This is a genomic window from Streptomyces broussonetiae (genome assembly GCF_009796285.1).
GTDB lineage: Bacteria > Actinomycetota > Actinomycetes > Streptomycetales > Streptomycetaceae > Streptomyces > Streptomyces broussonetiae.
This window is the reverse complement of record NZ_CP047020.1, coordinates 5570748-5626291: the sequence shown is the minus strand read 5'-3', so window position 1 is coordinate 5626291 and position 55544 is coordinate 5570748. Positions and strand designations below refer to the sequence as shown.

Annotated in this window: 53 protein-coding genes, 4 tRNA genes and 3 pseudogenes (2 of these 60 cut by a window edge); 14 read left to right on the top strand and 46 right to left on the bottom strand. The window is 68.0% G+C overall.

From position 1 onward, the window contains the following. The 11 genes from rplW to GQF42_RS26030 form a co-directional block, all read right to left on the bottom strand. Window positions 1-168: the beginning of a 50S ribosomal protein L23 gene (gene rplW / locus GQF42_RS26080; protein ID WP_158923768.1), read on the bottom strand. It extends 252 nt beyond the left edge of the window; 168 of the gene's 420 nt are visible here — the first part of the coding sequence; it begins with the start codon at window positions 166-168; its stop codon lies beyond the left edge, outside the window. Continuing rightward, a complete protein-coding gene (rplD, locus tag GQF42_RS26075) occupies window positions 168-824 on the bottom strand; it encodes a 50S ribosomal protein L4 (protein WP_158923766.1) in 657 nt (218 codons plus the stop codon). Before rplD ends, rplW begins: the two co-directional genes overlap by 1 nt. Before the next feature lie 7 nt (window positions 825-831). Next, a complete protein-coding gene (rplC, locus tag GQF42_RS26070; protein WP_005481233.1) occupies window positions 832-1476 on the bottom strand; it encodes a 50S ribosomal protein L3 in 645 nt (214 codons plus the stop codon). A 16-nt stretch (window positions 1477-1492) separates the two neighbouring features. Further along, on the bottom strand, window positions 1493-1801 hold the full coding sequence (rpsJ, locus tag GQF42_RS26065; RefSeq protein WP_003948644.1) for a 30S ribosomal protein S10: 309 nt from the start codon (window positions 1799-1801) through the stop codon (window positions 1493-1495). A gap of 447 nt (window positions 1802-2248) precedes the next feature. After that, window positions 2249-3253: a hypothetical protein gene (locus tag GQF42_RS26060; RefSeq protein WP_158923764.1), complete on the bottom strand. Its 1005-nt coding sequence runs from the start codon at window positions 3251-3253 to the stop codon at window positions 2249-2251. Window positions 3254-3285: 32 nt separating this feature from the next. Beyond that, window positions 3286-5580, bottom strand: a complete 2295-nt coding sequence (locus GQF42_RS26055) for a hypothetical protein (protein WP_158923762.1) — start codon at window positions 5578-5580, stop codon at window positions 3286-3288. Window positions 5581-5626: 46 nt separating this feature from the next. Beyond that, window positions 5627-6082, bottom strand: a complete 456-nt coding sequence (locus tag GQF42_RS45025) for a hypothetical protein (protein ID WP_199272801.1) — start codon at window positions 6080-6082, stop codon at window positions 5627-5629. 143 nt (window positions 6083-6225) lie between these two features. Next, window positions 6226-6549: a hypothetical protein gene (locus GQF42_RS26045; protein WP_158923760.1), complete on the bottom strand. Its 324-nt coding sequence runs from the start codon at window positions 6547-6549 to the stop codon at window positions 6226-6228. A 153-nt stretch (window positions 6550-6702) separates the two neighbouring features. Beyond that, window positions 6703-7203, bottom strand: coding sequence for a hypothetical protein (locus GQF42_RS26040; RefSeq protein ID WP_199272800.1), 501 nt, complete (start codon window positions 7201-7203; stop codon window positions 6703-6705). A gap of 77 nt (window positions 7204-7280) precedes the next feature. Beyond that, on the bottom strand, window positions 7281-7484 hold the full coding sequence (locus GQF42_RS26035; protein WP_158923758.1) for a DUF397 domain-containing protein: 204 nt from the start codon (window positions 7482-7484) through the stop codon (window positions 7281-7283). Continuing rightward, the gene (locus GQF42_RS26030) at window positions 7481-8326 is read right to left on the bottom strand and encodes a helix-turn-helix domain-containing protein (RefSeq protein WP_158923756.1); all 846 of its coding nucleotides are present in this window, start codon (window positions 8324-8326) and stop codon (window positions 7481-7483) included. Before GQF42_RS26030 ends, GQF42_RS26035 begins: the two co-directional genes overlap by 4 nt. A gap of 140 nt (window positions 8327-8466) precedes the next feature. Here GQF42_RS26030 and GQF42_RS26025 point away from each other — a divergent pair, with 140 nt between their 5' ends. Together GQF42_RS26025 and GQF42_RS46090 are read left to right on the top strand one after the other, a co-directional pair. Continuing rightward, window positions 8467-8997: an ATP-binding protein gene (locus GQF42_RS26025; protein ID WP_233273466.1), complete on the top strand. Its 531-nt coding sequence runs from the start codon at window positions 8467-8469 to the stop codon at window positions 8995-8997. Window positions 8998-9136: 139 nt separating this feature from the next. Next, window positions 9137-9612, top strand: a pseudogene (locus tag GQF42_RS46090) (helix-turn-helix domain-containing protein); the annotation flags it as partial. A 206-nt stretch (window positions 9613-9818) separates the two neighbouring features. On the opposite strand, the gene tuf reads toward GQF42_RS46090, so the two are convergent. The 16 genes from tuf to GQF42_RS25945 form a co-directional block, all read right to left on the bottom strand. Continuing rightward, complete coding sequence (tuf, locus tag GQF42_RS26020) at window positions 9819-11012, bottom strand: elongation factor Tu (protein ID WP_158923752.1); 1194 nt, start codon at window positions 11010-11012, stop codon at window positions 9819-9821. Between the two features lie 158 nt (window positions 11013-11170). Continuing rightward, window positions 11171-13297 carry an elongation factor G gene (fusA, locus tag GQF42_RS26015; protein WP_158923750.1) on the bottom strand — a complete coding sequence of 709 codons (2127 nt, stop codon included), beginning with the start codon at window positions 13295-13297 and terminating at the stop codon, window positions 11171-11173. Window positions 13298-13336: 39 nt separating this feature from the next. Beyond that, the gene (rpsG, locus tag GQF42_RS26010; RefSeq protein WP_003992340.1) at window positions 13337-13807 is read right to left on the bottom strand and encodes a 30S ribosomal protein S7; all 471 of its coding nucleotides are present in this window, start codon (window positions 13805-13807) and stop codon (window positions 13337-13339) included. A 2-nt stretch (window positions 13808-13809) separates the two neighbouring features. Continuing rightward, window positions 13810-14181 carry a 30S ribosomal protein S12 gene (rpsL, locus tag GQF42_RS26005; protein WP_003948652.1) on the bottom strand — a complete coding sequence of 124 codons (372 nt, stop codon included), beginning with the start codon at window positions 14179-14181 and terminating at the stop codon, window positions 13810-13812. A 282-nt stretch (window positions 14182-14463) separates the two neighbouring features. After that, window positions 14464-14874 carry a hypothetical protein gene (locus GQF42_RS26000; RefSeq protein ID WP_158923748.1) on the bottom strand — a complete coding sequence of 137 codons (411 nt, stop codon included), beginning with the start codon at window positions 14872-14874 and terminating at the stop codon, window positions 14464-14466. 15 nt (window positions 14875-14889) lie between these two features. Beyond that, a complete protein-coding gene (locus tag GQF42_RS25995) occupies window positions 14890-15648 on the bottom strand; it encodes a hypothetical protein (protein WP_158923746.1) in 759 nt (252 codons plus the stop codon). Window positions 15649-15768: 120 nt separating this feature from the next. Beyond that, window positions 15769-19668, bottom strand: coding sequence for a DNA-directed RNA polymerase subunit beta' (locus GQF42_RS25990; RefSeq protein ID WP_158923744.1), 3900 nt, complete (start codon window positions 19666-19668; stop codon window positions 15769-15771). A 102-nt stretch (window positions 19669-19770) separates the two neighbouring features. Beyond that, window positions 19771-23259, bottom strand: a complete 3489-nt coding sequence (rpoB, locus tag GQF42_RS25985) for a DNA-directed RNA polymerase subunit beta (protein WP_158923742.1) — start codon at window positions 23257-23259, stop codon at window positions 19771-19773. A gap of 612 nt (window positions 23260-23871) precedes the next feature. Next, on the bottom strand, window positions 23872-24258 hold the full coding sequence (gene rplL, locus GQF42_RS25980) for a 50S ribosomal protein L7/L12 (protein WP_375993991.1): 387 nt from the start codon (window positions 24256-24258) through the stop codon (window positions 23872-23874). Window positions 24259-24369: 111 nt separating this feature from the next. Continuing rightward, entirely contained in the window at window positions 24370-24900 is a 531-nt protein-coding gene (gene rplJ / locus GQF42_RS25975) for a 50S ribosomal protein L10 (protein WP_145829782.1), read from the bottom strand. A gap of 314 nt (window positions 24901-25214) precedes the next feature. After that, a complete protein-coding gene (locus GQF42_RS25970) occupies window positions 25215-26159 on the bottom strand; it encodes a hypothetical protein (RefSeq protein ID WP_158923739.1) in 945 nt (314 codons plus the stop codon). Window positions 26160-26326: 167 nt separating this feature from the next. Next, a complete protein-coding gene (rplA, locus tag GQF42_RS25965) occupies window positions 26327-27052 on the bottom strand; it encodes a 50S ribosomal protein L1 (protein ID WP_158923737.1) in 726 nt (241 codons plus the stop codon). 100 nt (window positions 27053-27152) lie between these two features. Continuing rightward, on the bottom strand, window positions 27153-27587 hold the full coding sequence (rplK, locus tag GQF42_RS25960; protein ID WP_018543896.1) for a 50S ribosomal protein L11: 435 nt from the start codon (window positions 27585-27587) through the stop codon (window positions 27153-27155). Between the two features lie 170 nt (window positions 27588-27757). Continuing rightward, window positions 27758-28618, bottom strand: a complete 861-nt coding sequence (gene nusG, locus GQF42_RS25955) for a transcription termination/antitermination protein NusG (RefSeq protein WP_158923735.1) — start codon at window positions 28616-28618, stop codon at window positions 27758-27760. 80 nt (window positions 28619-28698) lie between these two features. Beyond that, the gene (gene secE, locus GQF42_RS25950; protein WP_053661906.1) at window positions 28699-28986 is read right to left on the bottom strand and encodes a preprotein translocase subunit SecE; all 288 of its coding nucleotides are present in this window, start codon (window positions 28984-28986) and stop codon (window positions 28699-28701) included. A 107-nt stretch (window positions 28987-29093) separates the two neighbouring features. Continuing rightward, window positions 29094-29166: transfer RNA gene (locus tag GQF42_RS25945), tRNA-Trp, on the bottom strand. Between the two features lie 262 nt (window positions 29167-29428). On the opposite strand from GQF42_RS25945, the gene GQF42_RS25940 reads away from it, so the two are divergent. Further along, on the top strand, window positions 29429-30655 hold the full coding sequence (locus GQF42_RS25940; RefSeq protein ID WP_158923733.1) for a pyridoxal phosphate-dependent aminotransferase: 1227 nt from the start codon (window positions 29429-29431) through the stop codon (window positions 30653-30655). Between the two features lie 127 nt (window positions 30656-30782). After that, window positions 30783-31823, top strand: coding sequence for an adenosine deaminase (locus tag GQF42_RS25935; protein ID WP_158923731.1), 1041 nt, complete (start codon window positions 30783-30785; stop codon window positions 31821-31823). A 16-nt stretch (window positions 31824-31839) separates the two neighbouring features. Here the strand turns inward: GQF42_RS25935 and GQF42_RS25930 are convergent. Then, window positions 31840-32506: pseudogene (locus GQF42_RS25930) on the bottom strand (hypothetical protein). 44 nt (window positions 32507-32550) lie between these two features. Beyond that, complete coding sequence (locus GQF42_RS25925; RefSeq protein ID WP_158923729.1) at window positions 32551-33162, bottom strand: TetR/AcrR family transcriptional regulator; 612 nt, start codon at window positions 33160-33162, stop codon at window positions 32551-32553. 102 nt (window positions 33163-33264) lie between these two features. On the opposite strand from GQF42_RS25925, the gene GQF42_RS25920 reads away from it, so the two are divergent. Then, window positions 33265-33897 carry an NAD(P)-dependent oxidoreductase gene (locus GQF42_RS25920; protein ID WP_158923727.1) on the top strand — a complete coding sequence of 211 codons (633 nt, stop codon included), beginning with the start codon at window positions 33265-33267 and terminating at the stop codon, window positions 33895-33897. Window positions 33898-34026: 129 nt separating this feature from the next. On the opposite strand, the gene GQF42_RS25915 is transcribed toward GQF42_RS25920, so the two are convergent. The 8 genes from GQF42_RS25915 to GQF42_RS25880 all read right to left on the bottom strand — a co-directional run bounded on the left by GQF42_RS25915 (window position 34027) and on the right by GQF42_RS25880 (window position 39351). Beyond that, window positions 34027-35082: a UDP-N-acetylmuramate dehydrogenase gene (locus GQF42_RS25915; protein ID WP_158923725.1), complete on the bottom strand. Its 1056-nt coding sequence runs from the start codon at window positions 35080-35082 to the stop codon at window positions 34027-34029. A gap of 444 nt (window positions 35083-35526) precedes the next feature. Then, window positions 35527-37035, bottom strand: a complete 1509-nt coding sequence (locus GQF42_RS25910) for a DHA2 family efflux MFS transporter permease subunit (protein ID WP_267906149.1) — start codon at window positions 37033-37035, stop codon at window positions 35527-35529. An 81-nt stretch (window positions 37036-37116) separates the two neighbouring features. Next, complete coding sequence (locus tag GQF42_RS25905) at window positions 37117-37686, bottom strand: TetR/AcrR family transcriptional regulator (protein ID WP_199272799.1); 570 nt, start codon at window positions 37684-37686, stop codon at window positions 37117-37119. 166 nt (window positions 37687-37852) lie between these two features. After that, a complete protein-coding gene (locus GQF42_RS25900; RefSeq protein WP_158923721.1) occupies window positions 37853-38281 on the bottom strand; it encodes a MaoC family dehydratase in 429 nt (142 codons plus the stop codon). Window positions 38282-38288: 7 nt separating this feature from the next. Beyond that, window positions 38289-38741 carry a MaoC family dehydratase N-terminal domain-containing protein gene (locus GQF42_RS25895; protein WP_067045422.1) on the bottom strand — a complete coding sequence of 151 codons (453 nt, stop codon included), beginning with the start codon at window positions 38739-38741 and terminating at the stop codon, window positions 38289-38291. A gap of 163 nt (window positions 38742-38904) precedes the next feature. Beyond that, the gene (rpmG, locus tag GQF42_RS25890; protein ID WP_003948671.1) at window positions 38905-39069 is read right to left on the bottom strand and encodes a 50S ribosomal protein L33; all 165 of its coding nucleotides are present in this window, start codon (window positions 39067-39069) and stop codon (window positions 38905-38907) included. 90 nt (window positions 39070-39159) lie between these two features. Next, window positions 39160-39232: transfer RNA gene (locus GQF42_RS25885), tRNA-Met, on the bottom strand. Between the two features lie 46 nt (window positions 39233-39278). Then, window positions 39279-39351, bottom strand: a tRNA-Thr gene (locus tag GQF42_RS25880). 590 nt (window positions 39352-39941) lie between these two features. Here GQF42_RS25880 and GQF42_RS25875 point away from each other — a divergent pair. Further along, window positions 39942-41207 carry an amidohydrolase family protein gene (locus GQF42_RS25875; RefSeq protein ID WP_158923719.1) on the top strand — a complete coding sequence of 422 codons (1266 nt, stop codon included), beginning with the start codon at window positions 39942-39944 and terminating at the stop codon, window positions 41205-41207. 625 nt (window positions 41208-41832) lie between these two features. Next, window positions 41833-42489 (top strand): SDR family oxidoreductase, encoded by a 657-nt coding sequence (locus GQF42_RS25870; protein ID WP_158923718.1) that lies wholly within the window; start codon window positions 41833-41835, stop codon window positions 42487-42489. A gap of 89 nt (window positions 42490-42578) precedes the next feature. On the opposite strand, the gene GQF42_RS46085 is transcribed toward GQF42_RS25870, so the two are convergent. Next, window positions 42579-42791 carry a hypothetical protein gene (locus GQF42_RS46085; RefSeq protein WP_158923716.1) on the bottom strand — a complete coding sequence of 71 codons (213 nt, stop codon included), beginning with the start codon at window positions 42789-42791 and terminating at the stop codon, window positions 42579-42581. A gap of 118 nt (window positions 42792-42909) precedes the next feature. Beyond that, window positions 42910-43134 carry a hypothetical protein gene (locus tag GQF42_RS25860; RefSeq protein WP_199272798.1) on the bottom strand — a complete coding sequence of 75 codons (225 nt, stop codon included), beginning with the start codon at window positions 43132-43134 and terminating at the stop codon, window positions 42910-42912. A gap of 653 nt (window positions 43135-43787) precedes the next feature. On the opposite strand from GQF42_RS25860, the gene GQF42_RS25855 reads away from it, so the two are divergent. Both GQF42_RS25855 and GQF42_RS25850 read left to right on the top strand, forming a co-directional pair. Continuing rightward, on the top strand, window positions 43788-44357 hold the full coding sequence (locus GQF42_RS25855; protein ID WP_158923714.1) for a DUF4232 domain-containing protein: 570 nt from the start codon (window positions 43788-43790) through the stop codon (window positions 44355-44357). Window positions 44358-44579: 222 nt separating this feature from the next. Further along, complete coding sequence (locus GQF42_RS25850; RefSeq protein ID WP_199272797.1) at window positions 44580-44915, top strand: DUF6233 domain-containing protein; 336 nt, start codon at window positions 44580-44582, stop codon at window positions 44913-44915. A gap of 149 nt (window positions 44916-45064) precedes the next feature. Here GQF42_RS25850 and GQF42_RS25845 read toward each other — a convergent pair. Further along, window positions 45065-45244 (bottom strand): annotated as a pseudogene (locus tag GQF42_RS25845) (UTRA domain-containing protein); the annotation flags it as partial. Here GQF42_RS25845 and GQF42_RS46080 point away from each other — a divergent pair. Continuing rightward, on the top strand, window positions 45191-45703 hold the full coding sequence (locus tag GQF42_RS46080) for a DUF5906 domain-containing protein (RefSeq protein ID WP_325100351.1): 513 nt from the start codon (window positions 45191-45193) through the stop codon (window positions 45701-45703). The pseudogene GQF42_RS25845 and the gene GQF42_RS46080 sit on opposite strands and share 54 nt — an antisense overlap. A 480-nt stretch (window positions 45704-46183) precedes the next feature. On the opposite strand, the gene GQF42_RS25835 is transcribed toward GQF42_RS46080, so the two are convergent. After that, window positions 46184-46265, bottom strand: a tRNA-Tyr gene (locus GQF42_RS25835). A 237-nt stretch (window positions 46266-46502) separates the two neighbouring features. Here GQF42_RS25835 and GQF42_RS25830 point away from each other — a divergent pair. Continuing rightward, entirely contained in the window at window positions 46503-46991 is a 489-nt protein-coding gene (locus GQF42_RS25830; RefSeq protein ID WP_158923712.1) for a YajQ family cyclic di-GMP-binding protein, read from the top strand. Between the two features lie 75 nt (window positions 46992-47066). Here the strand turns inward: GQF42_RS25830 and GQF42_RS25825 are convergent, their stop codons facing one another. Both GQF42_RS25825 and GQF42_RS25820 read right to left on the bottom strand, forming a co-directional pair. Further along, window positions 47067-47333, bottom strand: a complete 267-nt coding sequence (locus GQF42_RS25825; RefSeq protein WP_158923710.1) for a GlsB/YeaQ/YmgE family stress response membrane protein — start codon at window positions 47331-47333, stop codon at window positions 47067-47069. Between the two features lie 127 nt (window positions 47334-47460). Then, window positions 47461-47688 carry a hypothetical protein gene (locus GQF42_RS25820; protein WP_158923708.1) on the bottom strand — a complete coding sequence of 76 codons (228 nt, stop codon included), beginning with the start codon at window positions 47686-47688 and terminating at the stop codon, window positions 47461-47463. A 1245-nt stretch (window positions 47689-48933) separates the two neighbouring features. On the opposite strand from GQF42_RS25820, the gene GQF42_RS25815 reads away from it, so the two are divergent. Next, on the top strand, window positions 48934-49188 hold the full coding sequence (locus tag GQF42_RS25815; protein WP_158923706.1) for a hypothetical protein: 255 nt from the start codon (window positions 48934-48936) through the stop codon (window positions 49186-49188). Between the two features lie 741 nt (window positions 49189-49929). On the opposite strand, the gene GQF42_RS25810 is transcribed toward GQF42_RS25815, so the two are convergent. Next, entirely contained in the window at window positions 49930-50190 is a 261-nt protein-coding gene (locus GQF42_RS25810) for a hypothetical protein (RefSeq protein ID WP_158923704.1), read from the bottom strand. Between the two features lie 711 nt (window positions 50191-50901). Between GQF42_RS25810 and GQF42_RS25805 the strand changes: the two genes are divergently transcribed. Then, window positions 50902-53511 carry an ATP-binding protein gene (locus GQF42_RS25805; protein WP_233273464.1) on the top strand — a complete coding sequence of 870 codons (2610 nt, stop codon included), beginning with the start codon at window positions 50902-50904 and terminating at the stop codon, window positions 53509-53511. A 36-nt stretch (window positions 53512-53547) separates the two neighbouring features. Here the strand turns inward: GQF42_RS25805 and GQF42_RS25800 are convergent, their stop codons facing one another. Next, on the bottom strand, window positions 53548-53997 hold the full coding sequence (locus GQF42_RS25800) for a hypothetical protein (protein ID WP_158923702.1): 450 nt from the start codon (window positions 53995-53997) through the stop codon (window positions 53548-53550). 538 nt (window positions 53998-54535) lie between these two features. On the opposite strand from GQF42_RS25800, the gene GQF42_RS25795 reads away from it, so the two are divergent. After that, window positions 54536-54937 (top strand): YccF domain-containing protein, encoded by a 402-nt coding sequence (locus GQF42_RS25795; protein ID WP_158923700.1) that lies wholly within the window; start codon window positions 54536-54538, stop codon window positions 54935-54937. Between the two features lie 295 nt (window positions 54938-55232). Here the strand turns inward: GQF42_RS25795 and htpX are convergent, their stop codons facing one another. Continuing rightward, window positions 55233-55544, bottom strand: partial view of a zinc metalloprotease HtpX gene (htpX, locus tag GQF42_RS25790; protein WP_158923698.1) — the final stretch only. Its footprint extends 555 nt past the window's final position; only the last 312 of its 867 coding nucleotides appear in the window; its start codon lies off the right edge, out of view; the stop codon is at window positions 55233-55235.

The following is a 55544-nucleotide window of genomic DNA, read 5'->3' as shown; positions in this document are numbered from 1 at the left end:
CGAGACGACCGGCTTGAGCAGGACGTCACGGGGGTCCGTGTACGACTTGCTCAGCGGGGTCTCGACCGTGTTCTTGCCCTCGGTGGCGTGACGCTTCGCCTTGGCGACGCGCGCGGCCTTGGCGGCCTTGGCGGCCTTCGAGGCGATGCTCGGGTGACGGGTAGCCATCAGACCTCGGTCCCTTCGGTGTCGTTGGCCTTCGGGCCGGCGACGAAGGACTCGAAAGCGGCCTGGGTGAAGACCACGTCGTCCGAGACGATCACGTCGTACGTGTTCAGCTGGCCCGGCTCCAGGATGTGGACCTGGGGCAGGTTGCGGGCGGACAGCCACGCGGCCTCGTCGGCGCGGTCGACGACCAGGAGCAGGTTCTTGCGCTCCGAGATCTTGCCGAACAGCGTGCGAGCGGCCTTGGTGCTGGGGGTCTCGCCCTCGATCACGCCGGTGACGACGTGAATGCGGTTGTGGCGGGCCCGGTCGGTGAGGGCGTGGCGCAGGGCCGCGGCCTTCATCTTCTTCGGGGTCCGCTGCGAGTAGTCACGCGGCTGCGGGCCGTGGACGACGCCACCGCCGGCGAACTGCGGCGCACGGGTCGAACCCTGACGGGCGCGGCCGGTGCCCTTCTGGCGGTACGGCTTCTTGCCGCCACCACGGACTTCACCGCGGGTCTTGGTCTTGTGCGTGCCCTGGCGGGCAGCGGCGTTCTGCGCGACGACGACCTGGTGAATCAGCGGGATGCTGATGTTCTCCACGCCGAAGATCTCCGCGGGGAGCTCGACGGTGCCGGTCTTCTCGCCTGCAGGCGAAAGGATGTCAACAGTGCTCATCGGTACCTCAGGCCCCCTTGGCCGCGGTGCGGACCAGGACGAGGCCGCCGTTCGGACCGGGAACCGCGCCCTTGATGAGCAGCAGGCCCTTCTCCGCGTCAACGGCGTGGACGGTCAGGTTCTGGGTGGTGACCCGCTCGTTGCCCATGCGACCCGCCATGCGGAGGCCCTTGAACACGCGGCCCGGGGTGGCGCAGCCACCGATGGAACCGGGCGAGCGGTGCTTGCGCTGGGTGCCGTGTCCGGCGCCGAGGCCCTTGAAGTTGTGACGCTTCATGACACCGGCGAAGCCCTTGCCCTTGCTCTTGCCGGTCACGTCCACCTTGACGCCGGCCTCGAAGACCTCGGCAGAGATCTCCTGGCCCAGCGTGTACTCGGAGGCGTCCGCGGTGCGGATCTCGACGAGGTGGCGGCGGGGGGTGACGTCGGCCTTGGCGAAGTGGCCCTTGAGGGGCTTGTTCACCTTGCGCGGGTCGATCTCGCCGAAGGCGATCTGGACCGACTCGTAGCCGTCGACATCGTTCGTACGAACCTGGGTGACGACGTTGGGGCCGGCCTTGACGACGGTGACCGGAACAACACGGTTGTTCTCGTCCCACACCTGCGTCATGCCGAGCTTCTCGCCCAGGATGCCCTTGATCTGCTTAGCCATTCTCAGATCACCGGCCTCAGAGCTTGATCTCGATGTCGACACCGGCCGGGAGGTCGAGTCGCATCAGAGAGTCAACGGTCTTGGGGGTCGGGTCGAGGATGTCGATCAGGCGCTTGTGCGTGCGCATCTCGAAGTGCTCGCGCGAGTCCTTGTACTTGTGCGGCGACTTGATGACGCAGTACACGTTCTTCTCAGTGGGCAGCGGCACCGGGCCCGCGACCGACGCACCAGTGCGGGTCACCGTCTCGACGATCTTCTTCGCCGAGGAGTCGATGACCTCGTGGTCGTAGGCCTTGAGCCGGATGCGGATCTTCTGTCCCGCCATGGCTACTCAGTAGTCCTGTCTCTGTTTACGCTCCGGAACCCGGCAGGTTCCCTGCTTCTTCTCTCCTCCGACCCACGCGGTCGGGCGTGTCGCGCTCCCGCTGACACGGATGTCCCTTGTTCGAACATCCCTGCGGGGAATGCACACGGCCCTTCCGGAACCGCAAGCCGGGGGCGAAGGCCCACCGGGTGCCTGGCCGGTGCCGCACCGCACTTCCCGGAAGATTCCCGTACGTCCGCCCCAGCGCTGCCGTGGTGGCAGTTAGGGCGACGAGTACTGTGGGACTCGCTTCCAGTCCTCCCGGCGGGAGGCGCGCAGCATCAACACTCGGCCGAGCAACTCGGACAGTCTGCCATATGGGGCAGGGGCCTGGCCAATCGAGCCGTAGAGATTACCCCGAAGGTGACGTGGGTCAAACCGGGGCGCCGGGCTCCTCGGCCGCCGCGGTCACCGGAGCTTGTCGAGAGCATCGCCACGGGCGGAGAGGGCACTGTCCCGGGAACCGTACGCCAGAGCGTCCTGGAGCCCGCTGTCGGCGGCGAGCGCCTTGCCCCAGACGCGGCTCATGTCCATGCTCTGGGCCTCCAGCCGCGCGAGCGCGTCCGCGGCGTCGACACCCTTCAGCTCCTGCTTCCACGAGTCGATCAGATGGCCGGCGGGGTCCTGGCCGTAGGCGGGCGGGACGGACGCGTGTGCCGACAGACGAGTGGCGACGTCCCCGCCCCACTTCCGCGCCCCGGTCCGTCCCATACGCCCCGTCACCTTTTCCGCCACCCCGTCCAGCGAGCCGAGGACCCGCCCGCAGAGCTTCGCCCGCAGAGTGAGGGTCTCCTTCCCGGCCGTGACGGGGGTGGCGGCGAGATCGGCGGCGGCGCGCCGGGTGGCGGCGTCACGGACCGTGGCGTAGGCCTCGGGGCTGTCGGACACCGTCCGTACGACATGGAGCACGGTGTCCACCGACACGGACATGTGGACGCCGGTCCGGTCCTGCCAGGGCGAGGTGGACGACGTGTCCGCACGGATGTAGTCCACGTTCACCGAGGTCAGGATCTGGTCCGTGTCGTCCGCGTAGTCGGCCAGCGCCTGGGCGAGGGAAACGGCGAGGGCGGGATCCACTGTCCGGCCGCCGGTGCCGACCGTGTCGTCCACGGCCGTCAGCAGGTTCTGCATGGCTCGCGCCTGCTGGAGGGTGTGCTTGCCGTGCGTCGCCCCCATGGTGGCGCGCTTGACGGCCTCGCCCAGTGCCGGGCAGCTGAGATCGCTCCGGTACTCCGCCCCCAGAGCCGACCGCACCCTCTTGTCCGCCAGGAGCTGCTTCTGGCATCCGCCGGAGTCCTTGGCGGAGCCGATCCACAGCCAGGCCCCGATCCCCCCGGCCACGGCCAGACAGATCGCGGTGACGGTGAGCTGAAGGCGGAACCGGCGGGTGCGTGGTGCCGAGAGCGGCGACATGTACGTCTGCTTCCTGTGGGGCCCGGTGCGAGTCAGTTCGTGGTGTCGACCAGATAGTTCCTGGCATTCGTGATACCGCGGGTCTGGCCGTCGAGCGCCGCCGTGGTCAGGTCCGCGATCCGCGTCTGGGTCGTGGGGTCGTTCATGTCGATGTCCGACCGCCCCTCCGCCCAGCCGTTGACCATCAGCGGCAGGTCCTTGTTCGCGGACAGGAAGGTGTCGGCGACCTTGGCGTTGGCCTCGTTGTCCGCTTGCGCCTTCCACTGGTTGTCCATGTCCCAGGTCACCGTGTCCACGCCACGCTGCAAGGCGTCGCCGTAGGCGATGCTGGGGCCCTCCGCGCCGGCCGTGAAGTACAGCGGGGTCAGCGCGCCGCCGATCACGTGGTAGGCGACCTTGGCCTTCCAGTCGGCGGCCGCGTACTTGCTCATGCGGTCGTCGTTGATGATGTCTTCCTGGATGACGCTGTAGGTTCCGCGCACCGCTCCGAAGTTCTCGAATTTCGCGTTGATGTCCTGGTGGAGGGCGCCCTTCGGCAGCTGGTCCATCTCGTAGTTGATGTGCCGGTCCTCGGCCTTCTGGAGCGTCGCGTAGGCGGAGGGGTCGTCGGAGAGCCCGCGCATGACCTGGGTGAGGGTCTTCGGGTCGACCGACAGGTGGACGCCGTGCCCGTCGGTGAAGTAGCCGTGCCCGTCGCTGACCGAGCCGTCGATGTTGCTGCTCGTGATGTAGTGGGAGTCCACCCCGGCCAGGATGTTGTGCGTGTCCGAGGCGTACTCACCAAGCGCGTCGGCGATCGGCTGCCGCAGATTCGCGGGAACGGGCGCGTTCGTACCGGTGCTCGGCTTGAGCTGGTCGAGGACGTCGGCCATGACCCGGGTCTGGGCCTCATCGTGGTGCGCCTCAGGCCATGGATCCTGACCCGAGGTGAGCGGCGGATGCCCCGTAGCCGCGGCTTCCAGGGCTGCGCCGAAGCCCGTGCGGCTGTCGCCGTCCTCCGCCATGACCGGCATGCCGACCGTGGTGCCGCCGGGCGGCGTCGCGAAGTGGTCGACGACGGTGTTCCAGTCCCGGTTGTGCATCAGGTAGTTCAGGTTGTCGCTGTGGGCCGGGTCCAGATACGCGGTGCTGGTCTTGGGGTCCTGGGACATGATCCCGAGCACGCCGTCGAGGGGATCGTTGGCGAACCAGCCCCGGTCCTTGCCGCTGAACTTGTCCCGCAGCGCCCAGATGGACTGCAGGTTGCCCTTGGCCGCGTACGACTCCTCCGCGTGCCGGATGTCGTCGGCGGTGTCCTCCAGGAACTGCCCGTTGTAGCCGTGGCCCTGCTGCATCAGCGTGACGAGGCTCTGGTAGCCGCGAACCTTCTCGTCCGGGATGGGGCTGAGGCCGTCGACCTTGAACTGCTCGGTGCCGGCCTTCTGCATGTCGGCGCGGAAGTTCTTGTAGAAGTCCGAGTTCGGGTCCTGCGTCGCGGTCGCCAGCGTCATGGCGAGGCTCTTCTGGATGTCCAGGTACTGCCCGCTGTGCTGCCTGTCGCTGTGGTAGGCGAGGCCGTCAAGGGTGTTGGAGAGGTCCAGGGTGCCCTTGGCGCCCAGGTCGTCCAGCACGGTCTGGCTGAGTACCTTGTCGCCGGCGCTGTCGCGGAAGACGCGCTGCAGTTCCTGGTAGTCGGCCGGCGAGGCCGTACCGGAGTTGACGCGCTGGGCGATGTCCTTGGTCTCGTCCGCCTCGTACTTCTCGATGCTCCCCTGCGCCTTGCCATTGAAGTCGGGGACCTGGCCGAAGCCCAGGTCAGGGCCCTTCACGACGGCGGTCAAGGCCACCTCTACGCCCTTGTCGGCATCGTTCACGTCCTGCACGCACTGGTCGATGCGGGCCTGTGAGGAGGCGACGGACTTGCGGACGCTGTCCTGGTAGTCGGGGTCGTGCGCGAGTTCCTGCCGGTCGCCCTGGCTGAGCTTCCCGGTGTCGTACGAGACCAGGCCCTGGTCCGACACCTTCATGCCGGCGGCGATCGCCTCGTCCCGCGCCGACTCCAGCTTCTTGCGCAGGGCCACGAACTGGGTGTTCGCCTCACGCAGCAGCGCGGCGATGGCCTTGGCCTCGGTCTGGGCGTTCTGGTACTCGGTAAGCCTGATGCTGAAGCGCGCGTTGGCCGCCTGCTGGCTCTCCCCCACGAACTGGGGGCTCAGAGTGATCCCGTGCACGTCCCGCTGGTACGCGGTCTCCTGCTTGTGGAGTTCCCCGGCCATGCCGTCCCAGCGGTCGGCGGCCGTGGTGAGTGCGGACAGGTCGGTCGTCAGGATCTCGTGGTACGTCGGCATGGGTCCCCGTTGATTCTGGTGGCGGGCGAAAGGGCTCGGCTGTCTGTCACTGCCCCGGCGGCAGTGAGTACCTGTCGAACACCGACACCTTGCGCGTCGTGTCACTCACTCCGAAGTCCGTGCCGGTCAGAAACGTGTTGTTGGCCCGGAGGGCAGACTCGTCTCCCGACAGCTGGCTCATGAGGTGCTGGACCTGCTCGCCCCAGGTCGCGTGCATCTTGCCGACGGCACCCGAGGTGAGCCAGCCGTGCCCGTCCTTCGCGTCGAACGCCTTCACCACGGCGCCCGTCTCGTCGTCCGCCCAGGCACCCGCCGTCCTGGTGGCGGGCTCGATGTCGTTGTGCAGGGTGTTCGCCGCGTTCGTTTTCTCGGCGGGCGAGGACGCGAGGCTCGGCCGGCCCCCGCCCAGTGGTCCGCCTCCGAACGGGTCGCCACCGCCCGGCCCGTCCGCCAAGTGATTGAGCCGCATTCCCACGGCGCCGTCACCGCTGCTTTCAGCCATGCTGCCAACCCCCGTCTGCTGCTCTGGCGTGCCCGCGTCACGCTAGCAACGGGCGGGATTTTACGGGCAGTTCAGGTTCTCGCCTTGGCGCTTCCTTTACTTCAGGGGAGTGGCGGGCAGCGCCGGGGCCGGGACCACTTCGATCAGGTACGGGTGACCGCCCCGCAGCCCCTCTGGTGCTCGTCCGTCAGGGACTTGCTGCGGTCGTACGGGTCGACGGCCGGCCCCGTGGCCGGGGTGCCCGTGGGGGTGCCGTCCGGGAAGTCCGGGTGGCAATGGCCGTCGTGGACGCCGCACGCGCTGTTGAAGAACTCGCTGTCGGCCGTCCGGATGTTGAGCTTGCCCTCGGTCGCGTTCCACTTGCCCGGGTGAGCAGGCCGCTCCTGTGCCCGCTTGCGCCGCCATCGTCGCCGGCCGCCGCCCTCGACCGCCTGGTCCGGCACCGCCTGCAGCCGACGGGTCGCCATCCGCGCCCGCGCGGACGGCTCCTGCCGCGCGCGTGTTATTTGCCGGTGCGGACCGTGCACAGAGGGTGCGCCGAACTGTGTGTAAGCCGTGATCGAACCGGCGGGGTCGGGCGAGCGCCCCACGTCCCGTCAGCTTCTGGGTGCCCTCGAAACTCAGAGCGCACTCGTCCTGCGCCGGTAGTACGCGACCGTCGTGGCAGCCAGAAGCGGCGCCCAGGCCAGCAACGGGACGTAGCAGACCACGAGAAGCGCCTGTTGGGCCGACGTCTGCGCGACCCGCCCGATCAGGCCTGCCGCCTGGGTACAGGCGAACCAGGTCCCGAGCGTGCCCAGCACCGCGGCCCCGAGCAGCGCCGGTACCACCGCCGCGAGCGTATGCACGCGCCGTCCGCCGATGAACGGGAGCCAGCGGGGTGCCATCTCGCCCCAGGGCCGCACCAGTCCGAGTGTGAGCAGGGCGAGACCTTCGGTCATCAAGGTCAGCGTGACGGCCACTACCACCTCGCGACCGTCCCGGCCCAACTGTGCGGCCACCGGCAGCCCGGTGACCTGGGCGATCCGCCACAGGCCGGACGGCAGGGTGACGAGGGGCACGCTGTGGGCGGCGAGGACGGCCCAACGCGGTACGTCGGGCGACGCGTTGATCTTCTGCATGGGTTCCATCATGCTCACGCGAGGACGCCCGCACATCGGCACACAGGACGACATGCTCGCCATACGGAGGCGCCCGGCTACTGCGCCAGGAGGACTGCCAGACGCGAACCCACGAACTCCGCCCAGGCCTGCGGCGCGAGGGCGAGTTGGGGTCCGGTGGGGTTCTTGGAGTCGCGGATGTGGATGGTGGTGGGGACTTCGACGGCTACCTCGACGCAGTCATTGCCGTTGCTGCTGTCGCTGTAGCTGCTCTTGAACCAGTGGAGTTCCGGGGTGCTCATAGTTCTCCCAGCGTTTGCTCGATGAAGACCAGAGACTCCTCTGGCGTGAGCGCCTGAGCCCGGATGATGCCATAGCGCAGGTCAAGGACTCGGAGCTGCCTGGGGTCCGATACCGGACGGCCCGCAAAGTCGCCGTCGGTACGCCCCATCCCCGTACCGTCCACGAACTTCAGCACCTGGATCCGGCCCCCTGTTCCAGGATGGTTCGCGCGGGTGGTCGGCATCACCTGAAGCTCCACGAACGGCAACCGGGCAACCTCCAGCATGTGTTCGAGCTGTCGGCGCAACACCATTGTGTCTCCGACCGGGCGGCGCAGCGTCACCTCTTCTTGGACGAAGCTGAACTCCGGTGCGGGCGAACGCTCGAAGACGGACTTCCGAGCCATGCGACCGGCCACCATGCGCTCCAACTCGTCCAGTGAGTAGGCCGGACGCCAGGTGCGAAGCAGCGCTCGCGCGTACTCCTCTGTCTGCAGCAGACCATGGATGTTGTGGTTGCTGTACAGCAACATCTCCACCGCCCGCCCTTCCAACTCCGCCAGCTCCCGCACCTTCTTGGGATACCGGGCCTTCCGCATGTCCTCCATGAAGGCCTTCAAGTGCCCCTGCGCCTTCAGGATCTGGTCCGCCTTGTCCAGGGCCTCCGGCCGGGGAATCCGTGCCCCGCGCTCGATCTTGCGGATCATGTCCTCGCCGTAGCCGAGGTCGGCCGCCAGCTCGGGCACGCTCACACCCGCCGCCTCGCGGCACACCCTGAGCAGCCGCCCCACCGCCTGCACCACCGGCTCGATCTCGTCCCCCGGCTCGACGTCCCAGCCCGCCTCGTCCACACCGTCGCCCATGACTCCTCCTCCTCCGACGCGCACCCGTACCCGTACAACGCCCGAGACAGCCGAGACAGCCGAGACAAAGCGGGGACAGTCACCGTACGCAGAGGCGTTGCCGCTCACTCATGGAAGCAATTGCGGCCACGCTGAGTGACGTGAACCAAGAATCCCCCATCCCCAACTTCACGGCGCTGCTGTCCCCCACACCCCGCGGCGCCCGGCTGGCCCGACTGCTCGCCGCCACACAACTCCGCGACTGGGGCATCCCGTTGGAGGACGCGGAGCACATCGTGGCCGAGCTGGCCGCCAACGCCGCGAGCCACGGCAGGGTACCCGGCAGGGACTTCCGGCTCACGCTGTACGTCGTCGGCGCCACGCTCCGCATCGAGGTGACCGACACACGCGGTGACTGTCTGCCGGGCGTCCACCCCGTCGCCCCCGACGCCGAATCCGGTCGCGGACTGCTCCTCGTGGACGCGCTCGCCGACCGCTGGGGAGTGGCGGAGGGACCCACCCCGCGCAAGACCGTCTGGGCCGAGATCACCGTCCCGGTGCGGGAGGCACCGGAACCCGGCCGCCCGCGCTCCGGTGCGACGGGCGGTCTTTTGCAAGGAAAGACCAGGGTGAAAGAACCCGACCAAGCCCCACCCCTCCCGCCCGCGGCGCAAACTCACCCACGAGGGTGAACATCACCAACTCAACTGGATTTCAGGCCTGTTGCCTGCCTTACGTTCGGCGCAGACAGCCGCAGACATGCGACGGCCCTCGCAGGGACGGGCATCCCGTTGCGAGGGCCTGACCACCGAGGAAGGTCACAACTTCCTGATGGACGCCCAGCACATTAGCGCGCCCCCGCACGCCCGGTCCCCCGCTGCACCAACAAGCACCCGAACCGGGGTCCCCGCAGCGGCGTCGGCGGACTCGTCCACGACAACACCCGTCACACCGCCCGCTTCACGGTCATCGGCAACCACCTGGCCCAGCATCCGGAGCTGTCGGGGCTCGCCATCGGGCTCGGCGTGCACATCCAGTCCCTGCCGCCCGGCGCCCGGGTCGACATCAAGACCCTCACCGCCCGCTTCCCCGAGGGCGCGACCCGCATCGCCGCCGCCCTGCGCGAGCTGGAGACCCACGGCTACCCGCGCCGTGAACGGACCCGCGTGTCCGGCGGCCGTATCGTCACCCGCACGGTCTCCTGCAACCAGCCCTGGGCCCGCAGGGACGACCACGAGCCCAGGGCCGCGCCCCGCAAGCGCAAGAAGCAGGAACGCCGCAGGGCGCTGCCGCCGGCCCCCCGCCCGCAAGGACTTCCTCTACGGCGAGGACGTCACGATCGCCGACTGGACGATCTCGACGGAGGGTCTGCCGCTCCACGGCTGCCCCTTGGACCACCTGCTGCCGACATACGGAAGAGGCCCGTACGACCGAAGTCGTACGGGCCTCTTCTCAGGTCTGGCCCTTGGGTCCGGGGACCGTCAGGTCAAGCGACCCTCAAGCAAGCCGGAACTTACTTGTTGATCTTGACGACCTGGCCGGCGCCCACGGTGCGACCACCCTCACGGATGGCGAACTTCAGGCCCTCCTCCATGGCGACCGGCTGGATCAGCGAGACGGTCATGGAGGTGTTGTCGCCCGGCATGACCATCTCGGTGCCCTCGGGGAGGGTCACCACGCCGGTCACGTCCGTGGTACGGAAGTAGAACTGCGGGCGGTAGTTGTTGAAGAACGGCGTGTGGCGGCCACCCTCGTCCTTGGACAGGATGTAGGCCTGGGCCTCGAACTCGGTGTGCGGGGTGACCGAGCCCGGCTTGATGATGACCTGGCCGCGCTCGACGTCCTCGCGCTTGATGCCGCGGAGCAGCAGACCGACGTTCTCACCGGCCTGGCCCTCGTCGAGCAGCTTGCGGAACATCTCGATGCCGGTGACCGTGGTGGTGGTCTTCTCGGTCTTGATGCCGATGATGTCGACGGTCTCGTTGACCTTCAGGACACCACGCTCGATACGACCGGTGACGACGGTGCCACGACCGGTGATCGTGAAGACGTCCTCGATCGGCATCAGGAACGGCTTGTCGACGTCACGCTCGGGCTGCGGGATCGCCTCGTCGACGGCGGCCATCAGGTCCAGGACCGACTGGCCCCACTCCTTGTCGCCCTCGAGCGCCTTGAGCGCGGAGACCTTGACGACCGGAACGTCGTCGCCCGGGAACTCGTACTCGGAGAGCAGCTCACGGACCTCGAGCTCGACGAGCTCCAGGATCTCCTCGTCGTCCACCATGTCGGCCTTGTTCAGGGCAACGACGATGTACGGAACGCCGACCTGGCGGGCCAGGAGCACGTGCTCCTTGGTCTGCGGCATCGGGCCGTCGGTGGCGGCGACCACGAGGATGGCGCCGTCCATCTGCGCCGCACCCGTGATCATGTTCTTGATGTAGTCCGCGTGACCGGGGCAGTCGACGTGGGCGTAGTGACGCGTCTCCGTCTGGTACTCGACGTGCGCGATGGAGATGGTGATACCGCGCTGGCGCTCTTCGGGAGCCTTGTCGATCTGGTCGAAGGCCGAGGCCTCGTTCAGGTCCGGGTACGCGTCGTGCAGCACCTTGGTAATGGCGGCCGTGAGGGTCGTCTTACCGTGGTCGATGTGACCGATGGTGCCGATGTTGACGTGCGGCTTAGTCCGCTCGAACTTCGCCTTCGCCACTGGGGTCCTCCTGTGGAGTGGTTCTGTACGCCTTACTTCATCGGCGCCAGGTGATCTTTGCTGAAAAGGCCCGGAACCCGGGGGCATTCCGTCCGCGATTGCGGCGGAATACCCCGGGAGGCTCCGGAGTCAAGCCTAAGGCGTGTGAACGCGGTGCGTTACTCGCCCTTGGCCTTCGCGATGATCTCCTCGGCGACGTTCCGCGGAACCTCGGCGTAGGAGTCGAACTGCATGGAGTAGCTCGCACGGCCGGACGTCTTGCTGCGCAGGTCGCCGACGTAACCGAACATCTCCGAGAGGGGCACGAGGCCCTTCACGACGCGGGCACCGGCCCGCTCCTCCATGGCCTGGATCTGGCCACGGCGGGAGTTGATGTCGCCGATGACCTCACCCATGTAGTCCTCGGGCGTGGTGACCTCAACGGCCATCATCGGCTCGAGCAGCACGGGGCTGGCCTTGCGCGCGGCCTCCTTGAAGGCCTGCGAACCGGCGATCTTGAAGGCCAGCTCGGAGGAGTCGACCTCGTGGTAGCCGCCGTCGATCAGGATGACGCGCACGCCGGTCATCTCGTAACCGGCGAGGATGCCGAACTGCATGGCCTCCTGCGCACCGGCGTCGACCGAAGGGATGTACTCCTTCGGGATGCGACCACCGGTCACCTTGTTCACGAACTCGTACGAGGCGTCGCCGCCCTCGATGGGCTCGATCGCGATCTGCACCTTGGCGAACTGACCGGTACCACCGGTCTGCTTCTTGTGGGTGTAGTCGACACGCTCGACGGCCTTGCGGATCGTCTCACGGTAGGCAACCTGCGGCTTACCGACGTTGGCCTCGACCTTGAACTCACGGCGCATACGGTCGACCAGCACCTCGAGGTGCAGCTCACCCATACCACCGATGATGGTCTGGCCGGTCTCCTCGTCCGAGTGGACCTGGAAGGACGGGTCCTCCTCGGCCAGGCGCTGGATCGCGACGCCCAGCTTCTCCTGGTCACCCTTCGACTTGGGCTCGATGGCGACCTGGATGACCGGCGCCGGGAAGTCCATGGACTCCAGGATGACCGGGTTCTTGTCGTCGGACAGCGTCTCACCGGTGGTGGTCTGCTTCAGGCCCATGACGGCGACGATGTCGCCGGCGCCCACCGACTCGATCTCCTCACGCTTGTTGGCGTGCATGCGGTAGATCTTGCCGATGCGCTCCTTCTTGCCCTTGACGGAGTTCAGCACCGAAGAGCCGGACTCCAGGCGGCCCGAGTAAACCCGGACGAAGGTGAGCTTGCCGAGGTGCGGGTCGCTCATGATCTTGAACGCCAGCGCCGACAGCGGCTCGTCGTCGGACGGCTTGCGCTTGACGACGACCTCGGGGTCCTTGACGTCGTGGCCCTCGATGGCCTCGATGTCGACCGGCGACGGCAGGTAGCGCACGACCGCGTCGAGCAGGGGCTGCACACCCTTGTTCTTGAACGCGGTACCGCAGAACACCGGGGTGACCGTGGTGCCGTCGGACTTGCCGGAGGCGATGGTGATACGACGGATCGCGGCGTACAGCTGCTCCACGGACGGCTCCTGGCCCTCCAGGTACAGCTCCATGATCTCTTCGTCGTTCTCGGCCACGGTCTCGATGAGCTTGCCGCGGTACTCCTCGGCAGCCTCGGTGTGCGTGTCCGGGATGTCGACGATGTCGTACATCTCGCCCTTGGTGGCCTCGGCGGACCAGACCAGGGCCTTCATCGTCACCAGGTCGACGACGCCCTTGAAGTCGGCCTCGGCACCGATCGGCAGCTGCATCACGATCGGCTGAGCGCCCAGGCGGTCAGAGATCATGTCGACGCAGCGGTGGAACTCGGCACCGGTGCGGTCGAGCTTGTTGACGAAGCAGATACGCGGAACGCCGTAGCGGTCCGCCTGACGCCACACCGTCTCGGACTGCGGCTCCACACCGGCGACGCCGTCGAACACCGTCACGGCACCGTCGAGCACGCGCAGGGAGCGCTCCACCTCGACGGTGAAGTCGACGTGACCCGGGGTGTCGATGATGTTGATGGTGTGGTCGACGTCTTCCAGCGGCCAGTGACAGGTGGTGGCAGCAGAGGTGATCGTGATGCCACGCTCCTGCTCCTGCTCCATCCAGTCCATGGTGGCAGCACCGTCGTGGACCTCACCGATCTTGTACGACACACCGGTGTAGAACAGGATCCGCTCGGTGGTGGTCGTCTTGCCCGCGTCGATGTGGGCCATGATCCCGATGTTGCGGACCTTGGCCAGGTCAAGTGAAGTGGTAGCCATAAGGCTTCAGTCTTCTCTCGGTCTCGATGTGGGTAGCGACTACCAGCGGTAGTGCGCGAAGGCCTTGTTGGACTCGGCCATCTTGTGCGTGTCCTCGCGCTTCTTCACAGCGGCACCGAGGCCGTTGGAGGCGTCGAGAAGCTCGTTGAGCAGACGCTCGGTCATGGTCTTCTCGCGACGGGCGCGGGAGTAACCGACGAGCCAGCGCAGCGCGAGCGTGTTGGCACGACCGGGCTTGACCTCGATCGGAACCTGGTACGTCGCACCACCGACACGGCGGGACTTGACCTCGAGGGTCGGCTTGATGTTCTCCAGCGCGCGCTTCAGCGTGATGATCGGGTCGTTGCCCGTCTTCTCACGCAGACCCTCCATGGCGCCGTAGACGATGCGCTCGGCGGTGGAGCGCTTGCCGTTCAGCAGCACCTTGTTGATCAGGGAGGTCACCAGAGGAGAACCGTAGACCGGGTCGATGATGACCGGGCGCTTCGGGGCGGGGCCCTTACGAGGCATTCTTACTTCTCCTTCTTGGCGCCGTAGCGGCTGCGGGCCTGCTTGCGGTTCTTGACACCCTGGGTGTCGAGCGAGCCGCGGATGATCTTGTAGCGAACACCCGGCAGGTCCTTCACACGGCCGCCGCGCACGAGCACGATGGAGTGCTCCTGCAGGTTGTGTCCCTCACCCGGAATGTAAGCGGTGACCTCGATCCCGCTGGTCAGACGCACACGCGCGACCTTACGCAGGGCCGAGTTCGGCTTCTTCGGGGTGGTCGTGAACACACGCGTGCAGACGCCACGACGCTGAGGGGAACCCTCGAGTGCGGGCGTCTTGTTCTTCTCGACCTTGTCCTGCCGGCCCTTACGGACCAGCTGCTGGATCGTAGGCACTACTTCTCCGGTTTCTGTGTGCCGATGAGTACAGCTAACCTGGAACGTCGCCGACCCACGCGGTCGGGTGTGTCGAATCCCGCAGACCTTGCCGCAAGGCGAAAAGGGCGCAGATTACGGTGGCCGATCGCGGCTCGCCATGCGGTTTCAAGGCACGCACGAGAGCCAGGGCACACCCCAGGCACAAGGTCTGAGCGTACCTACCTCATTCGCTGTGGTCAAAACAAATGGGGTGCGCACCGACACGCCGGGCGTGAACAGGGCCGGCATTCACTCCCGCGACTACGCCAGGTAGTCACGGATCAACTTGACATCTTGTTGATCCTTCTGCCTGCCCAGCCCTTCCTTCCAGGTCAGGACGTCACGAAGCGGCGAGAACGGAATCCCCTGCACCCATTCCGCCGCCTCGATCATCTCGTCGGGGCCGGGAGACCCCGGGAGCCAACGGTCGAAGACTTCTATGTCGCCATCGAACAGCGACACGAGGCATCCGCTCCCGGAAGGCGGCGTTTCCGGGGTCCCGAGCCGCAGGGCGGCCTTCCAGGCATCCCCTCGGGCGACGATGTCGAGATCGTGGACGACGCTGCGCAGGCCGTGCGCGAGGAGCGGGCCACTGCCTGCCACCACATAGTCGGCGGCAGGCAGCTCGAGCGAGCGCAGTTCGCGAATCAGAGGGTGCCCGTCCAGCTCCAAGGCATCTCCCCGCTCCTAGAGGACAGGCAGCCCGACCGCCGAGCGTGCAGCCATGCTCATCGTCAACGCTGCTATGACACTGGCCAGCGTACCGATCAGAAAGTACTCGGAGGCATGCTTGCCGTGCTCGGCACTCGGAACTCGCGCCAGCGACTTGGCCGCGAGAACCAGGGCGGCGGCCTCCGGCCGACCTGCCGCGAGGAACGCGAACAGGAGCCCACGTTCCAGTCTCCCGATGGTCGGCCCGCCATTCATGAATTCCATCGCGGCCGAGCGTTGAGGGCCCTCTTCCAACGCCTCTATCTCATGCCGTACCGGTTTCGTGGCACTCTTCGCCAGCATGCCTCCGCCGAAGACCGCGATGAGCCATGCAGAGACGATGACAGCTGCGCGGTCACTTTCCAGGAACTTCTGCAGCAGGGAGGTCGTCCGCTCGCCGGCGGTCCAGGCCGACAGGAGCAGTGCCGCCGCGAGCACGGCCAGACCCAGCCGCCTGGGCGCGACAAGCGGGCCGGACACCCAGGCCCGTATGTCGGGGAATCCGGAGCGCCACGGGTCCTCGGAGCGCTGCCAGAAGCTCACCCCCAGGGCGACCAGCGCAGTGGCACAGAGCGCGGCCCACGGCCGTACACGGTCCATGTAGGGAAAGACCGCGTACGTACTGCAGATGAGTACCACCAGAGCCGCCGGGCCGGGTCGTGAGCGTTGCCAGTCCAGGCCCAACGGCACAACAAGGGCGGCCGCCAAGCCGAAGAACACCCGAGCCGTCTCCATCGGATCCCCCCAATGCCCTTGACCTGTCGACCACTTGACCCATGCGGATCATAGTGACCGAACACGCCGAAGGGCGGCCACCCCCGTCAGGGTGACCGCCCTTCAACTCAAGCTGCTCGCTTACTGGTTGTACGGACCGTAGTCGTAGTCCTCCAGCGGAACGGCCTGGCCGGAGCCCGTGCCGAACGGCGAGTAGTCGATGTCGTCGTAGCCGACGGCCGAGTACATCGCGGCCTTGGCCTCCTCGGTCGGCTCGACCCGGATGTTGCGGTAGCGGGACAGGCCCGTACCGGCCGGGATGAGCTTACCGATGATGACGTTCTCCTTGAGGCCGATGAGGCTGTCGGACTTGGCGTTGATCGCCGCGTCCGTCAGCACTCGGGTCGTCTCCTGGAAGGAGGCGGCCGACAGCCAGGACTCCGTCGCCAGCGAGGCCTTGGTGATACCCATCAGCTGCGGACGACCGGAGGCCGGGTGACCGCCCTCCTGGACCACACGACGGTTCTCGGTCTCGAACTTCGAGCGCTCGACCAGCTCGCCGGGCAGCAGCTCGGCGTCGCCGGACTCGATGATCGTCACACGGCGCAGCATCTGCCGGATGATGATCTCGATGTGCTTGTCGTGGATCGACACACCCTGCGAGTTGTACACCTTCTGGACCTCGCCGACCAGGTGGACCTGGACGGCACGCTGACCCAGGATGCGCAGCACGTCGTGCGGGTTGGTGGCACCCACGGTGAGCTGCTGGCCCACCTCGACGTGGTCGCCCTCGCGGACCAGGACCTTGGCGCGCTTCGAGATCGGGAACGCCGTCTCGTCGCTGCCGTCGTCCGGCGTGACGACGATCTTCTTCGTCTTCTCGGTCTCCTCGATCCGGATACGGCCGGAGGCCTCGGAGATCGGGGCGACACCCTTGGGCGTACGGGCCTCGAAGAGCTCGACGACACGCGGCAGACCCTGGGTGATGTCGTCACCGGCCACACCACCGGTGTGGAAGGTACGCATCGTCAGCTGGGTACCGGGCTCACCGATGGACTGGGCGGCGATGATGCCGACCGCCTCGCCGATGTCCACCAGCTTGCCGGTGGCCAGCGAACGGCCGTAGCACATCGCGCAGGTGCCGACGGCGGACTCGCAGGTCAGGACCGAGCGGGTCTTGACCTCCTCGACGCCACGGGCGACCAGCTCGTCCATGAGGACGTCACCGAGGTCGGTGCCGGCCGGGGCCAGGACCTGGCCGTCGACCACGATGTCCTCGGCGAGGCAGCGCGCGTACACGGACGTCTCGACGTCGTCCGCCTTGCGCAGCACGCCGTCCGCGCCCCGCTCCGCGATCCGGAGCTTGAGGCCGCGCTCGGTGCCGCAGTCCTCCTCGCGAATGATGACGTCCTGGGAGACGTCGACCAGACGACGGGTGAGGTAACCCGAGTCGGCGGTACGCAGAGCGGTGTCCGCCAGACCCTTACGGGCACCGTGGGTGGAGATGAAGTACTCCAGCACGGACAGGCCCTCACGGAAGGACGCCTTGATCGGACGCGGGATCGTCTCGTTCTTCGCGTTCGACACCAGACCACGCATACCGGCAATCTGACGCATCTGCATCATGTTGCCTCGTGCACCCGAGTTCACCATCATCGAGACCGGGTTGGTCTTCGGGAAGTTCGCGTTCATCGCCTCGGCCACCTCGTTGGTCGCCTTGGTCCAGATCGCGATGAGTTCCTGGGTGCGCTCTTCCTTGGTGATCAGGCCGCGCTCGTACTGCTTCTGGACCCTCTCGTCCTGGGCCTCGTAGCCCTTGACGATCTCCTTCTTCGCGTCGGGGACGACGACGTCGGAGATGGCCACGGTGACGCCGGAACGGGTGGCCCAGTAGAAGCCGGCCGCCTTCAGGTTGTCGAGCGTCGCCGCCACGATGACCTTCGGGTAGCGCTCGGCGAGGTCGTTGACGATCTCGGAGAGCTGCTTCTTGCCGACCTCGTAGTCGACGAACGGGTAGTCCTCGGGCAGCAGCTCGTTGAAGAGCGCGCGGCCCAGGGTGGTGTTCAGGCGGAAGCTGTCACCCTGCTGCCACTCCGGCTCGCCCTCCTCGCGGGCCGGCGGGGTCCAGCCGCGCGGCGGGATGGTGCCCACCGGGAAGCGGATGTCCACGCGCGACTGCAGCGACAGCTCGCCGGCGTCGAACGCCATGATCGCCTCGGCCACGGACGCGAACGAACGGCCCTCGCCCTTGACGTTGCGCATCTCGCCGTCGGTGGTGAGGAAGAACAGACCGAGAACCATGTCCTGGGTCGGCATCGTCACCGGACGGCCGTCGGCCGGCTTGAGGATGTTGTTCGAGGACAGCATCAGGATGCGGGCCTCGGCCTGCGCCTCCGCGGACAGCGGCAGGTGCACGGCCATCTGGTCACCGTCGAAGTCCGCGTTGAACGCGGTGCAGACGAGCGGGTGGATCTGGATGGCCTTGCCCTCGACCAGCTGCGGCTCGAAGGCCTGGATGCCGAGGCGGTGCAGGGTGGGCGCACGGTTCAGCAGCACCGGGTGCTCGGCGATGACCTCTTCGAGGACGTCGTACACGACGGTGCGACCGCGCTCCACCATGCGCTTGGCGGACTTGATGTTCTGCGCGTGGTTCAGGTCGACCAGGCGCTTCATCACGAACGGCTTGAACAGCTCCAGCGCCATGGCCTTCGGCAGACCGCACTGGTGCAGCTTGAGCTGCGGGCCGACGACGATGACGGAACGCGCCGAGTAGTCGACTCGCTTGCCGAGCAGGTTCTGACGGAATCGACCCTGCTTGCCCTTGAGCATGTCGGACAGCGACTTCAGCGGACGGTTGCCGGGGCCCGTGACCGGGCGACCACGACGGCCGTTGTCGAAGAGCGCGTCGACGGCCTCCTGGAGCATGCGCTTCTCGTTGTTCACGATGATCTCGGGCGCACCGAGGTCGAGAAGCCGCTTGAGGCGGTTGTTGCGGTTGATGACACGGCGGTACAGGTCGTTCAGGTCGGAGGTCGCGAAGCGGCCACCGTCCAGCTGCACCATCGGACGCAGGTCCGGCGGGATGACCGGGACGCAGTCCAGGACCATGCCCTTGGGGCTGTTGGACGTCTGCAGGAACGCCGAGACGACCTTCAGCCGCTTGAGGGCACGGGTCTTCTTCTGGCCCTTGCCGGTGCGGATGATCTCGCGGAGCCTCTCGGCCTCCTCGTCGAGGTCGAAGGACTCCAGGCGCTTCTGCAGCGCCGCGGCACCCATCGAGCCGTCGAAGTACGTGCCGAAGCGGTCACGCAGCTCGCGGTAGAGCAGCTCGTCGCCCTCCAGGTCCTGGACCTTGAGGTTCTTGAACCGGTTCCACACCTCGTCGAGGCGGTCGATCTCGCGCTGCGCGCGGTCGCGCAGCTGCTTCATCTCACGCTCGGCACCCTCGCGCACCTTGCGGCGCACGTCGGCCTTGGCGCCCTCGGCCTCCAGCTCGGCGAGGTCCGCCTCGAGCTTCTTGGCGCGGCCTTCCAGGTCGGCGTCGCGACGGTTCTCGATCTGCTGGCGCTCGACCGAGACGTGCGCCTCCAGGGAGGGCAGGTCGCGGGTACGGCGCTCCTCGTCGACGTACGTGATCATGTACGCCGCGAAGTAGATGACCTTCTCGAGGTCCTTGGGAGCCAGGTCGAGCAGGTAGCCCAGACGGCTCGGGACACCCTTGAAGTACCAGATGTGGGTGACGGGGGCGGCCAGCTCAATGTGGCCCATCCGCTCACGGCGCACCTTGGCACGCGTGACCTCGACGCCACAGCGTTCGCAGATGATGCCCTTGAAGCGGACGCGCTTGTACTTGCCGCAGTAGCACTCCCAGTCCCGGGTCGGACCGAAGATCTTCTCGCAGAAGAGTCCGTCCTTTTCGGGCTTCAGGGTGCGGTAGTTGATGGTCTCGGGCTTCTTGACCTCGCCGTGGCTCCACTGACGGATGTCGTCAGCGGTGGCCAGACCGATCCGGAGCTCGTCGAAGAAGTTGACGTCGAGCACTATGCGTCAATCCCTCTCAGGGTCGTAAGTCTGTGGTCTGAAACGGGGGCCTGGGGGTCGGCGGGGGTCTCACACGGTGGTGAGACCCCTACCGGACTCCCGTCAGACCTCTTCGACGCTGCTCGGCTCGCGCCGGGACAGGTCGATACCGAGCTCCTCCGCAGCGCGGAAGACGTCCTCGTCGGTGTCGCGCATCTCGATGGACATACCGTCGCTGGACAGCACCTCCACGTTCAGGCAGAGCGACTGCATCTCCTTGATGAGGACCTTGAAGGACTCGGGGATGCCGGGCTCGGGGATGTTCTCGCCCTTGACGATGGCCTCGTAGACCTTCACGCGGCCGGTGACGTCGTCGGACTTGATGGTCAGCAGCTCCTGGAGGGCGTACGCGGCGCCGTAGGCCTCGAGGGCCCACACCTCCATCTCACCGAAGCGCTGGCCACCGAACTGCGCCTTACCACCCAGCGGCTGCTGGGTGATCATCGAGTACGGTCCGGTCGAACGGGCGTGCAGCTTGTCGTCGACCAGGTGGTGCAGCTTGAGGATGTACATGTAGCCGACCGAGATCGGGTCCGGGAACGGCTCACCGGAGCGGCCGTCGAACAGCCGCGCCTTGCCGGACGGGAGCACCATGCGCTCGCCGTCGCGGTTCGGGATGGTGTGCTGCAGCAGACCCGCCAGCTCGTCCTCGCGGGCACCGTCGAAGACCGGGGTCGCGACGTTGGTACGCGGGGCGACCTGGTCGGCGCCGATGGCCTGCAGGCGCTGGGCCCACTCGTCCGCGAGGCCGGAGACGTCCCAGCCGCGGCTGGCGAGCCAGCCGAGGTGGATCTCCAGGACCTGTCCCGGGTTCATTCGGGACGGGACACCGAGCGGGTTGAGGATGATGTCGACCGGGGTGCCGTCCTCCAGGAACGGCATGTCCTCGATCGGCAGGATCTTGGAGATGACACCCTTGTTGCCGTGGCGGCCGGCGAGCTTGTCACCGTCGGTGATCTTGCGCTTCTGCGCGACGTAGACGCGGACCAGCTGGTTCACGCCCGGCGGCAGTTCGTCGCCCTCCTCGCGGTCGAAGACGCGCACGCCGATGACCTTGCCGGTCTCGCCGTGCGGCACCTTCAGCGAGGTGTCACGGACCTCACGGGCCTTCTCACCGAAGATCGCGCGCAGCAGGCGCTCCTCGGGGGTCAGCTCGGTCTCACCCTTGGGGGTCACCTTGCCGACGAGGATGTCACCGGCGATGACCTCGGCACCGATGCGGATGATGCCGCGCTCGTCGAGGTCGGCGAGGACCTCCTCGGAGACGTTCGGGATGTCCCGGGTGATCTCCTCGGGGCCGAGCTTGGTGTCACGGGCGTCGACCTCGTGCTCCTCGATGTGGATCGAGGAGAGGACGTCGTCCTGCACGAGGCGCTGCGACAGGATGATCGCGTCCTCGTAGTTGTGACCCTCCCACGGCATGAACGCCACGAGCAGGTTCTTGCCGAGGGCCATCTCGCCGTTCTGGGTGGCCGGACCGTCGGCGAGGACCTGGCCCTCGATGACGCGGTCGCCCTCGTTGACGATGACCTTCTGGTTGACCGAGGTGCCCTGGTTGGACCGGGAGAACTTGGCCAGACGGTACGTGATGTACGTGCCGTCGTCGTTGGCGGTGGTGATGTAGTCCGCGGAGACCTCCTGGACCACACCGTCCTTCTCGGCCTTGACCACGTCGCCGGCGTCGACCGCGGAGCGGTACTCCATGCCGGTGCCGACGAGCGGTGCCTCGGACTTGATCAGCGGCACGGCCTGACGCATCATGTTCGCGCCCATGAGGGCACGGTTGGCGTCGTCGTGCTCGAGGAAGGGGATCATGGCGGTCGCGACCGACACCATCTGGCGCGGCGAGACGTCCATGTAGTCCACGTCCTCGGGGGCGACGTAGTCGACCTCGCCACCACGGCGGCGGACCAGGACACGGGCCTCGGCGAACCGCATCTCGTCGTTCAGCGGCGCGTTGGCCTGCGCGATGACGAAGCGGTCCTCCTCGTCGGCGGTCAGGTAGTCCACCTCGTCGGTGACCACACCGTGCTCGTCGACCTTGCGGTACGGCGTCTCGACGAAACCGAACGCGTTGACCCGGCCGTAGGAGGCGAGCGAGCCGATCAGACCGATGTTCGGGCCTTCGGGCGTCTCGATCGGGCACATACGGCCGTAGTGCGACGGGTGCACGTCACGGACCTCGAAGCCGGCCCGCTCACGGGAGAGACCACCCGGGCCGAGGGCGTTCAGACGACGCTTGTGCGTCAGCCCCGACAGCGGGTTGTTCTGGTCCATGAACTGGGACAGCTGCGACGTACCGAAGAACTCCTTGATCGACGCCACGACCGGGCGGATGTTGATCAGGGTCTGCGGCGTGATCGCCTCGACGTCCTGGGTGGTCATGCGCTCGCGCACGACGCGCTCCATACGGGCGAGACCCGTACGGACCTGGTTCTGGATCAGCTCGCCGACGCTGCGGATGCGGCGGTTGCCGAAGTGGTCGATGTCGTCGGTCTCGACCATGATCGTGCGACCGGACTCGGCGACCGTCTCGGTCTCGCCGGCGTGCAGCTTCACCAGGTACTTGATGGTGGCGATGACGTCGTCGGTGGTGAGCACGCCCGCGTCCAGCGGCTCGTCCGCGCCGAGCTTCTTGTTCACCTTGTAGCGGCCGACCTTGGCGAGGTCGTAGCGCTTGGGGTTGAAGTAGAGGTTCTCGAGCAGCGTCTGCGCGGCCTCGCGCGTGGGGGGCTCGCCCGGACGCAGCTTGCGGTAGATGTCGAGCAGCGCGTCGTCCTGGCCCTGGGTGTGGTCCTTCTCCAGGGTGGCGCGCATGGACTCGTACTCGCCGAACTCCTCGAGGATCTGCTCGGTGGTCCAGCCGAGCGCCTTGAGCAGCACGGTGACCGACTGCTTGCGCTTGCGGTCGATACGGACACCGACCATGTCGCGCTTGTCGATCTCCATCTCCAGCCAGGCACCCCGGGACGGGATGATCTTGGCGGAGAAGATGTCCTTGTCGGACGTCTTGTCGATGGAGGAGTCGAAGTAGACACCGGGGGAACGGACCAGCTGAGACACCACGACACGCTCGGTGCCGTTGATGACGAAGGTGCCCTTGTTCGTCATGAGCGGGAAGTCGCCCATGAAGACCGTCTGGGACTTGATCTCACCGGTCTCGTTGTTGGTGAACTCGGCGGTGACGAAGAGCGGGGCGGCGTACGTGAAGTCGCGCTCCTTGCACTCGTCGATGGAGTTCTTCGGCGGCTCGAAGCGGTGGTCCCGGAACGTCAGGGACATCGACCCGGAGAAGTCCTCGATCGGGGAGATCTCCTCGAAGATCTCCTCCAGACCGGACTTGGTGGGGACGTCCTGACCGTTCTCCAGAGCCTCCTCGACCCGACTCTGCCAAGCGGTGTTGCCGAGCAGCCAGTCGAAGCTCTCGGTCTGCAGCGCGAGCAGGTTCGGAACCTCGAGAGGCTCCTTGATCTTTGCAAAGGAGATGCGCAGCGGGGCGGTGCTGGCGCCGTTGTTCGTATTCGCGGTCGAGGCATTGCGCGAGGCGGCCAAGAGGGGGTCCTTCCGAGGGCTCGGACTCACTACGCGCGTGCCGGCCCCTCATCCCTACACAGAGACAGAAACCCCAGGTCAAGGGAGCTTTTGTCGTCGATGCTCGAGTGAGGGCAGACCCCTGGTGACGGGCAGGGGACAGCTAACAGGCAGCGCAAAGGGTCAGTGTAGCCACTCGCCACACTGATGTCCAGTCCCGGGTTGCTGAGACCCTTGCGACTCTCGTTGTTCTCAACGCCTTCGTCAACGCCCTCGGCATGCCTGCCCTCGACGCACGTTGATACTGCCCTCTTCGTCGTCGATCCATGCCTCGGATTCGGATCCTTGTGACGACGCGTCCTGAGAATTGCGCGCTGCGTGCGGTTCGTCAAGGCCCCCCAGTCCGAAGCGGGCGGTCCGCGGACGGTCCGGAGACACGACGAAGATCACCATACCCCTCACCGTCGCGAGTGCAAGGCAACCGTGGTCGGGCCCGCCGGATACGCCGAAGAGCGACCACCCGGATGGATGATCGCTCTTCGGTACGTTCGCGTTACAGCCCTACGAGGCGCCTTCTACGGCGCCACGAGGCTGTGTCGGCGCGCGTTCGAGTCCGTTCGGACCCGGAAGGTCTTACTTGACCTCGACGGAGGCGCCGGCGCCCTTGAGGGACTCGGCGGCCTTCTCGGCGGTCTCCTTGTTGACCTTCTCGAGGACCGGCTTCGGGGTGCCGTCGACGAGGTCCTTGGCCTCCTTCAGACCCAGGGAGGTCAGCTCACGCACGACCTTGATGACCTGGATCTTCTTCTCGCCGGCACCGGTGAGGATGACGTCGAACTCGTCCTTCTCCTCCTCGGCCTCGGCAGCGGCGCCACCAGCGGCGCCACCGGCGACGACGACCGGCGCGGCAGCGGCGGCGGTGACGTCGAACTTCTCCTCGAAGGCCTTCACGAACTCGGAGAGCTGGATGAGGGTCATGCCCTCGAACTCGGCGAGCAGTTCGTCCTGGGTGAGAGCCATGATGGCTTTCCTTCCACTAAATCGGCAGGTGCCGGATGTACATGTCTGGCGGGCGTACGTTCGGCCCGCTACGACCGCTGCCTGACGGCGGCAGTCATGATGCGAGCCGAATTACTCGGCACCGCCCTGCTCGTCCTGCTTGGCGCGCAGCGCGTCCACGGTGCGGACGAGCTTCGACGGCAGCGCCTGGAAGACGGAGGCAGCCTGGGACTGCTTCGCCTTGAAGGCACCGGCAAGCTTGGAGAGCAGAACCTCGCGGGACTCGAGGTCCGCAAGCTTCTTGATCTCGTCGGCGGACAGCGCCTTGCCGTCAAGGACACCGCCCTTGATGACGAGATTCGGGTTTTCCTTGGCGAAGTCACGGAGACCCTTCGCCGACTCCACCGGGTCACCGGTGACGAAGGCGACGGCCGTCGGACCAGCGAAGAGCTGGTCGTCCAGCGTGATCCCGGCCTCGTTGGCCGCAATCTTGGTCAGCGTGTTCTTCACCACGGCGTACTGGGCGTTCTCACCGAGCGACCGGCGCAGCGTCTTGAGCTGCGCCACGGTGAGACCGCGGTACTCGGTCAGCACGGCGGCGTTCGAGCTGCGGAACTTGTCCGTCAGCTCGGCAACCGCGGCAGCCTTGTCGGGCCTCGCCATAGAGCCTCGGCCTCCTTCCGGGTGATTCTGACCGCGCGGACCCGAAGGAGGACTGGGCAAAACGAAACGCCCCGGCGCAGGCGCTCGGGGCGGACTCGACCGGTCGTACACACGCGGGGCGCGTACTCCAGGAGTTCTTCCACTGACACCTGCGCGGGTCGTCCACTTCTCAGCGGATCCTTCGGCCACCGCGCCCTCGTGGGAGCGCACGGCAACGACCAGCGGTCTTTGGCTTCTGGAAGAGAGTACGGGAACGGGCCGCACGGGAGCAAATCCGGCGGCCCGACCCAGGGCTCAGGAGGCGGCGACAGGCCTCAGGAGGCGGTGGCGGAGCCGCTCGCCACGTTTCCCGAGCCGGGTGTGCCGAGGGACTTCATCAGGTCCTTGAAGTCCTTGGTGTCGGCCGCCGGAGGCGCCTCGGCGGAGACCGGCACGCCGAAGTCGCTGTAGTAGGCGGTGTTGGTCAGCAGACCCTTTGCCGTGTTCGCCTTCTCGGTCTTCTTCACCGGCAGGTTCTGGTCGTTGACCCAGATGTCGATGGTCTCGGTGGTGATGCCCGTCTGGCTGAGCTGCTGCTTGAGCGCCGAGAGCTGGTCCGCGGTGAGGCTGCTGCTCCGGCCCGCGAAGTCGGCGACGTTCACCGTGCCCGAGTAGTGCGTGGCGCGGGCGCCGGAGACCGTCTCCTCGCCCACCTTCTTCACATCGCCGGAGGCCAGCAGCATCTGCACGGACTGCTTCGGCGTGGCGTTGCGCAGCTGGTCCTTCGTGTACGCGCCGGAGGCGCCACCGAACTTGGCGAGGTCGTCGTACGAGTACTTGAGCCAGTGCTTGCCGCCCATCTGCCGGGCACCCGCGTCGCCCATGTTCGCGTAGTAGGCGTCCGGCAGGTAGCGGGCCTGGATCGAGGTCGCCGCGCCGGCCTTGCGCATGGCCTCGGCCAGCCGGCCGCCGGTGTAGCTCATGTTGAGGCTGCCCTGGAGGCCGTTGCCCCAGCGCATGGTGCCGTTCGCGGCCACCGACATCAGGTCCCCGATGCTCATGGTGGAGCGCACCTTCGCCGATTCCGCCTTGTCGGTGGACTGCTCGACGTTGCGCAGCACGGCGGCGATGGGGCTGATGTGGATCGTGCTGCCGCCGGCCGCCTTGTCCCCCTTGCCCGATCCGCCCGAGCCGGAGGAGGAGCCGCAGGCCGCAACGGAGGTCAGCGCGGCGACCGCCGCTATGGAAAGGGCCGTACGGCGGACGGTCGTGCTCTTCATCTGGTCCCACCCCTAGTGCGAGTCGTTGTGCCCCGCACCGTAGCCCAGGGCACTGACAGTCGAGCGAAAGGTCGTACAAAGAAAGGACGGACCCCGCACCTGGAAGGTTGCAGGGCCCGCCCTCTACTTACGCGTACCTGACGCGGCTACCGGGGTGAGCGGGAGGCTCAGACGGCGGCCGGGTCCTCCTCGGTGAGGAGGTTGCGGGTGCGGTTCGGGTCGACCGGGATGCCGGGGCCGATCGTGGTGCTGATCGCGGCCTTCTTGATGTAGCGACCCTTGGCGGCGGACGGCTTCAGACGGAGGATCTCCTCCAGCGCGGCGCCGTAGTTCTCCACCAGCTTGGCGTCGTCGAAGGACGCCTTGCCGATGATGAAGTGCAGGTTCGAGTGCTTGTCGACGCGGAACTCGATCTTGCCGCCCTTGATCTCGGTCACGGCCTTGGCGGTGTCCGGGGTCACGGTGCCGGTCTTGGGGTTCGGCATCAGACCACGCGGGCCGAGGACGCGGCCGAGGCGGCCGACCTTGCCCATGAGGTCCGGGGTGGCGACGACGGCGTCGAAGTCCAGACGGCCCTTCGCCACCTCGTCGATCAGCTCGTCGGCGCCGACGATGTCGGCGCCCGCGGCACGCGCGGCCTCGGCACGGTCACCGGTCGCGAAGACCAGGACCCGGGCGGTCTTACCGGTGCCGTGCGGAAGGTTCACGGTGCCACGGACCATCTGGTCGGCCTTACGCGGGTCGACACCCAGACGGAAGGCGACCTCGACGGTGCCGTCGAACTTGGACGTGGAGGTCTCCTTGGCGAGACGGACGGCCTCGAGCGGGGCGTACAGCTTCTCCCGGTCGATCTTGGCGTCCGCAGCGCGGAGAGCCTTGCTGCGCTTGCTCACAACTTGCTCCTGTGTGTTCTGAAAGGAGTCGTGGTCTCTGGGCCGAGCAGGCCCTGCCACGTGCGACCGACGACGGCCGCATGACTGCTGGGGGGTGAGATCAGCCCTCGACCGTGATGCCCATGGAACGGGCGGTGCCGGCGATGATCTTCGACGCGGCGTCCAGGTCGTTCGCGTTCAGGTCGGGCATCTTGGTCGTGGCGATCTCGCGGACCTGCGCCTCGGTGATCTTGGCGACCTTGGTCTTGTGCGGCTCGCCCGAGCCCTTCTCGACACCAGCGGCCTTGAGGATCATCTTCGCGGCCGGCGGCGTCTTGGTGACGAAGGTGAAGGAGCGGTCCTCGTAGACCGTGATCTCCACCGGGATCACCCAGCCACGCTGCGACTCGGTCGCGGCGTTGTAGGCCTTGCAGAACTCCATGATGTTGACGCCGTGCTGACCCAGCGCGGGGCCGACCGGCGGGGCCGGGTTCGCCGCACCGGCGTTGATCTGGAGCTTGATAAGCCCCGTGACCTTCTTCTTCTTGGGAGGCATAGCTCTCCGGGTCCTTTCATTCGGGTCCATGCCCGCGCAAGGATCGCGATCCTGACGCAGGCATACCGCACAACGATAACGGGTATGGATGCGCGGCCAAAAACCGTGCAGGTCAGGCGGACCGTGATGGCCTGCCTGACCTGCGCGGAAGCACGAAGTCCAAAAAGGGACTAGTTCTTCTGGATCTGGTCGAAGGACAGCTCGACCGGCGTCTCGCGGCCGAAGATCTCCACCAGGCCCTTGACCTTCTTGGAGTCGGCGTTGATCTCGTTGATCGTCGCCTGCAGCGTGGCGAACGGGCCGTCGGTGACGGTGACCGAGTCGCCGACCTCGAAGTCCAGCACCTGGACCTCGACCTTGCGCTGCGGGGCGGGCTTGCCCTCGGCCTCGGCGGCCTCGCGGGCGGCCTTCTCCTCGGCCTCCGGGGCGAGCATCTTGACGATCTCGTCCAGGGTCAGCGGGTAGGGGTCGTAGGCGTTGCCGACGAAGCCGGTGACACCCGGGGTGTTGCGGACGACGCCCCAGGACTCGTTGGTCAGGTCCATGCGGACCAGGACATAACCCGGCAGCTTGTTCTGCTTGATCGTCTTGCGGTCGCCGTTCTTGATCTGGACGACCTCTTCCTGCGGCACCTCGGCCTGGAAGATGTAGTCCTCGACGTTCAGCGAGACGGCGCGCTGCTCCAGGTTGGTCTTCACGCGGTTCTCGTAACCGGCGTAGGTGTGGATGACGTACCACTCGCCGGGCAGGGTGCGCAGCTCCTCGCGCAGGGCCTCGATGGGGTCGACCGGCTCGGCCGGCTCCTCCTCGACGGTCTCCGCGACAGCTTCCTCGACGGCCTCTTCGGCGTCCTCGGGGTGCTCGCCGTCCTCGTCCTCGACGTGCAGCGCGGCCTCTTCGGCCGCCTCGCCGGCTTCGGCCTCGGCAGCCTCGAACTCGTCCAGGTCCTCGTCCGCGCCCTCGACGATGTCGAGCTCGTCGTCCACGGACTCATCCGGCTCGACGGCGTCGTTCAGGTTCTGGTCAGACACGGTGGCTGCTTCTTCCTGGATACATAGAGGTGGAACATGCGAAAACGGGCGCCGGTACCACGGCGCCCTTCGCTCTTGGCTCAGCCGAAGACGTACTTGGCCGCGTGGTTGAGCCCATAGTCAATCACGGTCACCAGGGCGATCATGATGGCGACAAAGAAGATCACCACAGTGGTGTACGACGTCAGCTGGTTGCGAGTCGGCCAGACGACCTTGCGGAGTTCCGCGACGATCTGGCGGTAGAAGGTGGCGAGGCGCTTCAGCGGGCCCTTCTTGGCACGCTTGCCGCCCTTGCGGGCCTTCTTCTTGGACTCGGACACCTCGTCCTGGGCGTCAGGCGTATCGATGGAGCCCACGGCGTCCGTCATGCGTCCTCACCTGATCCCGGGTCGTGGCCGTGCCGCGCCCGGTTACTGAGCCGCACGGCGGTGCATTGCTGAACGTACATGCGCACACATCCTGGCGGTGTGTGTAGCAGGGCCGGAGGGACTTGAACCCCCAACCGCCGGTTTTGGAGACCGGTGCTCTACCAATTGAGCTACGACCCTTTGTGTGTCCCCCAACGTACCGCATCCAACCGAGTGCTCGGTGTACACCTGTGATGGCGGCGGCTGCTGAAGGCCAACGAGGTGAGAGTGTACGTGGTCCGGGGCCCGGCGTCGAACAGAAAGCGCCCGTACGGAGCCTTACGGCCAAAGATCGTCCTGGCCGGGGCCACGGATTCGGACCCTTGTTCACGCCTGCACCCCTGACTGTTCAGTCCGTGAAACCCGTGTGCCGGGGACATTTCCGGTCTGGAACGATGGGCCCATGAGCGCTGCAACCCCTCCCACCGAGCGCCGGGTCTCCGCCCGAGTCGGCGCGATCTCCGAGTCCGCCACCCTCGCCGTGGACGCCAAGGCCAAGGCCCTGAAGGCCGCCGGGCGTCCGGTGATCGGCTTCGGCGCGGGTGAACCCGACTTCCCGACCCCGGACTACATCGTCGAGGCAGCCGTCGAGGCCTGCAAGAACCCCAAGTACCACCGCTACACCCCGGCCGGCGGCCTGCCCGAGCTGAAGGCCGCGATCGCCGCGAAGACGCTGCGCGACTCCGGCTGGGAGCCCGACGTCTCGCAGATCCTCGTCACCAACGGCGGGAAGCAGGCCATCTACGAGGCGTTCGCGGCGATCCTCGACCCGGGCGACGAGGTCATCGTCCCGGCGCCGTACTGGACGACGTACCCGGAGTCGATCCGTCTCGCCGGCGGTGTCCCGGTGGAGGTCGTCGCCGACGAGACCACCGGCTACCGCGTCACCGTGGAGCAGCTGGAGGCGGCCCGCACGGAGAAGACGAAGGTCGTCCTCTTCGTCTCCCCGTCCAACCCGACCGGCGCGGTGTACTCCGAGGCCGAGACCGAGGCGATCGGCCGCTGGGCCCTGGAGCACGGCCTGTGGGTGCTCACCGACGAGATCTACGAGCACCTGGTGTACGGCGACGCGTCCGCCGTGTCGCTGCCGGCGCTGTTGCCCGAGCTGCGCGACAAGTGCGTCGTGGTCAACGGCGTCGCGAAGACGTACGCCATGACCGGCTGGCGCGTGGGCTGGGTCATCGGCCCCAAGGACGTCGTCAAGGCCGCGACGAACCTGCAGTCGCACGCCACCTCCAACGTCTCCAACGTGGCCCAGGTGGCCGCCCTCGCCGCCGTCTCGGGCGGCCTGGAGGCCGTGGCGAAGATGCGCGAGGCCTTCGACCGCCGTCGCAGGACGATCGTGCGGATGCTCAACGAGATCGACGGCGTGCTCTGCCCGGAGCCCGAGGGCGCCTTCTACGCCTACCCCTCGGTCAAGGCCTTGCTCGGCAAGGAGATCCGCGGCAAGCGCCCGCAGGACACGGTCGAGCTGGCCGCGCTGATCCTGGAGGAGGCCGAGGTCGCGGTCGTCCCGGGCGAGGCCTTCGGCACGCCGGGCTACCTCCGGCTGTCGTACGCCCTCGGTGACGAGGACCTCGTCGAGGGCGTGAGCCGGATGCAGAAGCTCCTGGCGGAGGCACGGGACTAGTTCCCGGCCGCCACGCGCGCGTGCGGGCCGTTTCCCTCGGGGGAGGCGGCCCGCTTCTGTGTGCGAGCAAGACCACGAACGGGGAAACGGCTACCGGGACGACACGTCCGTGCGGCAGGATCCTGGGATGGAGCGTGTACGTGATCTCTCTGAGCTGCCGAAAGCCCATCTGCACCTGCACTTCACCGGCTCGATGCGACCGGGCACCGTGCTGGAACTGGCCGACAAGTACGGCGTGCGTCTGCCCGACGCCCTGACGGAGGCGCTGACGAGCGGCGAGCCGCCGAAACTGCGGGCCACGGACGAGCGGGGCTGGTTCCGTTTCCAGCGGTTGTACGACGCGGCACGCTCCTGCCTGCGCAAACCGGAGGACGTCCGGCGCCTGGTCCGGGAAGCAGCCGAGGAGGACGTGAAGGACGGCTCGGGCTGGCTGGAGATCCAGGTGGACCCGACGTCGTACGCGCCCCGGCTGGGCGGTCTGATCCCGGCGCTGGAGATCATCCTGGACGCGGTGGAGACCACGTCCCGCGAGACGGGCCTCGGCATGCGCGTCCTGGTCGCCGCCAACCGCATGAAGCACCCGCTGGACGCGCGCACGCTGGCCCGGCTGGCGGTGCGGTACGCGGACCGGGGCGTGGTCGGCTTCGGGCTGTCCAACGACGAGCGGCGAGGCATGGCGCGGGACTTCGACCGGGCCTTCCACATCGCGCGTGAGGGCGGCCTGCTGTCGGCCCCGCACGGCGGCGAGCTGACCGGCCCCGCGTCGGTGCGCGACTGCCTGGACGACCTGCACGCCTCGCGGATCGGGCACGGGGTGCGCGCGGCGGAGGACCCGCGGCTGCTGAGGCGGCTGGCCGACCGGCAGGTGACCTGCGAGGTGTGCCCGGCGTCCAATGTGGCGCTCGGCGTGTACGAGAAGCCCGAGGACGTGCCGCTGCGCACGTTCTTCGAGGCGGGCGTCCCGATGGCGCTGGGCGCCGACGACCCGCTGCTGTTCGGCTCCCGGCTGGCCGCGCAGTACGAGATCGCCCGGCACGTGCACGGCTTCTCGGACGCCGAGCTGGCGGAGCTGGCCCGCCAGTCGTTGCGGGGCTCGGCCGCCCCGGCGGACGTCAGGGAGCGGCTGCTGGCGGGCGTGGACGAGTGGCTGGCCCGCCCGGCCGCCTGAACCGCCCGAAGGGCTCTTACGGGCGTCTGAAGTGGGCGTAGGGCGGATAGGCCTTGAAGCAGACCAGCACGTCGAGGGGGTGCCCACCGTCGGACGGCTGCACCAGCGCCGGCACCTGCCCCAGCAGTGTCGAGTGCCCCTTGGCGACGTGCTTGTGGCACGGCCCCTGGCCGGCCGCGTGGGCGAACCGGGTGGCCGTCTCGGCGAACACGTCGCGGCTGCCTAAGAGAAAAGCAGGTACGCGCGCGCATGGCCTGCCGCAGCACGTCCTTGAAGTCGGCGCGGTGCCTGCGCTCGCGCCAGGCGGCGGCGTCCCGCGCGGTGCGCGCCTCGTCGGTGCGGACGAGCAGCCGGGGCCCCGCGCGCGCTTGCGGCGCAGCCCGGGCCAGGCCGAGGTACGCAGTCCGAACGCGTGGTGGACCAGGACGAGGTCGACCAGCTCACCGAAGCCCTCGTCGGGCGGGACACCGTCGCGCAGCGGGACGTGGACGATCGTGTGCCGGGAACGGGCGGCGAAGGAGAACAGGCCCGCCGGCCGGCTCAGTCCGTCGTGGTCACCGAGCAGCAGTCCGACAGGGTTCGGGCGCGTTGAGCGAGGTGTGGCGCAGGGGCTGCCACGGCTGGACGACCCGGTGGTCGTACGGCCCGGTGCGAGGCCGGAACTCGCGCAGTCTCAGCCGCATACGGTCATGATCCCCGGGGGTTCGTGACGCGCCCGGCGTGAAGGTCACGCGCGGGGCTGCGCAACGGAGATTCCGCCCAGCAGCGTCTTGGCGAGCCGCGCGGCGAACTCGTCCGCCGGCGGCCGTTCCCCGGCGTCGATCGCGTCGTAGGCGAACGCGCGCTGCGCACAGGCGCCCAGCAGCAGGGAGGCGGCCGCCATGGTGTCGGCGTCGGCACGCACACGGCCGACCGCCTGTTCGGCGCGCAGGTAGGTGTCCAGGTTCTCAAGGGGCCGGTGCGGGCCCGCACCGAGCTTGTGCAGGGCCTCGTAGTGCCGCTTCTTGAGCTGCGTCTCGGCGTACAGGGAGGCGGCGATCGGGAAGCTCTGCTCGTAGAAGAGGGCGGCCTGGCGGGCGATCTCGGTGAGGTTGCCCTCCAAGGTGCCCTGCCCCGGTTCCGCGGCGAGTGTGCCGAGCAGCGGGGCGAGGCGGGGCAGGCGCTCGGTGAGCACCCGGACGAACAGCTCCTCCTTGCTGTCGAAGTACTTGTAGAGGGCCGCTTCCGAGCAGCCGGCCGCGCGGGCGATCTCCTTGGTGGTGGCGCGGGCGAGTCCGACAGTGAGCATCAGCTCGTGGGCGGCGTCGAGAATGCGGACACGCGCCGGCTTCGGCTCCATGGGGCGTCCAATCGGCTTGACGAGTGAGTGAGTGCTTACCCACTCTAGAGGGAGCAGGGGTGAGTGAATACTCACCCACCAGCTCTGAGCACAGGAGCGCTCATGAACCTCACCGTTTTCGGCGCCACCGGCGGGATCGGCCGGGAGATCGTCCGGCAGGCGCTCGGCGCCGGCCACCGGGTCACCGCCGTGGTCCGCGATCCGGCGCGGCTCGATGTCACGGGAGACGCGCTGGAGGTGTTCCGCTCCGACCTGACCGACCCCGGGGAGCTGCGCGCCGCCGTCCGGGGCCGGCACGCGGTCCTCTCCGGCCTGGGCGCCCGCAGCCGCAAGGACGCCGGGGTCGCCACCCGGCTGACCCGCACGGTCCTGCGCGCCATGGATGCGGAGGGGGTACGACGGCTGCTCGTGGTCAGCGCCGGTCCCGTCGGCCCTGCCCCCGAGGACGACGGGCCTCTGGACCGTGCCATGCGCGGCCTGGTGTCGGCCGTCCTCAAGGACATCTACACCGACCTGCGCGAAATGGAGGCCGAGCTGGTCCGCAGTGGCACGGACTGGACGTCCGTACGGCCCCCGCGCCTGCAGGACAAGCCGCTCACCGGCCGCTACCGCACCGTCGCCGGAGGCTTCCCGCGCAAGGGGCGCTTCGTCGCGCGCGCGGACGTCGCGCACGCGATGCTGTCGATGATCGACGACGAGGGGACGGTGAAGCAGGGGGTCGGCGTGGCCTATTAGCGTGGCCTGTTGGGTCCTGGCGTGGCCTCTTTGGGGCCTATTGGGCGGCCCGGGAGCCGTTCGGTGGCCCCCGGAGCTGTTCGGTGACCCGTGTTCTCCGTCCTGTCCCGGCGGTTGCCCCGGGGCCGCCTAGAGGCTGACGCCCACCGTGACCGGCTCGTTGACCAGCGTGATCCCGAAGGCCTCGCGGACACCGGCGACGACCTCGCGGGCCAGCGCCAGCAGGTCCTCGGTGGTGGCGTCACCCCGGTTGGTGAGGGCGAGGGTGTGCTTGGTGGAGATGCGGGCCGGCCCGGTGCCGTAGCCCTTGGTGAAGCCCGCCTTGTCGATCAGCCAGGCCGCGGAGGTCTTCGTAAGGCCCTCGCCCGCCGGGTACGCGGGCGGCTCGACGCCCTCTCCAAGCCGCTCACGCACGCGCGCGTGGAACGCGGCCGACTGCCCCTCGGTGAGGAGCGGGTTGGTGAAGAAGGACCCGGCGGACCAGGTGTCGTGGTCCTCGGGGTCGAGGACCATGCCCTTCCCTGCGCGCAGCTTCAGCACGGTCTCGCGGGCGTCGGCCAGCGGCACCCGGTCGCCGGGCTCGACGCCGAGCGCGCGGGCTGCCTCGGCGTACTTGACGGGCGCCGACAGCCCGCCCGCGTCCTCCAGCTCGAAGCGCACGCGCAGCACGACATAGCGCTCGGGGTCGGCCTTGAAGCGGCTGTGGCGGTACGAGAAGGCGCACTCCTCGTTCGTCAGCGTGACCGTCCCGCCGGCGCGCCGGTCGTAGGCGATCACCTCGGTGATGGTGGAGGAGACCTCCTGCCCGTAGGCACCCACGTTCTGGATCGGCGTGGCGCCCGCCGATCCGGGGATGCCCGCCAGGCACTCGACCCCGGCGAGCCCGGCCTCGACCGTGCGGGCCACGGCGTCCGTCCACACCTCACCCGCGGCCAGCTCCAGCGTCGTGCCGCGCAGCTCGGCACCGCGGGTGGCGATGCGCAGGGCGGTGCCGTCGAAGCCCTTGTCGCCGATGACCAGGTTCGAACCGCCGCCGATGACCAGCAGCGGCGTCCCGCTGTCGTCGGCCTCGCGGACGGCCTCGATCACCTCGGCGTCGGTCACGGCGGTGACCAGCCGCGTCGCGGGACCGCCCAGCCGGAACGTGGTCAGCGGGGCAAGGGGGGCGTCGTGGAGTACCTGCACGGGCCCAAGACTACGAGACGCCTCCGACGGCGCCGCACACGCGCGGGCGCCACGGACCGGCCTCGGCCACGGCGCCCGACCCGCCGTTGCGCCCCGGGCACCCGCATTGCCGTACGCGCGCGTGGCCCCGTGAACAAGGGCCACGCGCGCGTGCGGCGGTGCGGAGCGGGGGGCGTAGGACTCCCAGGACGACAGCGCCCGAAAGGCCCGCCGCGGCGGCTGAGCCTCGAGCGTGGCTCCGTAGGCACCGCGCGCGTGGCCGATCTGGCGCCGTACCGCAGGAGCAGGAGTACGGGCGAGGAAGCGCAGCGCACCCCGCAGGGTGCGGGTCCCGACGCTCGAGGCGAAGACGTGTACCTCGGTGTCCAGTGGAGGAGCGGTCGGCACGGTCCAGCGAGGAACGGGCATCACGGGCTCCTTTCGGCGGGGCACCGGGGTACCGGATCAGCGGGCCGAGGTCTTCAGGGAAGCTGCCTCCGGGGAGCCGGTCTCCGAGCCGGTCCCCAGGACGTGGCCGGGCGTCTGCTGCGCCCCTGCGCCGTCCCCCGCCCCGATCCGGGCCGCGCTGCGCCGGGCCGGGATCACCAGGGCCGCGACCGCGGCGAGGGCGACCACCGCAGAACCGGTGACCAGGGCGGGTCGCAGCCCGTCCACGAAGCTCTGAGCGCTTTCGTAGCCGCCCTGCGCGGAGAAGATCGAGGACATGACCGCGATGCCGAGCGCACCGCCCACCTCGCGCAACGCGTTGTTCGCGCCGGAGGCGATGCCCTGCTCCTGCGGACGGACGCTGGACATGACCAGGTTGGCGGCCGGCGCAAAGTACAGGGCCATGCCGACACCGCTGATGATCAGGGCGGGCAGCTGGACGGCGTAGGAGGCGTCCGCGGTGGCCACGGCGGCCATGTAGCCGAGGCCGGCGGCCTGCAGCGCCAGGCCCGCGGCGACGACCGGCCGGCCGCCGATGCGGTCGGAGAGGATCCCGGCCATCGGTGCCACGAGCATCGGCATGCCGGTCCAGGGCAGCATCCTCAGGCCCGCCTCGGTGGGCGAGTAGCCGAGCACGCCCTGCATGTACTGGCTGAGCAGGAAGATCGAGCCGAACATGCCGACGAACATCAACAGGCTGGCCGCGTTGATCCCGGAGAAGGAACGGGACCGGAAGAGCCTCATCGGCAGCATGGGGGCGGCCGCGCGGGAGCTGTACAGGACGAATCCGATCAGCAGCGCGGCACCGGCGAACAGCGCGGTCAGGACCAGGGTGTCGGTCCAGCCATCGGCAGGCCCGCGGACCAGGCCGTACACGATCCCGAAGAGCCCGCCGCTGGCGAGCAGGGTGCCGGGGACGTCAAGCCGGGCTCCGGTGCCGTAGGACTCGGCGAGGCGCAGGCGGGCAAGCGGCAGCGTGATCACGCCGAGCGGGACGTTCAGCCAGAAGATCCAGTGCCAGGAGACGTGCTCGGTGAGGCTGCCGCCGATGAGCGGTCCGGAGGCGACGGCAAGCCCGTTGACGGCGCCCCAGATGCCGTACACCGTCCCGCGCTTGGCGGCGGGTACGGCCGCGGTCAGCAGGGTCAGCGTGAGCGGCATCATCACGGCCGCGCCGACGCCCTGGACCGCGCGGGCGACGATCAGGGAGTCGATGCCGGGTGCCATGGCCGCGGCGGCGGAGGCGCCGGTGAAGACGGTGAGGCCGGCGATGAAGAGCCGTCGGCGCCCGAAGCGGTCGCCGAGCGCGGCGCCGAACATCAGCAGGACGGCGAACGTGAGCGTGTAGGCGCTCACGGTCCACTCGAGGTCGTCCAGCGCACCGCCGAGGTCCTTGCGGATGGAGGGCAGGGCGGTGGTGACGACGAGGTTGTCCAGGGCCGCCATGAACCCGGCGACGCTGGTGATGACGAGGGCCCAGGCGGCACGTGCGCGCCCGGCGCCGTCTGACGCGTGCTGATCCGGCATCTCTCCCCCAGAGAGGTTGAGTTAGTTATTGATTACTAACTTTTGTGGTCATGAAAAAGGCGGGGCCGCCGCCCCGATGCGCTACTTCTCCAACTGCCCGGTGAGCCGCGCCGACGGATACATCCCCTGCCAGACCCGGTGTTCGGGCGGGAACCCCATGGCGGTGAGGGTGTTGATGAGCATTCCGTACGCCAGGAAGGTCGTGGTCTCACCGTCGTCGGCACCCAGCGGGAGGTGAACCGTGTCCCAGAGCTTCATCCAGGAGGCCCGTACGACCTCGCCGAACTCGCTGTCACCCTCCGCCTCGGCCGCGGCGACCGTGATGTACGTCTGCATCTGCATCTGGAGCTTCTCGGGCTGCTCCGTGATCATCCGTACGTAGGCGTTCGCCATGGCATGCAGCGCCTCCTCGCCCTGCAAGCCGTCGGCCGCCTCCTCGAAGACCCGGCAGGTGTCCTCCACGCACCGCAGCGACGCGGCGGCGAAGATGGCCTTCTTGCCCGCGAAGAGCCGGAAGAGGTACGGCTGCGAGACACCCACGCGGGTCGCGATCGCCTCGGTGGAAGTGCCGTAGAAGCCCTTCTGCGAGAACTCCGCGATCGCCGCGCGAATGACGCTCTCGCGACGCTCTTCTGCGCTCATCCTGACCATGGGCATCAAGTTAGTGCTCAATCACTAACTTGGCAAGGGCGCTCTGCAGGACATGCATGCGTAAGGGGCGCCCACCCGGGAGGACGCCCCTTACCTCAGCACTTCAGTGGCTCGGCACTTCAGCAGCTCAGCACCTGAGTACTTCGCGAGTGCCTCGCGCGAGCCGTCAGGCCAGTCGTACGACCGCCCGGGACATTCCCAGCACCTTCTGACCACCGCTGGTCGCCGTCAGGTCCACACGCACGCTGTTGTCGTCCAGCTTGGCCGCGACCTTCCCGCTGACCTCGATCAGGGCACCCTCGTCGTCGTTCGGGACGACGACGGGCTTGGTGAACCGGACGCCGTACTCCACGACCGCACCCGGGTCCCCGGTCCAGTCGGTGACCACGCGGACCGCCTCGGCCATGGTGAACATGCCGTGCGCGATGACGTCCGGCAGCCCGACCTCCTTGGCGAACTTCTCGTTCCAGTGGATCGGGTTGAAGTCCCCGGAGGCGCCCGCGTAGCGCACGAGCGTGGCGCGGGTCACGGGGAAGGTCTGCGCCGGCAGCTCGGTGCCGACCTCGACGTCGTCGTACGCGATCTTCGCCGTCATCAGGTCCTCACGCCTCCTCGGCCGCGCGGGCCACGAGCTTGGTCCAGGCTGTCACGACGTGCTCGCCCGCCTCGTCGTGCACCTCACCACGGATGTCCAGGATGTCGTTGCCCGCGAGGGACTTGATCGCCTCGATGGTGGAGGTGACCGTGAGCCGGTCGCCGGCGCGCACCGGGCGGCTGTAGGCGAACTTCTGGTCGCCGTGCACCACGCGGCTGTAGTCGAGGCCGAGCTGCGGGTCCTCGATGACCTGGCCCGCGGCCCGGAACGTGATGGAGAACACGAACGTCGGCGGGGCGATCACATCGGAGTGACCGAACGCCTTCGCGGCCTCCGGGTCCGTGTACACCGGGTTGGCCTCGCCCACCGCCTCGGCGAATTCGCGGATCTTCTCCCGGCCCACCTCATAGGGCGCGGTGGGCGGGTAGGTCCGTCCAACGAAGGACTGGTCGAGCGCCATGGCCCGGCACCTCCTGATATCTGCTGTAGTGGCCCCAAATTAGCCGCACCCGACCAGAGCCCGCGTGGAGGGACGAATGCGCGCCGGGCCGGTGGGCCGATGGGCCGGTGAAACGCCGCGAGGCCGCCCCCTCGGAAGGGGACGGCCTCGCGTACGAGCCTGTTTAGCGCGTCTCGCGATGCGCAGTGTGCGCATTGCAGCGCGGGCAGTGCTTCTTCATCTCAAGACGATCCGGGTTGTTACGCCGGTTCTTCTTGGTGATGTAGTTCCGCTCCTTGCACTCCACGCAGGCCAGCGTGATCTTCGGGCGGACGTCGGTGGCAGCCACGTGAGTGCTCCTAAGACGAACGGATGGACTAATTCAACGCAAGAAAGAGTAGCCGATCGAAGGACCGACCCCGCAATCGGCTACTGTCAGTAGCGGTGACCGGACTTGAACCGGTGACACAGCGATTATGAGCCGCTTGCTCTACCGACTGAGCTACACCGCTTTGATGAGATCAGTGCCCGCCTGACGACGGGAACCTCTCACACCAGAGCCCCAAAACGGAATCGAACCGTTGACCTTCTCCTTACCATGGAGACGCTCTGCCGACTGAGCTATTGGGGCGAGCGATGAAGACATTACACGGTCCGCCGCCGTTCACCCAAATCCGTATCCGGCCGCCCGCCGCACCCTCCATCTCAGCCCTCGCAGCCACCTCCTGAGGCACGGGAGCCGCGGATCTACAGGCCACGCGTCCGCCCTCTTGCACCGGGCCACTCGCAGGGGCGGACACGCGGGGCGGACAACAACCGACCTGGAACGGCGGGCCGGATCGGCTCGTGCGCGGCACGGCACAGCGGGGCGCGGCGCGCGCGCGTGGGCGTGGACCGACGGACATGGGCCGATGGGCATGGGCGTGGACAGATGGACATGGGCCGATGGGCATGGACCGGGGGCGCTGGTGTGGACGCCGACCGGAACGGCAGGGCACGCGCGCGTGAGCGCCGAAGTCGAACGGGAGCAACGGGGCCACGCGGGTGGGCGAAACGTGTACCGCCAAGGGCGGACCACACCGGTACGACTATTGCGCTCCTGCGCGTCCCGCGCGCCGGGCCACCCTAGGCTCGACTCGCTCTGCGTGATCTTGGGGGCGGGCGCCCTCGCACCGCTCACGCGGGCCTGCCCCGAGCCCCCGGCCCCAACCCTGGAGCGCGATGCCCGACAGCCAGCCGCAGCCCCATCCGCCGTCGAACTCCCCGGGCTCCTCGGGGCAGTCCGACCCGGACGCCCTGCTGCTGTGCGGGGCGCGGCTCACCGACGGCCGAACCGTGGACGTACGGCTGGGCGGCGGGCGCATCGAGGCGGTGGGCACGGCCGGCAGCCTGGCACCGGGTCCGGCCCGCACGAGCGCCTCACGCGTGGACCTCGGCGGGTATCTGCTCCTGCCCGCCCCGGCCGAACCGCACGCCCACGGCGACACAGCCCTGTCCGCCGAACGACCGGGTCCGGTGTCGTACACCCCCGAGGACGTCCAGCGCCGGGCGACGGAGGCCGCCCTGCTGCAGCTCGGGCACGGGGCGACGGCGGTACGCGCGCACGTGCGCGTGGGCGACGTCCAGGGACTCGGCGCGCTGGGCGCCGTCCTGCAGGCGCGGCGGTCGCTGCGGGGGCTCGCGGAGCTGACCACGGTGGCGACGCCACGACTGCTGACCGGCGTGGCCGGGGCGGACGGGCTCGCGATGCTGGGCGACGCGCTCAAGATGGGTGCCTCGGTGGTGGGCGGCTGCCCGGATCTGGACCCCGATCCCGGGGGCTACGTCGAGGCGGTCCTGGAGGTGGCTTCCGAGCACGGTTGCCCGGTGGACCTGCACACGGACGCCGCCGACCCGGCCCGGTTGTCCCGGCTCGCGGCGATGGCAGGGGGCCTGCGCCCCGGCGTGACGATCGGGCCGTGCGCCGGTCTCGGGCGCCTGCCCACCGAGGCCGCCTCCCGTGCCGCCGACCAACTCGCGGCAGCCGGGGTCACGGTGGTGTGCCTGCCCCAGGGCGGCTGTTGCGCCGCCGACCGCCGGGGCACGGCTCCGGTACGGCTGCTGCGCTCGGCCGGGGTCCGGGTGGCCGCCGGCAGCGGCGCCCTGCGTGACGTCTCCAACCCCGTCGGCCGCGGCGATCCCCTGGAAGCGGCCTATCTCCTCGCCTCCGGCCACGGGCTGCGACCGCAGGAGGCCTACGACACCGTGAGCGCATCCGCCCGCGCGGCCCTGGGCCTGCCGGAAGTACGCGTGGAGGCAGGCTTTCCCGCTGAGCTGCTGGCCGTACGCGGCGACGGCCTGCCCGGCGCCCTCTCCCTGGCCTACAGCCGCATCGTGGTGCACCGAGGTCGTGTGGTCGCCCGCACGAGCGCGGTCCGGGAGTACTGCAACTCGGTGGCCGCAGCGGAGCTGGGACTGCCGCGACAGGGGCGGAGCGAACTGTCGTGAGCGGGCGCGCGACACGTACGCGCGGATTGCCGGGGCGCACGGATGAGAGCGCACGCCGGTCGCGTCGGTTGAGCGGGAGTCCGGACGCGTCGGTTGAGTGGGATCCGGTCGCGTCGGCCGGGCGCGAGCGCCGGTGGGACCGGTTGTGCTCGTTGCGCTGGCGTGCTGGTTGCGCTGACTCGTTGGTTGCACTGGTTGCACTGGTGCGGCATGAGCACCGGCGCTCCCGGTCTTGCACGGGCGGGCGATGAGTGGTGTGCGCCGGGCGCACCACCACGGACGCGCGCCCAGTACTCACCTGCCGCCGGCATGGCACACCTGCCGTCGCGATCACCCGCCTGCCGTCGCCATCACCCGCATGCCGTCGCCATCACACGCCTGCCAGTGCAGTCACATGCAGAGACCTGCGCATGCCTCCGCACCCCACGCTCGAACCCAACCCGCCACCAGACACATCGCGGCACTCCCCGCCGCCTCTCACCCAAGGCGCACGATCACGAAAACGCGCCCCGCGGGCATCTGGACGGGCGCCGGGCGCGTGAACGTGGAGGCGAGCCTGGCACGCTCCGCCCATGCCGGTTAACTCGTGCGGCGGATGCGCCTCTTCGGGCGTACGGTCGGATTCATGCGCATTGTCATCGCTGGTGGTCATGGTCAGATCGCGCTGCGGCTGGAGCACCTGCTCTCCGCGCGCGGGGATGAGGTCGCGGGAATCATCCGCAAACACGAGCAGAGCGACGATCTGCGAGCGGCCGGGGCCGAGCCGGTCCTGCTCGACCTGGAGTCCGCCTCGGTGGAAGAGGTCGCGGCGCACCTGCAGGGCGCCGACGCGGCGGTCTTCGCGGCCGGCGCGGGCCCGGGCAGCGGCGCAGCGCGCAAGGAGACGGTGGACAGGGGCGCGGCGGTGCTGTTCGCGGACGCGGCCGTCCGCGCGGGCGTTCGCCGCTTCGTGGTCGTGTCCTCGATGGGCGCGGATCCCGCCCACCAGGGCGACGACATCTTCGACGCCTACCTGCGGGCCAAGGGCGAGGCGGACGCGTACGTGACCCGTCAGGAGGCCCTGGACTGGACGATCCTGCGCCCCGGCTCGCTGACGAACGACGCCGGCACCGGCCTGGTTCGGCTGGAGGCGCACACCGGGCGCGGTTTCGTCCCGCGAGACGACGTGGCGGCCGTTCTCGCGGAGTTGGTGGACACCCCGGCGACGACCGGCCTGACGCTGGAACTGATCAGCGGGTCGCAGCCGGTGTCGGTCGCGGTGAAGTCGGTGGCCGGGAACTGAGCCGGGCCCCCGCCCGTTGAACAGTCGGAGCCACCACTGAGCCGCCCTGCCCCGCCCGTTGTCACCCTGTCAGAAGTCACATCAGAACGTCAGAACAGGGGCAGCTGCCCCGGAAAATCCGGTATGACGTAACCGTCCAACGCCGGCTGGAAGGCGCCGAGTTGTGCCTGTTGCCGTGATCCGGGGCAGGAGACCAGGTCCCCGTTCTCCCGTGCCCCGGGCGGGTCGTGCCGTGCCAATCGGCCCGCGACGACGGCGATGTCACGGCGGCACACAGGACAGGTTCTGCGTCGGGAGGCCATGCGGTCAGTGTGCCCGCACGCGAGCGAAGGACGACAACACCGTGTGCTTCACACACGGGCGAAGGACCAAGGACTGCAACACCGTGTGCCCACACGCGGACGATGGGCGACAGCGCCGTCAAGTCCGGGTCTCGGCCTCCCAGCGGTCGGGTCCCACCCCGCGCCAGTCGATCAGCGGCGAGTCGGCCACCTGCTCCGGCTCGATCTCCAGCCCCGCCCGGCGCAGGAACTCCACCAGGTCCCGCACGCTGTGCGCCAGGCCGAGGATCTCGCCGTCCACCCGAACACGACGCCCGCCGGTTGGGGACGGCAGGTACACGACGATGGGGCGTTTCCCGGCCATGGCTCCAGCATCGTCCGGACGATCGGCCTCCGCACCCGGACCGACCCGACCAAACAACGAGTGCCCCGGGATCTGCTCTCGCAGATCCCGGGGCACTCGTTCCCGTGTGGCGGCGCCAGGATTCGAACCTGGGAAGGCTGACCCGGCAGATTTGCAGCGGGCTCGCTCCGCACAGCCTGAGCAGGCACTTCCCTCTCTGTCGAGCCATCCGGGGGACACATGGGGGAAGCGGCGCCCTTGACCTCCGGAGGCAGCGCTGCTCGGGTCTCCTACGAAAGCGACGCATTACGAGCTGTTCGATCTTGGTCCGAGGGCATCCACGTCCGTCAGTCGGGCGCACTCGCTACTCAGTGGCCGTTTCGGGCGTCAGTGAACGCTCATGGCACACCGTGCAGGTCAGCGACTCAGCGCACCTTCGGTGCGCGCCCGGGGCGGGGTAAAACCCGTGGCGCGCCGGAGGTGCTTCGGTCTGCCCTGACGGCCATCTGCACGGGTGCAGCAGCCTGTCGTCACCGTTCCGTCACAAGTAGCCGCCGCACGGAACCCTGCCGCTCTTCCGCCCTGTCTGCACTCACGTACCACGACCACGCTTACCGCGGGGCAACAACCGACGACCGAAACCCGCGGACGAGACGACCCAGGGGGACGACAACATGCGTCACAGCAACGGCATTCGCAGGGCGGCTCTGGCGACGACGGCGGTCACGGCCGTCGCGGCGGCGGTGACCGGCATCCTGCCCGGCACCGCCATGGCGGCGAGCACCACCACCTCCACCCCGCCGCCCGCCTGCCCGGCCTCCGCCCTCCAGGTCAGCGCCTGGCAGGCCGCCCACCGGCCCGTCGGGACCGGGACCGGGGCGGCGGTCGTGCAGTTCACCAACGTCTCTCGAAGGACGTGCGTCCTGAAGGGCCATCCGACGGTCGCGGGTGCCGGCAACGGCTCCCCCGCCCACAACAGCCCGCTCAAGGTCACCCGCACCGGCAGGGCGGCCACCGTGACGGTCCGGCCGCACGGCAAGGCGTGGGTGAAGTTGACCTTCGTCCAGGTCCAGGGGGAGGCCGACGGCTACTGCGTGTCGGGCAAGGACCCGGTGACGTATCCGACGATGGTCATCGGGCTGCCGCACTCCGGGAAGCACCAGGTCGCCCTGAACGACGGGGTGTGGGCCGAGTGCGACAACAAGGTGACCGTCACCCCGGTCTCGGCGGTCAAGCCTTCCTGACCCCACCGCCCCCACAAATCGAGCAGCCTGCACGACGATCGCAAGGCTCTGACCTGCACATTTACAAGGAACTGCACGTAAGTGCAGGTCAGCGACTCAGCGCCCCTTCGGTGCGCTGAGTCGCTGACCTGCGGTGATCAAACTCCGATGACACAAACTCGCGTCCGTCAAAGTCCGATGGCAAACGGTCAAGATCCAGTGGCACGGGACAAAGATCACCAGATGTCGCGCCTCGAAGCACTCCGCTTCACCCGACGCGTCGTCGAAGAGCACACCACACGCCAGCTGGCAGCGATCGACCGATGGATCGCCGACGAAGAACGCCGCGAACGGGAACGGCGACAGGCAGAAGCCGCCCGGCCGGCGCCGCCGGACTGGCTCCTCGACTACGGGCGCACCCAGGACGCACTGCCGGTCGCAGTCCGCACCGGGGGCTGCACCATGACAGGGAAACGGTCGAAGGGCGTGGACTCGGACACAGCGCGCCGAACACTCGCGTCCGGCGTAAGGGCCTGCACGTTCTGTCGGCCTGACACCGAGCTAGGGATCCTCGGCTAGACCCTGCCCGGCCGCCGCGGCGGCACCGTGATCCCGATCAACAGCTGGTGATCGCAGATGTGGTTGGACACCTGGGCCTAGCTGGACACGCGCGCCAGGACGGCCCGGCAGGACACCGGGCCGTCCTGGTCGACCTGGGGATGCTCGGGTCAGACGAACTCGTACTGAAGCTCATAGAGATGCCCTGCCTTGGTCATCACCGTGACCTCAATGGGACGTTCACCGTCGCTGTAGACCACACGGAACGTGCGAAGCACAGGCAGGTCACTGGGCAATTGCAGCGCCTCGAACTGCTCCTGATCGGCAAGCCGCTCGCGGTCATCGCTGACGCCCGGCTGTCGGGCAACGACAACAGCCAAGTCGTCGAACGACTGCTGACCATCTCCGGTGAAGACACCATCGACATCGACCGCAAGTACCGCGCAGTGTGGACCGGCAAGCTCCCTACACGGCTAGTGATCCTGTCCAACGAACTGCCGCACTTCGGCGACTCCTCCGGGGTCATCGCACGCCGGTTCGTGGTGCTCAACATGACCGTGTCGTGGCTGGGCAAAGAGGATCCCACCCTGTTCGACCGACTCTGCGCCGAGATGCCCGGGATCTTGAACTGGGCCCTGGACGGACTCGCCCGTCTGGAAAACAAGGGCCGGATCACCGAACCGGCATGCAGCCGGGAAGCCGTCAGCACCATGCAGGACACCGCCTCGCCCACCTCGGCATTCATCCGCGAGCGCTGCACCACCGGACCTACGTGCAACATGCCCGTGGATGCCCTGTGGTCGATATGACGGGACTGGGCTGAGGACAACGGGGTCAAGCCCGGCACCAAACAGGTCTTCGGCCGCAGCTTCCTGTCCGTCGTCCCTCAGCTCACTCGCGCTCGGCCCCGTGACGCCTACGGCCAACAAGTCGCCACCTACACCGGGATCACCCTGAAGCCGTCAGTTCTGGGGGGACGCGATGGAATGTGCCCTCGCGCCGGGCACAGCATCGCGGTACTGCACAAGGTGTACGCCAAGGTGCTGGATCAGACGCGGGAGCGGGCAAACAGCCGGATCGACGCAGCCCTGCGAGAGTGGAACGAGCCAGAGTGATCATCCTCTCCCCCGGGGGACACCTGGGGGACACGCACTGACTGACCACGGGATACGGGCGATACGGAGTGAGACACGTCCACACTTCGTCCACGCCGAATCGAACGGGCGCCGACAACGAAAAACCCCCTCTGATCAGGTATCTAGCCTGATCAGAGGGGGTTTCACTCAGCGTGGCGGCGCCAGGATTCGAACCTGGGAAGGCTGAGCCGGCAGATTTACAGTCTGCTCCCTTTGGCCGCTCGGGCACACCGCCGGGTTGGCCACCAGATCGAACCGCTATTCGGCGGTGCTCCCCGGCAACGACGTAAACAATACCCGATGGAGAGGGGTGCTTCGCCACCCGGTTGATCTCCACCTGTCGGCTCACGGGGTGACTAGGCTGGTGCGGATGCGGTCCGGCGTCATGCCGGAGCCGGCGGCCGCCGCCGCGCACGCCGGCACGCCCCCGATACGCACCCGATACGCACCCCGATACAAGGAGCCACAGGACATGGCCGACTCCAGTTTCGACATCGTCTCGAAGGTCGAGCGGCAGGAGGTCGACAACGCCCTCAACCAGGCCGCCAAGGAGATCTCGCAGCGCTACGACTTCAAGGGCGTGGGTGCCTCGATCTCGTGGTCCGGTGAAAAGATCCTCATGGAGGCGAACTCCGAGGACCGGGTGAACGCTGTCCTCGACGTCTTCCAGTCCAAGCTGGTCAAGCGCGGTATCTCGCTGAAGGCACTGGACGCGGGCGAGCCCCAGCTGTCCGGCAAGGAGTACAAGATCTTCGCATCGATCCAGGAGGGCATCTCCCAGGACAACGCGAAGAAGGTAGCGAAGATCATCCGCGACGAGGGCCCGAAGGGCGTCAAGGCCCAGGTCCAGGGTGACGAGCTGCGAGTCAGCTCCAAGAGCCGCGACGACCTGCAGGCCGTGATCGCGCTGCTGAAGGACAAGGACTTCGACTTCGCGCTGCAGTTCGTGAACTACCGGTAGAAGACCGGCAGGAACGGCAGCAACAAGGGTGGGCCTCCGGTGCCGGGCGGCCCACCCTTCCGCGTTCTGTGGCCCTCAGTCGCGTGAGTTGCCGAACAGGATCCGATAGGCGATCAGCAGCACCAGGGAGCCGCCGATGGCTGCGGCCCAGGTGGCGCCGTCATAGAAGTTCTTGGTGACCGGATGGTGCAGCCAGTGGGCCGAGATCCAGCCGCCGATGAACGCGCCCGCGACGCCGATGAGGGTCGTGCCGATGAAGCCGCCGGGGTCGCGTCCCGGCAGGAGGACCTTGGCGATGATTCCGGCCACCAGTCCCAGGATGATCCAACCGATGATGCTCATGCCGTGAACCTGCCCTTCCGAGCTGTCTTCGCACTGTCCGGCTGCCGAGAATCCGGTGAGGACCCGCTGTGTTCGCGGGCGGGTTCGTGCCTTGTTGATGAAGTCGGTGGAGTTGATGGGGAGGACGTCACAGGTCCACCACCTGGTTGCGGCAGTCGGTCCGACGGTGCCCCGGTCTGCGACGCGCGACGGGAGCGCGGGACGGCGTGGCCGTCGATTTCGGTCCGCCGGTCTGGGCCGGCGCCTTCTCGACCTTGTCGTCGGCCGCGCGGGCGGGCAGGCGGGGCTTGCCAACCGAGCCGACGCTCGCGTGCGTGGTGGCCGCCTGCCACGCCCACGCCCACACCCACGCCACGGGCGAGCGGGATCGTCGTACTGGGTGTCCTCACAGCCCCCACGGCCATGATTGCCTTCTGCCCCGCCTTGCGGGCCGGGTCCGGGGCAACCGGCCATCGGGCCCTGGGCAGGCGCGGACGGGGCACTTGACGCGGCCGGGATGCAGGCGGCCGGGATGCCTTTTCTCGCGTTCGCTGGGTAGGCGCCGGATCGCGCCCCTCGGCGCGGAGGTGCGGGATCCGGTGCGGACGATCCCGTTGGCCCGGGGGATCTCTTCGGCGGCGTACGCGCGCGTGGCCGTCGGGGTGCTCGCCGTCTTCGGCCCGGGCCGGTCGGGCACACCCCAGCGCCGCTGACCGACGCAGTACGAGCGGCCGGGCGCCGGCCCGTACATGTCGTGCACGTGGGAACCGCGGTGGCTCCGCTGGGTCCACTGCTGGCGCTGGCGCTGATCCTCGGAGTGGTCCCAGATGACACTCGGGGCCCCCGTACGACGCTCCCCCAGGCCAGGACGGGCATCTGCCGACAGTGCCGGCGGCCGTTGCATCCCGGTCCCGGGTGCCACCGCACCGGGCGGAGCCGACCGCGCATGCGGTGCTCGCCACACCGGCGGTGTCCTTGGTCGCCTGCTGCCCTGTGCCACGCCGGCATTCGCGCCGCCTGCCATCTCGGTGGCGGCGGAAGAAGGCGTGCTCGCGGCGGACGTGACGGCCTTCGGCGTACGTTGGTGGGCGGCCCAGCGCAGCGCGTGACAGGCCCACAAGGCCCATGTCAATCGCAAATCGCACGCGCGCGTGGCACCCCGCCGAATACGACCGTCTCCGCACGCGCGCGTGACACGCCGTCAACGGCCCCGCGGGGCGGGTTCGCGTGTGCTGTCGTGCGAACCGGAGGATCTGCTCACCGGGGCACGAACGGCCGGTCCGTGGGGGCGATCTCACAGCCCAGCGGCAGCAACGAGCCCGGGACCAGCTGGTACTGGCAGTAGCAGGCATGCTGACGGAGCGGGAGGGGCCCTTCTCATTCCGCCAGGGCTCCTTCTTGCCGCTTCCCCGGATTCAGCCCCGGGGTACCCGGTCGCCTATTTGGTCAAGACTGCGCCGCGGAGGAGACTTGTCCATGTGGCGGTGCCGTGGGAGCAAGAGCTGCTCCTCACTCATGCGATCCCCCGAACCCGGACCACACCACACACCTTCCCTTCGGAACGGCCACGGTTCTCGCACTCCGCCAGTTGCACGAGACGGTGGATCGAAAGGTGTCGCCCATGAGCGCAAAGCACACCAAGTACCTCTTCGTGGCATCCGCGGTCGGCATTCTGCTGGCCAGCGGTGCCGATATCGGCATGGTCGGGACTGCGCATACTGCTTCGGGAACCACCCTGGCTCACTTCCCCTCGTACTCCCACCGCTCCAGCCGTGGCTGCGACGAGGTCTGGGGGGATGGCGGTTGCGATGTCGAAGGCGACCACGGTGGGTTTGGTCACGACACCTACCGCGGTGACGGCCCCAGCCATTATTGATCCGCACCGGCGAAAGCATCCAAGAGGCCGTCCGAGGCCACCGAGGGATGTGCACATCCAACAGCTCCCTGGCCTAACGGGGATTCCCTGGCCGCCTGCCGGCCGGAAGCAGAAGACTGTCCGGCATCCACCCCAAAGCGCTGGACAACTATTTGCTGCTGGCAGCGCCGCCAGGCTCGCCACTCGGACTCATGTTGCTCGGATGAATGTCGTTCAGGCTATTGACAATGACCACATTCGGCGGATGTGGAGGCGTAGGCACCTGTATAAGGATAGGGACGTAGACCATACTGCCGTGCCTGTACTCGGCCTTCCAGGAATTCGCGTAGCACAGGACCATCTGCGGGCTATCGCGCGTCGCATAGCACTGGATTACGACCCTGGTGGGTGCGGTCTGCGGCTTCTTCGAAAAGGAGCGTGTTTCACTCGCTGCAGCACCCCAAGCACCGAGCGTCACACAGCAGGAAGCGGCAACCGTAAGGCCGACACCCCGCAAGACTGCTTTCCTCATTCTCGCCACCCTGAATGCCGCGGGTAAAGTGCGCTCCGCGCTCCCACAGCCGCCTCGCTGCCACCCAACCCAGTTTTGTACGCCAACGGCTCTCCCACGCCCGACGAGGGTAAATCAGGCTCGCCCATGGCATATCGCCGAAGGGTCAGAAAGCCCACGCCCTCCCGGGCGCGCACACGGTAGTCCGGCGGCCAGGTGACTTTGGGGCACCCGGCTGCCGGACCAAGAAGTCATCCGTTGTTGTTATTGTTGTTGTTGTTCGCGCCCCCGCCGTTGTTGTTGTTATTGTTGTTGTTCGCGCCCCCGCCGTTGTTGTTGTTATTGTTGTTGTTGTTCGCGCCCCCGCCGTTGTTGTTGTTATTGTTGTTGTTGTTCGCGCCCCCGCCGTTGTTGTTGTTATTGTTGTTGTTCGCGCCCCCGCCGTTGTTGTTGTTATTGTTGTTGTTGTTCGCGCCCCCGCCGTTGTTGTTGTTATTGTTGTTGTTGTTCACACCTCCGCCATTGTTGTTGTTATTGTTGTTGTTGTTTCCGCGCCCCCCGTTGTTGTTATTATTGTTGTTGTTCCCACCCTTCTTGTGGTGGCGGCCGTTGTTGTTATTGTTGTTGTTGTTGTTTCCGCCTCCGCCGTTGTCGCTCGGCGCCGTCGCGTGGGTTCCTGTAGGTGCCGGTGCAGCAAAGGCGGCAGACGGAGCCAGGGCGCCACCCGCAGCCAGAGCGGCCGATGCGGTCAGTACTGCCGCTCGCTTTGCGTACCTGTTGAGCATGACAATTCCTCTCCGATGTGCATGGACCTCGCCGATTCGCGGCCCAATTCGATGTGCGGAAAGCGCTTGCCCCACGGGAAGCATTTCGTATAAATTCGCCGTCAACCTACTCAATTCCTGAAAGCATGACGGCGCAACAGGCACTGATGATCCGATTCACCCTTCATTCCCGGTTTGATTCGCCATCAAAATAATTCGAGAGGTGTGGGTGAGCGACACGTTCTGAACGGGCCCGACCGGCGCTGCGAACGTGGAATCCACGTTCTGAAACTCTTCGGCCAGCATGCCCCGCCTGCAGCCGGGGCACATCGGGTGAGCACCCCAATTTCCTCCCCGGCACACCCCACCTCCCGCCCCGCCACACCCCAAATGCCACCTCGGCGTCCCACAGGAACACCCACCGGCCGACCGGTCTCGATCTTTTGCGCAGCTTCGGCCATGGAGGGAAACTGGCTGATGATGGACCTGCTAGAGCGAGAGGCCGTGCTCCACGACCTCACCGGTCAGCTGCAGGCGGCCATGAGCGGCCCTGGGCGCCTGGCCCTTGTGCGTGGTGAGGCCGGCATCGGCAAGACCGCGGTGGTCCACCGTGTGGTCCAGCTGGCCGATCCCCAGATCAGGGTCTTGGTGGGCGCCTGTGACCCACTGGCCACCCCCCGCCCCCTGGGCCCTCTGACGGACTTGGCCCCGCGTTTGGGCTGGCCGGTGCGCACTGCCCTGGCGGGGACTCTGACTGGCACCTGCCGTTCCAACGAAGTCTTCGACTGCCTGCTCGCCGACCTCAGCACGCATCCCAGCCTGCTGGTCGTGGAGGACATCCACTGGGCCGATGAGGCGACTTTGGACCTGCTGCGTTACCTGGCCCGGCGCCTGCCCAGCGTTCCGGCACTGGTGTTGGCCACCTATCGCGACGACGAGATCGGCCGCACGCACCGCCTGACGGCTCTTCTCGGCACCCTGGCCGGCTATCCGTGGGTGCACCGCCACGATCTGGCTCCGCTGAGCCGCCGGGCCGTCGCCGATCTTGCCACCGGTCATGCCATCGACGCCGAGCAGCTGTATCACATGTCCGCCGGCAACCCGTTCATCGTCACCGAGATCCTGGCCGCCCCTGCCGAGCCCATACCGGCCGCTGTGCGCGAGGCCGTGGCCGGCCGCTTGGCCGGCTTGTCGAATGCGGCGCGCACGGTCGTCAACGTGCTGGCGGTTCTCGGGCGCCGGGTCCCGCTTCCGCAGCTGGCCGGCATCCTGTCGGCCCCCGAGGATGCGCTCGATGAGGCCGCGTCCTGCGGAATAGTGCGTGCGGACGGACAAGTGACCGAGTTCCGCCACGAGCTGACCCGGCTGGCGGTGCTGGAGGCCGTTCCCGCCGTATGCCGTCTGCGGATACACCGGCGAGTACTGGCGGTCATGCGGTCCGGCCCGGTCGCGGCGGATGACCTGGCGCTGCTGGCTGCTCATGCCGAGGGCGCGGGAGATCCGGCCGCCGTGTTGGAGTACGCGCCCGCAGCAGCTGTCCATGCCGCCACGCGCGGCGCACACCGGGAAGCGGCCGCCCAGTACGCCCGCGCCCTGCGGTACGCCGACTGCCTGCCGCCGGATCAACAGACCTCGCTGCTGGAAGGCCATTCGCAGGCTTGTCTCCTGGCCAGCCAGCTGGCTGAGGGGGTCGCTTCTCGCCGTACGGCTGTGAAGCAGCGTCGTGCGCTGGGCGACCGGCTGCGCGAGGGGGAGGACCTGCGTTGGCTGTCGTGCTGGCTGTGGCCGGCCGGGCGCACCGCCGAGGCCAGACAGACCGGCCTGGACGCGGTGCGGGTGCTCGAAGGATTGAGACCGGGCCGGGAGCTGGCCAGGGCGTACCTGAACCTCTGTCAGCTGGCCTGCTACGAGCACGAGGGGGTGGCGGCGGTCGCCACGTACGCCGAGAAGGCGATCGCTCTGGGGGAGCGCTTCGAGGATGCGGGGGTGGTCGTCCAGGCGCGCTTCCATACCGCGGCGGCACGCATGTTGAGCGAAGGCTGCGGCTGGGAGGACTGTGAACAGGCCGTGTCCGGTGCGATGGCGCGGGATGTGCCAGTGGACGCGGGCCTTCTGGCGCTCGGCATGTGCTGGCTGGCCGCGCTGCAGCGGGATGCCGCCCGGACCACTGCAGCCGTGAGCCGCGCGGAAACCTATTGCCTCGATCGCGACCTGCTGTCCTACGCACTGGGCGCCAGGGCCTGTGGGAGTTGGGGGCTACTGAACCAGGGCTTGTGGACCCGGGCCGCCGACGCCTCACAGAAAGTCCTGTCCCATCCCAGCTCACCGCCGGTCGGGCGGGCGCTGGCCCTGACCGTCCTGGGCCTGGTGCAAGCACGCCAGGGCAAGCCCCAGGTGTGGCCGTTGCTGGAACAAGCGGCGAGCCTGGTCGACTCGAGCTGCCTGCTGGACACGGGCTTGGGGTGGGAAGCCCGGGTCGAGGCGGCTTGGCTGGCCGGCGACCTCGAGTCGGTGCAGGCCGAGGCGCAGCGCGGTCTCGCCGTATTGGCGAAGCGGACCCACCCCTGGCTGTCCGGGTCCCTGGCCTGCTGGATCCGCCGCGCCGGCGGGGCGCCTCCGCGGGTTCCGGCGGCCGAACCCTACGCGCTGGAGTTGGCCGGCGACTGGGCCGGCGCCGCGGCGCGATGGGACAGGCTCGGCTGTCCGTACGACGCCGCACTGTCCCGCCTGTCCGGCGACGCGCCCGCGCTGCGCCAGGCCCTGGCCACCCTCGAGACCCTCCGCGCACGGTCGGCCGTGGCTCGCACCCGCGCCTTGATGCGTGCGCGAGGTGTCCGCCCGATCCGGAGTGGCCCACGGGCGACCACCCGGGCCAACCCCCACGGGCTGACCAACCGGGAGATGGACGTCCTGAAGCTGCTGGGTGAGGGCCTGTCGGATGCCGAGATTGCCGCCCGGCTCTACATCAGCCCAAAGACCGTCGGGCATCACGTGGGCGCTGTACTGGCCAAACTCGGCGTTCACACCCGCCACGAAGTGGCCCGCAAACTCCACCACTCCGAGCGCTGAAAGGGTTCTACGACGGATCCGTCCGGTCGTCCGCCCTCAGTTCTGGACGCAATTGATGTTCTGGTTTCCGGAGAAGGTGTTTCCCTTTCCGGTCTGTCCCACCGGATAGCAGACCTGGAAGCGGAAGAGCGAGTTGAGGCCCAGAAGCGAAAGGAGCCCTCCGCCGCCTTGAGTACCTGCGGTACTGCCGTTGTTGTTATTATTGTTGTTGTTCACACCTCCGCCGTTGTTGTTATTATTGTTGTTCACTCCGCCGGCGTTGTTGTTATTGTTATTGTTGTTGTTTGTGGTGGTGGTGCTACCGCCCTGACCGCCGCTGTTACCCTTCCTGACCTGTCCCATCGGGTGAGAGACGTGAAGCCCTGGCGTGTTGGTCAGGAGCGAGAGAAGTCCCCCGTCGCCCTGAGCCTGCGCACCACCGGCGCTGAAGAGCACCGCCACGATCGCGGCGGCGCTGATTGCGGCAAGCTGCTTGGTGAGCTTCATTCAATCAACCTTTCCTCGTCCCTTGCACTGAATCCTGAACCTCAGTGGACAGGATGGCGATGACAGACATTGAACGATCACTAGGCACGCTGTGGCGCCCGCCTCTTTCCCCCGTACAGCCCCAGGGTCGGGCGGCGTCCGACCGGCGCCAGGAACTGCCTGATCAACAACGGATACATGGCTGACGGAAATGCAGAAATCGGGCCGATATACCCGAGATCTGCAAGCACTCAGGAACGTGACGAGTAAGCCGTTCCTCGATATGACTGCAGAGCGGCAGGTGGTGATTCCGCCCCTGCCTTCTCCGAGGCCTGTGCGTGGTCTGCGCCCTCCGGTGATCGCTGAAGGACGCGTCTGATCGCTGAAGGACGCCTCACCCCGGGCGGGACGCGTCACCCAGAAAGACGATCCGAACGGGATCGTCTCGGAACGTTCCCGATCGCGCTACGGGGGCACCGCGGTTCTGCCCGAAGGCATGATCAGCTGATACTTGTGGCAGCAGGCCCTGCCGGCGGAGCGACCTGGAGAGAGATCGATCATGAAGCTGTTCAACCTGCTGCTCAACCTCCTATGGCTCTTCTTCTGCGGCCTGTGGATGGCGATCGGCTACGTGATCGCTGCGGTGATCTGCTTCATCTTCATCGTCACCATCCCGTTCGGCATCGCGTCGCTGCGGATCGCCGGGTTCGTCCTGTGGCCGTTCGGCCGCACCACCGTGGAGCGGCCGGACGCCGGTGCGCCGTCGTGCATCGGCAACGTGATCTGGGTGATCTTCGCGGGATGGTGGCTGGCGCTGGCCCACCTGATCACGAGCATCCCTCTGTTCCTGTCGATCATCGGGATCCCCTTCGGCTGGGCGAACCTGAAGCTCATCCCGATCTCGCTCATGCCGCTGGGGCGGGAGGTCATCCCCACGGACGAGGCGTTCGGCGGGCGCTGACCACGCTGCGGTGACGGCGTTCGGACCGGCTCGGAGTGCCCCCGACCAGAGGCAACGAACCAGCTCGAAGCCCCCTCCGAAAACGTGGAGGGGGCTTCTCTTGCAGTCCTGACGGCTTACAGCCCTGACGGCCGTCATCGGAACGTGCGGTGCACCTCTGCCGGCAAGCTGCCCCCTGCCGGCCCGGGGGATGCCGATATCGGTGAGGCAGGGCAGGACGTCGGCGAGCGGACGGCCCATGGCCCAGGAACAGCCGAAGGCCGCCCAGCGGGTCAAACGGAGTTCAGGGCGGTCGTCACCGGTGACGACCTGCCAACTTCTCGAGCCGGGCGATGCGGTCCGCCATCGGCGGGTGCGTCGAGAACATCTTGGTCAGCCCCTGGCCCGCGCGGAAGGGGTTCGCGATCATCATGTGGCTCGCGGTCTCGATCCGGGGCTCGGGCGGCAGCGGGAGCTGCTGGGTGCCGACCTCCAGCTTGCGCAGGGCGCTGGCGAGGGCCAGCGGATCGCCGGTGAGCTGAGCCCCGGAGGCGTCTGCCTCGTACTCGCGCGAACGGCTGATGGCCAGCTGGATGAGGGTGGCGGCGAGTGGGCCGAGGATCATGAT

Coding starts and splice junctions, on each gene's coding strand:
- rplD (WP_158923766.1), bottom strand. CDS start 824: ATGAGCACTGTTGACATCCTTTCGCCTGCAGGCGAGAAGACCGGCACC.
- rplC (WP_005481233.1), bottom strand. CDS start 1,476: ATGGCTAAGCAGATCAAGGGCATCCTGGGCGAGAAGCTCGGCATGACG.
- rpsJ (WP_003948644.1), bottom strand. CDS start 1,801: ATGGCGGGACAGAAGATCCGCATCCGGCTCAAGGCCTACGACCACGAG.
- GQF42_RS26060 (WP_158923764.1), bottom strand. CDS start 3,253: ATGTCGCCGCTCTCGGCACCACGCACCCGCCGGTTCCGCCTTCAGCTC.
- GQF42_RS26055 (WP_158923762.1), bottom strand. CDS start 5,580: ATGCCGACGTACCACGAGATCCTGACGACCGACCTGTCCGCACTCACC.
- GQF42_RS45025 (WP_199272801.1), bottom strand. CDS start 6,082: ATGGCTGAAAGCAGCGGTGACGGCGCCGTGGGAATGCGGCTCAATCAC.
- GQF42_RS26045 (WP_158923760.1), bottom strand. CDS start 6,549: ATGGCGACCCGTCGGCTGCAGGCGGTGCCGGACCAGGCGGTCGAGGGC.
- GQF42_RS26040 (WP_199272800.1), bottom strand. CDS start 7,203: ATGCAGAAGATCAACGCGTCGCCCGACGTACCGCGTTGGGCCGTCCTC.
- GQF42_RS26035 (WP_158923758.1), bottom strand. CDS start 7,484: ATGAGCACCCCGGAACTCCACTGGTTCAAGAGCAGCTACAGCGACAGC.
- GQF42_RS26030 (WP_158923756.1), bottom strand. CDS start 8,326: ATGGGCGACGGTGTGGACGAGGCGGGCTGGGACGTCGAGCCGGGGGAC.
- fusA (WP_158923750.1), bottom strand. CDS start 13,297: ATGGCTACCACTTCACTTGACCTGGCCAAGGTCCGCAACATCGGGATC.
- rpsG (WP_003992340.1), bottom strand. CDS start 13,807: ATGCCTCGTAAGGGCCCCGCCCCGAAGCGCCCGGTCATCATCGACCCG.
- GQF42_RS25995 (WP_158923746.1), bottom strand. CDS start 15,648: ATGGAGACGGCTCGGGTGTTCTTCGGCTTGGCGGCCGCCCTTGTTGTG.
- rplL (WP_375993991.1), bottom strand. CDS start 24,258: ATGGCTCTCACCCAGGACGAACTGCTCGCCGAGTTCGAGGGCATGACC.
- rplJ (WP_145829782.1), bottom strand. CDS start 24,900: ATGGCGAGGCCCGACAAGGCTGCCGCGGTTGCCGAGCTGACGGACAAG.
- GQF42_RS25970 (WP_158923739.1), bottom strand. CDS start 26,159: ATGAAGAGCACGACCGTCCGCCGTACGGCCCTTTCCATAGCGGCGGTC.
- rplK (WP_018543896.1), bottom strand. CDS start 27,587: ATGCCTCCCAAGAAGAAGAAGGTCACGGGGCTTATCAAGCTCCAGATC.
- secE (WP_053661906.1), bottom strand. CDS start 28,986: ATGACGGACGCCGTGGGCTCCATCGATACGCCTGACGCCCAGGACGAG.
- GQF42_RS25940 (WP_158923733.1), top strand. CDS start 29,429: ATGAGCGCTGCAACCCCTCCCACCGAGCGCCGGGTCTCCGCCCGAGTC.
- GQF42_RS25935 (WP_158923731.1), top strand. CDS start 30,783: ATGGAGCGTGTACGTGATCTCTCTGAGCTGCCGAAAGCCCATCTGCAC.
- GQF42_RS25925 (WP_158923729.1), bottom strand. CDS start 33,162: ATGGAGCCGAAGCCGGCGCGTGTCCGCATTCTCGACGCCGCCCACGAG.
- GQF42_RS25920 (WP_158923727.1), top strand. CDS start 33,265: ATGAACCTCACCGTTTTCGGCGCCACCGGCGGGATCGGCCGGGAGATC.
- GQF42_RS25910 (WP_267906149.1), bottom strand. CDS start 37,035: ATGCCGGATCAGCACGCGTCAGACGGCGCCGGGCGCGCACGTGCCGCC.
- GQF42_RS25905 (WP_199272799.1), bottom strand. CDS start 37,686: ATGGTCAGGATGAGCGCAGAAGAGCGTCGCGAGAGCGTCATTCGCGCG.
- GQF42_RS25900 (WP_158923721.1), bottom strand. CDS start 38,281: ATGACGGCGAAGATCGCGTACGACGACGTCGAGGTCGGCACCGAGCTG.
- GQF42_RS25895 (WP_067045422.1), bottom strand. CDS start 38,741: ATGGCGCTCGACCAGTCCTTCGTTGGACGGACCTACCCGCCCACCGCG.
- GQF42_RS25875 (WP_158923719.1), top strand. CDS start 39,942: ATGCCCGACAGCCAGCCGCAGCCCCATCCGCCGTCGAACTCCCCGGGC.
- GQF42_RS25870 (WP_158923718.1), top strand. CDS start 41,833: ATGCGCATTGTCATCGCTGGTGGTCATGGTCAGATCGCGCTGCGGCTG.
- GQF42_RS46085 (WP_158923716.1), bottom strand. CDS start 42,791: ATGGCCTCCCGACGCAGAACCTGTCCTGTGTGCCGCCGTGACATCGCC.
- GQF42_RS25860 (WP_199272798.1), bottom strand. CDS start 43,134: ATGGCCGGGAAACGCCCCATCGTCGTGTACCTGCCGTCCCCAACCGGC.
- GQF42_RS25855 (WP_158923714.1), top strand. CDS start 43,788: ATGCGTCACAGCAACGGCATTCGCAGGGCGGCTCTGGCGACGACGGCG.
- GQF42_RS25850 (WP_199272797.1), top strand. CDS start 44,580: ATGTCGCGCCTCGAAGCACTCCGCTTCACCCGACGCGTCGTCGAAGAG.
- GQF42_RS25830 (WP_158923712.1), top strand. CDS start 46,503: ATGGCCGACTCCAGTTTCGACATCGTCTCGAAGGTCGAGCGGCAGGAG.
- GQF42_RS25825 (WP_158923710.1), bottom strand. CDS start 47,333: ATGAGCATCATCGGTTGGATCATCCTGGGACTGGTGGCCGGAATCATC.
- GQF42_RS25815 (WP_158923706.1), top strand. CDS start 48,934: ATGAGCGCAAAGCACACCAAGTACCTCTTCGTGGCATCCGCGGTCGGC.
- GQF42_RS25805 (WP_233273464.1), top strand. CDS start 50,902: ATGGAGGGAAACTGGCTGATGATGGACCTGCTAGAGCGAGAGGCCGTG.
- GQF42_RS25800 (WP_158923702.1), bottom strand. CDS start 53,997: ATGAAGCTCACCAAGCAGCTTGCCGCAATCAGCGCCGCCGCGATCGTG.
- GQF42_RS25795 (WP_158923700.1), top strand. CDS start 54,536: ATGAAGCTGTTCAACCTGCTGCTCAACCTCCTATGGCTCTTCTTCTGC.